Source organism: Petralouisia muris (assembly GCF_004793545.1).
Lineage (GTDB): Bacteria > Bacillota > Clostridia > Lachnospirales > Lachnospiraceae > Petralouisia > Petralouisia muris.
On record NZ_SRYA01000014.1, the window covers coordinates 1 to 57,671 of the forward strand.

Genomic DNA, 57,671 nt, shown 5'->3' on the forward strand with positions numbered 1-57,671 from the left:
ACTATCATACAGGTTTGCTCCAGTTTTGTATAGGTACTCGCGTTTTACCGTTTACTATCAATCATTGTCATCAGCGCTGAAGTTAACATCATATGAACATAAGACAAATTATACGAAAAATCATCACAATTACATCCATAACAGTTGCCCAATGAAGTTTTGCTGCAATCATTTAGTATCTTATTTAATTCATCTATGTGACCCCAAACGCAGGAGTCGATAAAGGAACATATATTAAATTTTGCTTTCAAATAACCCGCTAATTTTATTGCAGTGTTTTTATCATTGTGTGAGTGGGAAACAAAAATAAAATTATCATAAGCAGAAAATTCATTCGGAAACCACATATTTTGCAATGTATCTCCGTCAATGAGATCTTTATTGATAATTTGCTTTAAATTTTCGAGTGAATATTTTTTTAGATCTTCATATAGTTTCCTTCCGCATTTGGAATATAGTTCTCCTTTATCAGACTCGTATGTATCAAATATATTGTCATTATTAATGGTTAAGTTAAAACCTGCATACATTTTCTTGTGTACATCTCCTTCTTTTTTCAATCTATGGCATTTAACAGCCGCCGAATCATCAGGCGATGATTCACATTGTAAAACAGACTTTCGTTGAAATCCTTATCCCAGGAATTTAAGTCAGACCAATCATCTTTTTGAATCATTTCATAAGCGTATTCACTGGAACGTCCTCCCACTGTTCCCACTAAAGCGACTGGAAGATTCACGTGTCTTGCCAGCTTTACTTCGATGTCCACTCCCTGCTCAGCTTTATCTTCTTTTATTTTTCCGCCGAGGCAAATTAGCAGTTCGCTTTTTTTGCTGCAAATCATAGTTTCACGCATTTCCTGCAATCCGTCTGAAAGTACAAGCGTGCATTTTTCTTCCAATTCTTTTAAATTATATCCAGGAAGGTATGTTTTGTCCATGTGCATTTCGATGGAATACCTGAGATCGGATGCATATAATTTCCCAATGTCAAAGATAAGTTTTTGAAAGGTTGGATGGGCTCCGAAAACCAATGTATATCCATTTTTAATGATTTCTCTGGAGTATACCAGGACTGCTTCTAACAAAGAATTTTTGTAAATCTCATCACAGTCTGGGAAAGCTCCTGAGAGAATAATCCTCTTATTGCGTTTTTGCCGTTTCACACCGGATACATTTTCAAGATTTATAATATAATCATCAAAATTTTCTTCTGTGACTTTCGCATCGCCCATGGACTTTTCACGCTGTCCATGGGTGGAAAGCAGGAATAACCGGTCGCTTTTTTCGTATGTATTTTCTTGTTTTACCTTTTGAATAAACTTGTCTATGTCGCTTTTTTGAGGATTTCTTCCAAAACACTGAATATAATGTTTTTTAATTCCTTTGTCATAGATATCCTTTGTTTGTTCTTTATACTCTACTTCATAGGCCAATATGGCGTTTTTATCCCCTATTAATTTAATCTTTTTTGCATCGTCTAAATCCCTTAGATATTCAATATGAGAGAATACCTGATTGGATGAGTTCATGATAAGCTGAAAACATTTTTCTTCAATCTCATCTGCAATCTCAATTAACCGTTCCTGACAGTCAAACTCTTCACTTTTGTAGCGAAGCATGGGTTGTTCTCCTGGATGTATTTCCATATTGGAATAAGATGCATTATCAATTTGAATCCACAAAATAGGGATATCATAAATAAGCCCGTAGCATAATTCTTTCATAATATAAGGAGAATTCTGCGCTTCCTCTGTCTGCAGAAATATCAGCACATCACTTGTGGCGAGATTGATATCAATGTCTTTCTGGGCGTCGTCTCCCACCTCCACATGAACCACATCCCGGTAAACATTCCGTTCCCTTGTTAAATGCTTCAGTTCATCTGCAAGCTTTGCCGCTATATGTTCTCCGTCAATGCGTCGGTGGCTGATAAAATATAAAACTTCGTCACGATAGAGGGGCGAAAGAGTTTGAGCAATAATTTTTCTGGCAAAAATCTGTGCAATTGCCCTCATGTTGTTTTTCAGCGGGGTTCGGTTCTCATTCCGGCAGGATACATCAAAACTCTGTTTGTCGGATACGGGCTCTGGAGGACGTCTGCATTCCGGATTTTTTTCCATAGCAATTGCCCATATTCTGCTTTGGACATCCGTGTATTTTTTTAGCAGTTTGAGGAAATTCTCTTGATAAGAGCCTTTTTCTGAATTGAAAAAAATGAAAATATCATTGGTGTCGGCAGTGTCTGCCAAAAGCTGGGCCATTTGAAAATCTGTCGAAATATATAATTTGTTTGTTACATAGGTATCTAAAATTTCACGGCATGACGCAAAAAAAGCATTTGCATTGTCAATTGTTTGCATTGTTAACTGTGGTTCGCAAAAAATTACTTTCATGATTCTCCTCCATAATGCGGTACAAGGCAGAGGGCACTCGACGTTTTTCCATCAACTGCCAAGGAAGCCAGCAGTGTGCGGCTGCTCTACACGAAACACTTCAAAATTCTCCGTCTCCCCCACCAGTTCATATCCCATATTCCCAAAATATTCTCGAAGTCCTTTATCCTTATTGGGAATCACATACTGAATCTGATGCTTTTCCATATATTCCTCGAAGACAGCCGGATCGATCGTAAGCCCGTAATACAATACCAGCGTCAGAATCCGCCGGCTGTTTTTCTTATTCAGAACCCGCTGAACCCAGTCTGGATCTGCGGGGTTTACCGGCCAGTCCGCCATATCTTTTCTTCGGATGACATTTAAGAGAGATGGGTCATACTGCCGCAGCTCTAATAACTGCAAATCCGCAAAGAGACAGGATTTTGGATCTGCGGTATCGGCGTCTTTTTCAATTATATCGGCGATTTCAATGGTTTCGTTTTTAATTTTAAAGCTATTTTCAGCAGGAATCATATGCGCCCATTGGTTTTCCCCGAAAAATGCAGCGGCAATAAGACACAGAATTACGGCGATGGCCTGCTTCCAACGTTTGGACAGCGCATAAACCAGCCATGTTGTGGCAAAGGCCAGCACCAGGTTCACCGGAAGAAGCCAGTAGATCCGCCGGATTCTGGGGGCAAGGCCGATTTTATCCGCAATCGGTATCATAAGATAGGGATTAAATACCGTAAAAAATGCAAACAGAGCCGGATAAACAAAGAATGATTTCAGGTTCTGTTTTTTCTGGAACCAGAATACGGCAAGAGCCAGTACATAGGCAAGGAAAAAGAATTCTATATTGGAAAAAGAATCATCAAAAGCTTTATTCAGGAAATCCATTCCAAGTTCATACAAATTCTGCATCATACACCTCCTGTGTGTAAATCCTATGTGTAGAAAAAGAAGTAATGTTTGGTTAAAAGATATGCCCCGCTGTACAGGATACAGGGAATCAGGCAGATGGCATACCGGATCCAGACCGAAAAACTTTTTTTCGAGAGCCCTAAGGGAATCAGGCAGATGCTGAGTTCAAAGGGCAGCATATAAATCGCAGACATATTCAGCCCAAAGCTTGCGAATATAACCAAGAACAATTCCAGCCAGTGACTGCGTTCCAGGTGGTTTCCGGCAATTTTCAAAAATAGGAGAAAGACCATTGGCAGGATGATGCAGGCGAGAATGGTTTTCCCTTCAAAAGCCCGGAAGAATAAAAATTCTGCGCTGGTGAAAAGGTTAAAGCTGAACAGGTTTAGCCAGAACAGAAAAAAAACAAAGAAAACGCTTTTTTTTCGGTGGTTTTTTCCAAAAAGCTGCAGGCCAAGCTGATAGTAAATCAGGTTGGCAAGAATTACCATTAAAGAAGCTTCGGCAGTTCTGGTTTCCATCAGTGGAGGGATTTTAAGCAGCTGGCAAAGGACTGCGCTGTGATTCTGATAGGTTTCCAGCAGATATTCCGCATTTAATTTTTTGAGCAGTGCACCAGTATAAGGGTCATACTGGCTAATAGAGTTCGTGTATACGGAAGCGCTTACGTCGCCGATATAGTACGACTGATCCCAGAGCGCATAAGTTTCTCCATTGTAATTTATCAGAACAAGCTGAATCAGAATGATGAAAACCAGAAGAAAAAGTATCCAGTGATGTTTTGCCAAAAGCTCCCGGAGATAGATTTTCTTATCTGTGAAGGACTTCCGGCGAAGGATAAAAAACAGTACAATCACTGCCAGAAGGACAAAGCACCAGATTTTTGTCAACAGGGACAAAGGCTGCAGCGTCAGCTTCAGCGGAATTGCAAGGAACTGGAACAGGAGAAAATAGCAGAAAAATCCCAACAGAATCCGGTAAGAGAAAGACTGCTCTTGGGAGGATACCATATGCAGAAATAAATCTCCCAGCATATAGCTGAAGATCAGATAAAAAAGAATAATTCCCAAACATAACAGATAGTAATTCATATCAATTCCTCCAGAGTGATTTCATGGCAGTATGCAGTTTATGGCTGATGCGTTCCGTGTCCAGCATACCGTGAAGAAGCAGTAAAATGGGGTACATGGATGCAATCAGCGCCCGGGATGTAAGAACAGGACGGGTCAGCCCCCGGGCTGGGGCAAACAAATAAAATAATAAAGGCAGCAGACTGATAAAAGCAAGGGGAAGCAGCGCTAAGCAGGCCCGTTTTATTCTGTGCCCCATGATAAAAAAGGTCAGGTATGCTGCAGTCAAAATCAGCAGCAGAATTGCCAGTGTTTTTATTCCAAAGTCTGGCCGGGAGAGAAATTCTCTCAGATTATTGTACAGGGACAGAAAGAACTGGGGCAGGGAATGGACAGCGCCAAAATTCTCATCCCACAGCCGTTTTAAATATTCTGGAAAAAGATTTTTTCCTGTAGCCAGAACCGTGAACAGCCATTTGGTGACTGTCATAAACAGACAGCCCAGTCCCCAAAAAAAGGAGCAAAATATCAGTTTTTTGCGGATGTCCGTACTATTGCTGAACTTTCGGATGGAAAGAAATGCAATTGTGAGGGGAATTCCCAGTGTAAGAACCGGAATCGTACCGGAATCCAGAAAAACAGTAACTGCTCCGATGGCATAAAAGGTCAGGTATAAAAAGTTCGGGTCTTCTCTTTCATAGAGCGAGGTTTTCCCAAGCAGAAACAGGATAGCTGCAAAAGTAATCAAAAAACAGCCCGCCTGAAGCAGGGAGTAAGACACCGGCAGAATATCTGCCCACAAAAAAGAAAAGAGGAGCAGAAATCCAAAAGGGGGAGATAATTTTCTGCTGATTTGGAGGGCCGCGCCAAAAAGCAGCAGAAAAAAAGCAATCATGCATAAATAGCGGATCTGCGCCGGACCGAACAGATATAACAGCGGACGGAACAATGCCTGGATTCCGTTCCAGCGATAACCGCTGTCCTGTCCCAGCAGGCTGTTCCAGAGTGTGGAATATTCCGGATTATGGGGAAGAAAAGAGGTGGAATGGGCCAGAATCCTTTCTTCCGGTATCCAATGAGCTGCAAACAACAGGAAAAGGAACAAAATAGTCAAAAAAGCGTGTAATTTGCAATAAGTTAAATATTTATTAAAAACAGATTTCATATTAATACCCCGAATTCTTTCGCTTTTGTTGTTAGTTGGCAGTGCCATGCATTGCGAACTTGCCATATGCTGCTGTTACTATTATCATGCCTAGTTTACCGTACATCAAGCAGGAAAGCAATAGAAGAAATGGAAAATATGTGTAGAAAAACACTTGGTTTTATGTTATACTCACAAAGAATCAGTATGAAAACAGCAGGAAAAAGGATAAAATATTAGAATAAGAAAACGGCAGACGCCAAGAGATGAGAAACTGGTAAGGAGGACAGGAACATGGCGAGAAATACAGGGAACCAGGCAGAATATGGCAGAAAGAAAAAGAAGAAAACCAACCGGAAGAAGCGTCAGCAGAGGAAGATCATACTTGTGATACTGGCAGTAATCCTTGCGCTGTTTGGATTGGTGGCGGCATATGTCTGGAGTAAATACGGCAAAATGGGAAGAATTGACATCAAGGATAAGGATGTTAAGATAAATGATTTATCTGTGGATACCCAGAAGACACTGGAGGGTTATGACAATATTGCCCTGTTTGGCCTGGACAACCGTTCCACAGGGAATTTTGAAAGAGGAAACAGTGATACGATTATTGTGGTAAGTGTTAATAAGAAATCAGGCGAGATCCGGATGGCGTCCGTTTATCGGGATACCTATCTGGATATTGGAGATAACAATTTCCGCAAAGCAAATGCAGCTTATGCCAACGGCGGGCCCAAGCAGGCCATCGAGATGCTGAATAAGAATCTGGATCTGGATATTACAGATTATGTCAGTGTGGATTTCAGCGCGTTGGTGGATGCCATTGACGCATTGGGCGGCATTGAACTGGATATTACAGCAGAGGAGGCAGAGTGGCTCAACGGCTACATTGTGGAAACCAATGAAGTAACCGGCCATAACAGCGGTCCGGTATCCCCAGGAGAAAATGTTCATGTGGATGGAGTACAGGCGACCTCTTATGCAAGAATCCGTTATGTAGGTCTGGATTATCAGCGGACCGAGCGTCAGCGTACGGTAATTACCAAGATGTTTGAGAAGGCAAAGCAGTGTGATTTAATGACCTTGAATGCCCTTCTGGACAAAATGCTGCCGCAGATTTCCACTAGTTTAAGTATGACGGAGCTGTTAGGCCTTGCAGGAAATGTCACCAAGTACCATATGGGAGAGAATACAGGTTTTCCATTTGAAAAAGTAACCCCTGGGAATGTAGGAAGTGCTGGGGACGCAGTGGTTCCGGTTAATCTGGCAGAAAATGTGGCGCAGCTTCATCTGTTTTTGTATGACAATGAGGCTTATACTCCTTCAGAAACCGTTCAGAGTGTCAGCGCTGCTATCCAGTCCAATACCGGATATTAATAGGTAAGCTGTCTATGTGTCCGCTCTTACTGCTGCGGGCTGCAAGGCATTCCATCTTATTATTAAAAATGAAAGCTTGTGCCTGCGGAATCCTTTTTGGGTGGCCGCAGGCATATTAAATGTGAAATTTTTGTAAGTTTTTGGAAGATGGTTGTGCGGGAGAAAAAATTATGTTACGATAAAAAACGACCCGAGATGACAAGATGCACAAAAGGAGTTTGAACAGAAATGGAGTGTACAATGATGAAAGCATCAAAACGAATAGCGGCAGCCCTTTTATCGGTATGTATGATGGTTACTTCTATGGGTATGCAGGCACAGGCGTATCAGGGGGAGGAAGCGGCAGCAAAGCCGGTAAAGGTGGAAAGCGGGCTTATCAGCACAGAAGAAATCACGGATGATGCAGGAAAACTGGAGAGAAATACAGAAGAAATCACCGATAATGCAGATAAACCGGAAGAAAATACAGAAGAAATCACGGAAGATACAGAAGAATCTGTAAATGATACAAAAGAACTGCAGGAAAACACAGAGAAACCGGGCGTTTTGAATTTTATTATGCAGGAAAATGATTTTATTCAGACACCAGGGGTACAAAATGTGGCAGTCAGCCTGGGAGAAGAAGGAAGTGTGTTGGAGACAGCCAAGCTTTGGTATCGGAACCGGACAACCGGGCAGGAATTTACGGCTGAGGCAGCAAAAATTGCTGGGAATATGGCGCGCTTTTCCATGGAATACCAGAGTGAGGAACAGGCAGGGATTTACGAACTGACAGAGCTTACCTGGGCACAGAACGGCCAGTCATACCGTGTGGTTCTGAACGAAACAGACATGGAAGTGGTATATGGCGTGAATCAGACGGTGGAGACGGAGCCGGATGAGGTGCTTTTGGATCAGGAATTGCTAGAAGAAGTGGAAGCCAATGTAGTGACGATGGATGAGAACGGCAATTCTGTTTCAGAGAATACAGTCTCAAATATTCTGGGCCAGGCCGAAGGGGATCTTGGTCTTTCTCCAAATATCAAGACCCGGGGTGCGAAGAACATGATAATTGTGCTGGACCCGGGGCATGACAGCACTCATTCCGGAGCATCCTATCATGGATATAAGGAACAGGATCTGGTGTTGAAAATTGCCAAATATTGCAAAACAGAGCTGGAGAAATACGGCGGAATCACAATTTACATGACAAGAGAGACTCAAAGCTGCCCCAATGGAGGCGCAATTGTGGACTCCGGAACCTGTAATGCCAAAAGAGTAGAATTTGCCGCAGCGAAAGGAGCGGATGTTTACGTAAGCTTTCATTTGAATGCAAGCGCCAGCAGCAGTGCGAAGGGGGTAGGGGTTTATTATCCTAACAGCAATTATCGGCCCGCCATCGGCGCAGAAGGGAAAGGTCTTGCAACAGCAATTTATCAGAAATTGGCGGCATTGGGATTGTCTACTTGGGCCAGCGGAGTTTTAATCCGCAATTCAGAGACAAATACCCAGTATCCGGATGGTTCTCTGGCAGATTATCTTGCAATTATAAGAAGAAGTAAGCTGGCAGGTTTTCCGGCAGTGCTGATTGAACATGCATTTTTAAGCAATTCCGGAGATGTCAGCCAGTTTTTGAATTCGGATGCAAAACTAAACAAACTGGGGATTGCAGACGCACAGGGAATTGCCGCATATTATGGATTGGCGTTGAAAGGAGAAGACGGAGGCGTTGGAAATACAAAGGATGCGCCGGAGATTTCCTCCATCCAGTCCAGAAGCAGCACCCAGTTAAGAATTATCTGGAACAAGGTTCCAGAGGCGGTTTCGTATCAGATACACCGGAGCGCTTCAGAGAATGGAACTTACACTAAGGTGGGAACTACCGCTAATGCAAAGTATGACGACGGCACTGTAACAGCAGGGACTTCATATTATTATAAAGTGTGCGCCGTGTTTGAGGATGGATCAGAATCAGAGCTGTCCGCTGTTCATGTGGGCAAGGCATTGACACAACCGAAAATTACGAAGGTAGCGTCTGTGTCAAGCGCTCAGGTGGATATTACCTGGAATCAGGTTGCAGATGCATCAAAATATGAGCTGTTTCGCAGCGATGCAAAGGATGGAACTTATACCAAGATTGCCACATTAAAATCAGGAAAAACAGCTTACAGTGATAAAAATGTGAAGGCTCAGACTACATATTATTATAAGCTTCGGGTCAGGGGTGGAGAGAAAACCGGTTACAGCAGTTATTCCGCTGTTTATTCCGGCTGGGCAGTAAAGAAGACGAAGATCTTAAGCGTCAGCTCTAAAACCAGCACTTCACTGGAGATAAAGTGGACGAAGATTTCTAAGGCATACGGTTACCGTATCCAGAGAAGCACTTCCAAAAATGGCAAGTACAAAACTGTTGCAACTATAAAATCTGGAAGTGCCACCAGTTATGTGGACAAAAAATTAACCACTGGAAAGAAATACTATTATAAAGTACAGGTGATAAATCGGGTTAACAAAAAAAATGGCTATAGTGGTTATTGCAAGGCGGTTTCAGGCTCCACCATTACCGGCGCCACCATGGCATATGCAAGATCCAAAAGCAGCGGCAGTATGGAAGTGGCCTGGAACCGTGATTATAAGGCCACAGGCTACCGAATTAAGCGCAGCACATCAAAAAATGGCGCCTATCAGGTTGTGGCAAATATTTCGAAAAATAAAACGGTCAAATATACAGACAAAACAGTTTCCGCCGGAAAAACATATTACTATGTAGTGGAAAGCGTGGTAAAGATAAACGGCATATCCAATTACAGCGGCAATTCCAAGCCGGTGACTGCAAGGAATTTAAGAAAGGTCACAGGCGTTACCATGGAGACAGGCGAGAATGGGCTCATCATAGACTGGCGGAAAGTACCCGGCGCAAACAGCTATCAGATTATGCGCAGTGAGGAAGCAGGAGGGCCTTATAAGGAAATTGTAAAGCTGTCGGGCTCCACTCTTTCTTATACTGATACTACGGCAGTGGTGGGAAACCGGTATTACTACAAAATCAGACCCATTAAAAATGGAAAGTATACAGGGTATGGAAGTTTTACAAGCGCATTGGAAAAATGGGTGCTGGAGTCGCCGGATAATTTGACTGTCACATCCCAGGCCGGGCAGATCAAGCTGTCCTGGGAAAAAGTCAAGAAAGCGGTGGGATATGAGATTTACAGAAGTACAGAGGAAGAAAGCGGTTATGAGAGCATCGCAGAAGTGACCGGTAAAAGTGTATGTACCTATACGGATGACACTGCTTTGCCGGAAACGGTTTATTATTATAAAGTAGCGGCTATTGGAGATAACGGAGAATTCACCGGCAGTGGAGACGAGACAGATCCGGTGGATGCACAGGTTGATATCTGAAAAGGAAAGGAAGAATGATATGAGAACAGGAAAAGGCAGAAAAATTGCCGCAGTGCTGTTGATGGCTGCCATACTTTCCGCTGATATCTGCAAAGCAGCCAGTCCGGTATATGGGGCGCAGCAGGAAATCCAGACGGAGACGGCCGGGCAGGAGCTTGGCAATGCAGAAGAAGAGAGTGCACAGACTTCGGAAGATAAAAGTGAGAATCTGTCAAAGGTGACAGAACAGCCGGAATCAGATAATTCTTCCGGCACACAGGAAGCGGCAGAAACAGGAAATCCTTCTGGTATACAGGAGGGAACGGAACCGGAGCATCCATCAGAGGCTCCGGGAGAGAATGAACCGGAGAATCCGTCAGGTACGCCAGAACCGGAGAATCCGTCAGAGGCGCCAGAACAGGAGAATCCGTCAGGTACCCCGCAGGAGCCAGAACCAGAGGATCTTGCAGAAGAGCCAGAACAGGAAGATTCTGAGAATATAGCGCAGAAAGATACGGCAGATGGCGTAAAAAAGGAACAAGAACTCCGGTCGGAAACGGATACGCTGTCAGAACCTGGGGATGCAGCAGAGAATCTGGAGGAAGAAGCCAGAACTCAGGCAGAACAGGCATTTGCAAAATTTTTAGAAGAATATGAGATGTATGGAACCCTCACTAATGATATTGCATTTCCAATTTATCAGGAACCGTCCCCGGAATCAGCGGTGGTTCAGGAGCTTACCAGCGGCTGGCAGGTAAAGCTGACGGGTGTGAAGCTTCAGGACGACGGAGTATGGTATCAGATTGCTTTTGCTGTCAATGATAAAGAATACATCGGTTACATACAGAGTGAATATGTGGTAACCCAGGACGCCAGGCTGGCGGAATGGGAAGAGCAGTATCTGGGAGGAGGAATGGCGGCCCGGACGTTCACAAGGGGAAGTGCAAAGGGAAGCACCCAGTTATCCGCTTTTCCCGCAAGTTATCAGAGTGCCATTCAGAAATTAATTCAGGCTCATCCCAATTGGACTTTTGTGCCCATGAACACAGGCTTGGAATGGGCAGAGGTATTGAAAAATGAAATGGAAGACAGCCGGAATCTGGTGGAAACCTATCAGCCGGACACCTGGAAGTCGACGGAACCCAAGGATTACAACATGAGCACTGGTCAATGGGTGATTAAAAACGGAACCAATTGGGTGCAGGCGTCGGAAGCCATTGTAAAACATTATTTAGATCCCAGGAATTTCCTGACAGAAGAGTCGGCGTTTCAGTTTGAGCAGCTGACTTACAGCAGTTACCATACCGAATCCGGCGTAGAGAAGATTTTAAGCGGAACCTTCATGAGCAACAAGAAGCTGGAGGATGGTTCCGGCGGCGGAATTACCTATGCCCAGGCGTTTATACAGATTGGCAAGGAACTGAAGGTAAGCCCTTATTTCCTTGCCAGCCGTGTGCGTCAGGAGCAGGGGGTGAAGGGGAATTCTTCTCTGATTTCCGGTACCTATCCCGGATATCAGGGATACTATAATTATTTTAACATGGGCGCAACCGGAATCGGCGATGAGGTAATCAGAAGCGGCTTGACAGAAGCCAAAACCGCTGGATGGAATACCCGCTATAAAGCCCTGCAGGGCGGCGCTGAGAAGGTGTCCTCCAAGTACATTACCAGAGGACAGGATACCTTTTATCTGCAGAAATTTGACGTGGATGCTTCCTATGACGGCCTGTACTGGCATCAGTATATGCAGAATCTTCTGGCGGCAGACAGTGAGGGAAGAAGCGTCCGAAAAGGCTATGCGGACATGGGAGCGTTAGACAATAAGTTTGTGTTTAAGGTTCCGGTGTACAATAATATGCCTTCGTCTCCCTGCCCCAAGCCGGAAGAAAACCTGAGCCAGCCTGTCCTGAAAGCAGAGAAGAGCGGATATGGCCTTGTAAAGCTGTCCTGGAATGAGGTTGCAGCGGCCCAGGGATATCAGATTTACCGTGCAGAGGGAAGCGGCAGCTATAAGAAAATAAAGACCATCAGTACGGCAGGAACCCGTTCCTATGAGGACAGTGGGGTGACTCCAGGGAAAGTGTATAATTACAAAGTACGGGCCTACCTGAAATTCAGCGATGGGAACAAGTACTCCGCTTATTCGGAGGTAAAGAACATTGATCTTACTATTCCGGCCACTACCTGGAGTAAATTTAAGATTAAGAATTACAGAACCATTGAGATGTCCTGGAAGAAGAAATCTGTAGACGGCTACAAGATTTACCGGAAAACAGGCAGCGGCAAGTATACCTGTATCCAGACCATCACAGGCACCAGTTTCCAGAATACAACGGTAAAGCCGGGAAATACCTACAGCTACCGGGTACGCGGGTATGTCTCTGTAAACGGAAAGCTTTATTATTCTGCCTATACTTCCGTGAAACAGGCAGCGCTTAAAATGGCAAAACCTCAATTGAAAAAGGTAAGCGTTTCAGGAGGGAAAAAAATAAAAGTAACCTGGAATCGGGATTCCAAGGCAGACGGCTATTACATTTACCGGGCTACATCCAAAAATGGAAAGTATAAGAAAGTAAAGACCATTACAAAAAATAAAACGGTAAGCTGGTCGGACAGCAGCATTCGTACAGGAAAGACTTACTACTACAAGATTCGTTCTTATGTAAAAACTGCTTCCGGAACGAAATCTTCCAGTTATTCCAAGGTTATGAATGTGAAAACTGCCTTGAGTACGCCGGCGGTCACTTCGATTAAGGTTACGAAAAATGGAACAGTGAAGCTGAAATGGAGCAAGGACGCCAATGCAGCCGGCTATAAGATTTACCGTGCATCCTCCAAAAACGGCAAATACAAAGAAGTGAAACAAATCACGAAAAACGCCACGGTTACCTGGACGGATAAAACTACGAAATCAGGGAAAAGCTATTACTATAAAATCAGGGCCTATTCACTGAATCAAAATAAAGTGAAATATTCCACGTACTCTGCGAAAAAAGGCATTCGGGTAAATTAAGGGGAAAAAGATGAAGATTACACCCTATCGAATCAAAAAAGGGATCAAATACTTTAAGCATTATGGGGCAAAGGCATTCTTTAACCGTCTCCGTGACAAACTGGAGCCGGATCAGGTGCCTTACGGTCCCTGGTTTGAGAAATACAGAGCAAGCGAAGAAGAACTGGCCCGTCAGAGAAGGCAGAGCAGGAAACTGCCCTGCCGTCCTTTGATCAGCGTGGTGGTTCCCTGCTACCGAACGCCGGAAAAATATCTGGTGGAAATGATGGATTCTGTTCGGAACCAGTCTTATGAGAACTGGCAGCTGTGTCTGATGGACGCAACACCCTCTTGTGAGGTGGAAGAAATTGTTCAAAAGTTTTGTGAATCCCATCAGGAAAAAAGAATTTATTATCAGCGCCTGAAGGAAAATCTTGGAATTTCGGAGAATACCAACGCAGGCCTTAAGGCAGCCCGGGGAGAGTGGATCGGATTTTTGGATCACGATGATTTGCTGGCCCCGGAAGCTTTTTATGAAATTACAGCGTTGATTAATCGGGAACCGGAAGTAGAAGTGATTTATTCGGATGAAGATCAGGTGGAGGAAACCAGACAGGGCCTGAAGCACAAAAAACCACACTTTAAACCGGACTTCAGTCCGGATTTACTGTGCTCCAATAATTATATTACCCATTTCCTCTGTGTGAAAAACACTGTGCTGAAGAAAACAGGAGGCTTCCGGAAAGAATTTGACGGGGCCCAGGATTATGATTTTATTCTGCGCTGCACAGAGCTTGCCAAAAAAACGGGGCATGTGCCCCGGGTGCTCTACCACTGGCGGGTGCACAGCAATTCCACTGCAGATAATCCTTTGAGTAAAACTTATGCGTATGAGGCGGGACAGCGGGCTCTGCAGGAGCATCTGGCAAGAACAGGGAGAAAAGGAGAGGTGATGCAGCTTCCCCATTTTGGCTTCTACCGGGTGAAATATGCTGTGGAAGGAACTCCCCTGGTATCTATCCTGATTCCGAATAAGGATCAGGCAGCGGTGTTACGGCGCTGCATAGATTCCATACAGAAATCTTCTTATCAGAACTATGAGATTATAATTATCGAGAATAACAGTACAGAGCCGGAAATCTTTGCCTATTATCAGGAGCTGCTGGGAGAACAGCCCTTCAGTCAGGATAGCTGCAGAGAGGGGAAGCTGCCGGGAGGTCAGAGAGTCCGCATCGTTGTCTGGGACAGCGGCTTTAACTATTCCGCCATCAATAATTTTGGGGCGTCTTATGCCGATGGCAGCTATTTGATTCTTCTCAACAATGATATTGAAATTATCACGGAAAGCTGGATAGAGGAACTGCTGGGCAATTGCCAGAGGCCAGGAGTGGGAATTACAGGAGCTCGCCTGTATTATCCGGATAATACCATACAGCATGCCGGAATCGTGGTGGGAATTGACGGGATTGCGGCCAATATGTTTCCGGGACTGCCCCGGGGCCGGGAGGGGTATTACCACAAGGCGGCCATACAGCTCAATTACAGTGCAGTGACGGCAGCCTGTCTGATGGTTTCCAGAGAGGTGTTTGAAGAACTTCATGGATTAGAAGAAGAACTGACGGTGGCGTTTAATGACCTGGATTTTTGTCTCAGGGCGGGGAAAGCCGGCTATCTGGTGGTATATGATCCCTTTGCGGAGGCTTATCATTACGAGTCAAAAACCCGGGGAGCTGAAGATACCGAAGAAAAATTACGGAGATTTGGAGATGAAATAGAATTTATCCGTATCCGCTGGATTGATCTTCTCAAGCAGGGCGATCCTTACTATAATCCTAATTTTTCACTGAAAAAGTGTAATTATGCATTAAAACCGTGAAAAGGGTCAGTTCATTAGAACTTGCCCTTTTTCCGATTCAATGCTACAATAGAATGAATTGAGATTTGGAAGCTAAGAAAATACAGAGTTGAATGTGAGAAGAGACATATGATGAAAGTATTTATCTGCCCGGAATGCGGGGGTATCACAACAGTATCCAGAAGGAAAGAAATTAATTGCCATAAATGCGGAGGGATCAAAATGATTCCTTCTAAGCTTACTTTTGCACAGTATAGTGAAATGGATGAGCAGCAGAGGAAGGATTACTCGGACAGCTGGCTGTACATACGGAATAAAATGAATAATCAGGACAGCAAATAATTAAGAAAATTTTAATAGAATATCAATTGTTTTCCTGTTGAAGAATTGTGTATGATAGTTCCGTAAACTTTGGAGAATGAGGACGAAAGATTATGTATAAAAGACAGAAAAAGAGCTGGGTGAAGCATCTGGACTTTCTGATATTGGATATTATCTGCCTGGAGATTGCTTTTTACAGTTCCTGCCTGATCCGTCTGGGAAATATAAGAAGGCTGCCCGTTCTGCTGGATTATTATAATCGGCTGGCGGTTGTTCTGCTGCTTGTGGATATTTGCGTTGTGTTCTTTTTTGAAGCGTATACCGGAATCCTGCGGAGGAATAGGGTGCAGGAATTAAAGGCAGTTCTGATGCATTGCTGTATTGTATTTGCAGCAGTTACCGTCTATGTATGGGCTACGAAGCAGTCAGAGATTTATTCCAGGCAGGTTATTTTTGTGTTCTGGGGAATTGCAGTGGTGATTGAATACTTTTCCAGATGCCTTTGGAAAATTTATATCCGCCAGCGCATGATAAAAGGAAAGAAATTCTCCCAGCTGCTTGTGGTGACAGAGGAATGTTATGCGGAGGAATGTGTGTCAGATTTTCAGCATGACCGGTACAAGGAGTTTGAAGTTATCGGCGTGGTGATTGTAGATAAAAACCGGATTGGAGATGAAATCTGCGGGGTTCCCGTGGTGGCGTGCGCCGACAGCTTTCTGGAATATGTGCGCATTAATGTAGTGGATGAAATCTTTATCAACGGCAATACAAGGGAGAGCAGTGAGGCTTTAGCCAATGAGCTGTTGGAATTGGGGCTGACTGTTCATTTTAATCTGGTTCGGGAGTCCAGACTGATGCCTAATAAATTGGTGGAACGGTGCGGAAAATATATGGTGCTGACTACAAGCATGAAGATTGCAACCACCAGACAGGTATTTATCAAACGCGGAATGGATATTCTGGGAAGCCTGGTGGGACTGCTTCTGACAGGCATTGCCTTTCTGGTCTTTGCGCCGGTTATTAAGTATCAGTCCCCGGGGCCTATCTTCTATGAGCAGACCAGAATCGGGAAAAATGGCAGAAGATTCAAGTTCTATAAATTCCGCACAATGATTGTAGGGGCGGATCGGATGAAAGAAGAACTGATGGATCAGAATGAAATGGATGGACTGATGTTTAAAATGGAAGACGATCCCAGGATTTTCGGAATTGGAAAATTCATGCGGAAATATTCCATTGATGAGCTTCCCCAGTTCTGGAATGTGCTGAAAGGGGATATGAGCCTGGTTGGGACAAGACCTCCCACAGAGGAAGAATTTGTACAGTACGAACTGCATCATAAGGCAAGGCTGGGCATCCGGCCGGGGCTGACGGGAATGTGGCAAGTCAGCGGAAGAAGCGATATTAAGAATTTTGAGGAGATTGTGGCACTGGACACTCAATATATTTCCAACTGGTCACTGGGAATGGATATTCGGATTTTATTCCGGACCATAGGCGTAGTGCTGACAGGTAAGGGGTCGTCATGACAGATATTTCAATTACGATAGTAGCATATAATAACGAAGAAGATGTGAGAAATGCGGTATGTTCCATTCTGGAATGTACCGCTGTCACTATTTCCAGAAAAATATATATTGTAGACAACAGCACCCAGGAAAATTCACTGAAAGAGCTGGAAGAAGAATACCCGGAGGTGATATATCTGAATCCGGGGAAAAACTTAGGATTTGGGGCGGGCCATAATTATGTCCTTTCCAGACTGGATTCCAACTACCATGCCATTGTAAATCCGGATATTATTCTGACAGAAGACAGCCTGTCAATTCTCATGGATTTTATGGAAAAGAAAGGGTGCGGGATGGCAGTTCCCAGAATGACAGATGCAAAGGGAGAGCTTCAGGCAGCTTATCGGCGGGAACTAACTGTTTTTGATATGGGAATCCGCATGTTTCTGTCTTCTCATTTTAAGAAACGTCAGGCTTATCATACCATGCAGGATATGGATTATGGAAAACCTTTTCCTGTGCCCTTTGCCCAGGGAAGCTTTCTTGTGATCCGGAGGGAATTATTTCAGAAAATGGGCGGATTTGATGAGCGGTATTTTATGTATATGGAGGATGCGGATTTATGCAGGCAGGTGAATGGATGCAGCAGTCTTTGGTATTGTCCCGATACTACGGTGATTCATAAATGGGAACGCGCTTCCCATAAAGATAAAAAACTGATGAAAATTCACATGGTTTCGATGGTGCGGTATTTTCAGAAATGGGGGTGGAAATTGTGGTAGGAAAAGCGCCCGAAGGGAAGATACGCCTTTCAGTTGCCATGGTGACTTATAACGGAGAAAGATATCTTACAGAGCAGATAGAATCTATCCTGGATCAGCTGGGCAGCCGGGATGAATTGGTGATTTCCGATGATGGTTCGAAAGACCATACCCTTGAGCTCATCCGGAAATATCAAGAAAAAGATCAGAGAATTCGCCTGTTCCAGGGACCGGGCCGGGGAATCAAAAAAAATGTGGAGCACGCCCTTTGCCAGACAAGAGGGCGCTATATCTTTCTGGCGGATCAGGATGATATCTGGATGCCCCAAAAGACAGAAAAGGTACTGGAGGCATTTGAAAAGCAGAATGCTACGGTGGTAATTCACGACGCCCAGGTGTTTGAAGGAATAGATCCGGAAAATATCGTGATGGAATCTTTTTTTCAGTTCCGAAATTCCGGGGCAGGCGTTTGGAAAAATTTGGTAAAAAATAGTTATATAGGATGCTGTATGGCTTTTCGCCAGGAATTGAAAGAGATCATTCTCCCCATTCCCAACCAAATTGAGATGCATGATCAGTGGATTGGAATTTTAGGAGATTATGCGGCTGGAAAATCCTGTTTTTTGTCAAAACCGCTGTTACTATACCGTCGGCATGGAGATAATAATTCCAGTATGAAACATTATGGAATTGGTAAAATGTTACGAAACCGTCTCCGTTTTTTCTGTTGTTTTTTTATAAGAATTGTACAAATTCGACAGAAAAGGCATGGGTTTTTGGGAAATTTCAAGAAAAATAACGGTTGATAAATGGCTTGAAATATTATAAGATAAGTCATATGTATAAAACTGGCATAAAATGCAGGGCGGATGAAGGATTGAAAAATCAAAAACAGATAGGGTGAAGGTATGGCGAAACAGAGCAGAGCACAGGGGCAGAAGCCCATGAGTAAAAAGGAGAAAAAGAACAAACGAAGAAAACGGAAAATAATTATTGTGATCATTGAATTGCTGATCCTGCTGGGCGTGCTGGCCTGGATTTGGGTGAATGGGAAGATGGATAAGCTGAACACGGATGTTTCTTTCAAAGGGCAGGATGTAAGAGTGGAGCTTCCGGAAGAAACGCAGGAGGTTCTCGTAGAGTATACCACCATAGCATTGTTCGGGTTGGATAATCGGGAGGAGAATAGCTACAGCAGAGGAAATTCCGATGTGATTATGGTGGCAAGAATTGACAAAGAGACGAAAGAGGTTCGTCTGGTGTCTGTATACCGGGATACGTTTTTGAAAATGGCGGATCTGAATAACACAGATGCATACAGCAAAGCCAATGCAGCCTATGCAATGGGAGGTCCGGAACAGGCAGTGCGTATGCTGAACACCAATCTGGATCTGGATATTCAGGAATACGTTTCCTTTGACTTTTCAGCAGTTGCAGAAGCAGTGGATATTCTGGGCGGAGTAGAAGTGGAAATTACAAATGAAGAGGCGGGACATTTGAATAATTACTGCGTGGAAACATCTAAGGTTACAGGGAAAGATTATACTCCGCTGCCCGGAGCCGGGACCTATAACCTGAATGGAGTGCAGGCTGTGTCCTATGGAAGAATCCGTTATACGATAGGGGACGATTTCAAGAGGACGGAGCGTCAGCGTCTGGTTGTGGAGAAGATGGTAGATAAAGCGCTGGCTTCTGATATGAGTACCATCAATGAATTGATTGATGTTGTTTTCCCGAAGATTAAGACAAGTCTGTCCAAGGCAGAGATACTCAGCCTTGCAAAAGACGCTTTTAATTATAAAATGGGAGATAATGCGGGATTTCCTTTTGACAGGGAGAATGAGGTGGTAAGTATTTCTTATCAGAAAGGCAGCCAGGATTGTGTCATTCCGGCGGATTTGGCTTCTAATGTGAAGCAGCTTCATGATTTCCTGTATGGAACCACCAGTTATCAGGTGACAGACAGCGTACAGAGCATCAGCGACGAGATTGTGTACCGGACAGGAGTAAGGGCTAAGAAGGATTAATAACAGGAGGATTTCATATGTGTGGAATTGTAGGATATATCGGAGAGTCACAGGCGGCTCCCATTTTGCTGGATGGTCTGTCTAAATTGGAATACCGGGGATATGACTCAGCAGGGATTGCCATATATGACGGGGAAAACATTCAGGTGCAGAAGGCAGTGGGACGTCTGAAGGCGCTCAGCGAGCTGACCCATGACGGCGCTACCATGCCGGGAATTTCGGGAATCGGCCATACGCGCTGGGCAACCCATGGGGCGCCTTCAAATCAGAATGCACACCCTCATTATAATCAGTCAGAGACGATAGCAGTTGTACACAATGGAATTATCGAGAACTATCTGAAATTGCGGAAACGGCTGGAAAAGAAGGGATATCAGTTCCAGTCAGATACGGATACAGAAGTGGTGGCTCATCTTTTGGATTATTATTATAAAGGCGATCCCATAGAAGCTATTACTAAGATTATGCACCGAGTAGAAGGGTCTTATGCCCTGGGGATTATCTTTAAGGAACATCCAGAACACGTGTATGCAGTCCGAAAAGATAGTCCTTTGATTGTGGGACACGGGAAAGACGGCAACCTGATTGCCTCAGACGTGCCGGCAGTTCTTAAGTATACCAGAAATGTATATTTTATCCAGAATGAGGAAATTGCGGTTTTAACTAAAGATGCCATCGCTTTTTATAATGTGGACGGAGAGGATATTCAGAAGGAATCCACGGCTATAGACTGGGACATCAATGCTGCGGAAAAAGGCGGTTATGAGCATTTTATGTTAAAGGAAATGTATGAGCAGCCGCAGACCGTGCGGGATACCTTAAATCCCAGAATTAAAGACGGGACAATTGTGATTGAAGAACTGGGGATGAGTGAGGAAGAGATCCGCGGGATCCGCAAGATCCACATTGTCGCCTGCGGTTCTGCCTATCATGTGGGCGTTACCGGCAAATATGTTTTTGAGGGCATGGCAAGAATCCCTGTGGAGGTTGATTTGGCCTCAGAATTCCGTTACCGGAATCCCATTCTTTCCCATGATGAACTTGTGATTGTGATCAGCCAGTCGGGAGAAACGGCAGATTCTCTGGCTGCGTTAAGAGAAGCGAAGGACAAGGGAGTGAAGACCCTTGGAATTGTCAATGTGGTGGGTTCTTCCATTGCCAGGGAAGCGGATAAGGTAATGTATACCTGGGCAGGACCAGAAATTGCCGTGGCAACCACCAAGGCGTACAGCGCCCAGTTGATTGCACAATACCTTCTGGCAGTGAAATTTGCTCAAGTAAGGGATGTAATTACAGAGGGGGAAGTGGCTGCATTTTTGAAGGATTTACAGAAACTGCCGGAACAGATTGAGATGCTTTTGAGCAATAAAGAAAAGATTCAGCATTTTGCCAACCGTTATATTGCGGCGAAGGATGTATTTTTTGTAGGAAGGGGCATAGATTACGCTATTTCCCTGGAGGGCTCTTTGAAGCTTAAGGAGATTTCCTATATCCATTCAGAGGCTTATGCCGCAGGAGAATTAAAACACGGAACCATCTCTTTGATTGAAGAAGGAACACTGGTGGCGGCAGTGGTAACCCAGGAAGATCTGTATAAGAAGACTATCAGCAATATTGTGGAATTAAGCAGCAGAGGGGCCTTCGTGCTGGCAGTAACCAATACTGGAAATCGGGAGATTGAGAAAGCGGCGGATTATGTGATTTACATTCCGCAGACAAATAAATACTTTACCAATTCACTGGCGATTATTCCGCTGCAGCTGTTCAGCTATTATGTATCTGTAGGCAAGGGCTGTGATGTAGATAAGCCCAGGAATCTGGCGAAATCTGTTACCGTTGAGTAAGAAGAGGGGGAGGACGTCCCCCTCTTTTCGTTTGCAAAATCATTTCGCTCACGGCATATCACGTTTTTTTAAAATTGTTGTCACATTTCTGTCACAAATATTCCGTAAACTGCTTAATAGAAACAAAGCAAGAGCAGAATCATATAGGGAAGCGAAAGGAGAAAATGTCATGGAAAACAATTTTAATGGAAATAATAACGATAACAATAACAATAACAATAACAGTTCAGATTCTTTATATTCATACAGCTATCTCAATCAGGAGAATCAGGAACGCAATCCGAATTACTATGAAAGACAGGAAGAAAACCATCAGTCCGCATTTAAGGCACAGGAAGAAAACAGCAGGATTTCACAGACAAATACGGCAGACCAGACAGCAGGCGGTGAAAGAACTTATACGGCAGACCAGACGGCAGATAGGGAAGGAACTTTTTCCACAGAACCGGCAGCGGGCGGTGAGAGAACTTACATCGCAGGAGAAGCTCCCAGCCGGAATCAGGAATATAAAAGAGACGACAGTCAGTTTTACAGTACCGGGCAGTCCAATGCCTCTTACAGCAGCCAGTGGAATCCGGTACCGGAAGATGCGAAGAAGAAAAAACAGAAATATTCCGGAGAAAAGAAACATCATGGCTTTGGCGTAACAGTGGGAAAATGTGCGGCTCTTGCCCTGGTATTCGGATTGGTTTCTGGTACAGTGTTCTACGGAACGGGACTTGCTTTTCAATATGCCGGCGGCCCTAATAATGCCCGGCTGGAAACCACAGCAGGAGAAGACGGCAAAACAGATGGCACTACTTCTAACAGCATTTCAGGAACCAGCGTAAGTACTGCAACCACCATCAATGATGTGGCTGATATTGTGGATAACGTAATTCCCTCCATCGTATCTATTACGAATATGGGTCAGCAGGAAATGGGCAGAGATTTCTTCGGCCGTTCCTATATGCAGGATACTGAGAGCGCAGGAAGCGGGATTATTATAAGCCAGACGGAGAAGGAAATTTATATCGCTACCAATAATCATGTGGTAGCCAATTCCAGTCAGCTGACTGTGAATTTTACAGATGATCAGTCTGTGACAGCAGAGATTAAAGGCTCAGACGCCAGTACGGATTTGGCAGTAATTTCTGTATCAATTGCGGATATTCCGGAAGAAACTATGGAAAAAATAAAAGTAGCCACACTTGGCAATTCCGATGATATCAGAGTAGGGCAGAGCGCGGTGGCAATCGGAAATGCACTGGGATACGGGCAGTCCGTTACCACAGGAGTGATCAGTGCTTTGGATCGGGAGGTTACTGTACAGGACGAGAATACAGGCGTATCTATTACCAATGATTTAATTCAGACCAGCGCTGCAATCAATCCTGGGAACAGCGGCGGAGCTCTGGTAAATATGAACGGAGAAGTAATTGGAATTAACTCTGTCAAATATAACGATACCAGCGTAGAAGGCATGGGATTTGCAATACCAATCTCTGCGGCAGAACCGATTATCAACGATTTGATTACCAGGGAAGTGGTAGATGAGTCAAATTCTGCATACCTTGGCGTATCCGGCCAGGATGTGACAGAAGATCTGGCTGAAAGTTTTGGAATTCCAGAGGGATTGTACATCACAATGGTGCAGGAAAACAGCGCTGCAGAGAAAGCGGGAATTAAAAAAGGAGATGTTATTACGGAATTTGATGGAAGAAAAGTTCAGTCTATGGATGGTTTAAAAGAACTGATGCAGTATTATGCAGCAGGAACTGAAGTGGAAATTACCATTCAGACCAATCAAAACGGAGAGTGGCAGGAACAGAAAGTCACAGCCGTATTAGGGAAAAAGAATGACTGATTTTTCTTTTAAAATAAGGGAAAGTATGGTAAAATAAATATTAAGAAAATGAAAATGCCAATCTGGAATGATCCAGATTGGCGTTTCGGCTTAGGAACTGTTAAAAAATAACTTGTGATTTTGGTTGTCTTTTTCTCGGAGAGTGCTGATCAAAATCAGTTGGATAGCTCGTTATGCGCCTGATTTTTGAATATCGCTCTCGAAGAAAAATACCCAATGGAGCGCGCTGTCCTGCGCACGATTCACAAGTTATTTCTTAACAGTTCCTTACAGAGATATTGCAGAAGCGGCTGCTTTTGCAGTAGGAATGGACAAGGAGCCGCCGGATCACTTGTTCCGGAAAAGGGAGGTTTATTGAATGAGAAAGAAAAAAATCGTAATTGCCCTGGGACATGATGCATTAGGAACTACATTGCCGGAGCAAAAAAGAGCTGCCCAGAGAACTGCAAAAGCAGTGGTGGATTTTATCAAAGAAGATTACCAGGTGGTAATTTCCCACAGCAACGGCCCTCAGGTGGGTATGATACACACAGCGATGGCGGAATTCTGCAGGATTTATCCAGAATATACAGCAACTCCCATGTCGGTATGCTCCGCCATGAGTCAGGGATACATTGGCTACGATTTACAGAATGCAATCCGTACAGAACTGCTGAACCGGGGAATTTATAAACCGGTGTCCACGATTCTGACCCAGGTCTGTGTAGACCCCTATGACGATGCTTTTTATCGTCCCACCAAGGAAATTGGCCGTGTAATGACAGAGGAAGAAGCAGAAGCAGAAGAGAAGAAAGGCAACCATGTGGTGAAGACCGAAGCCGGGTACCGCAGAATTGTTGCTGCACCCAAGCCTGTGGATATTGTGGAGATTGACGCCATACGCGCACTTCTAGAAGCGGAACAGGTGGTGATTGCCTGCGGCGGAGGGGGAATTCCCGTGCTTGCCCAGGGGCATAAGCTGAAAGGAGCCAGCGCAGTGATTGAGAAAGATTCTGCGGCAGGTAAGCTGGCAGATCTGGTAGATGCAGACCGTCTGGTGATTTTAACAGGGGTAGAGAAGGTCTGCCTGAATTTTGGAACCGGTCAGGAGGAACCTCTGGATGAGATAACTACAGCCCAGGCCAGGAGTTATATGGAGGAAGGACAGTTTGAGCCAGGAACAATGCTTCCTAAGATTGAAGCTGCCATTGAGTTTATCGGGAATTCAGCAGTGCGAAGTGTATTGATTACCAGATTGGAGTCTTCTGGAGAGGAAATTAAGAAAATAACCGGAACAATAATAAGGAAATAATGATTTTTACACATGGCCTGCCTTGTGGCAGAAAAATGCTCAGTGTGGCACAGGCAGAAAAATTTTAAAAAATCAGGAAAGGAAAATTAATATGAAAAATCTGAGAAAAACGAAAATTATCTGTACTTTGGGGCCAGCAACGGATCAGGATGATGTGTTACGGCAATTGATGGTGGAAGGAATGAATGTTGCCAGGTTTAATTTCTCCCATGGCACCCATGAGGAACAGGGAGAACGGCTGAAAAAAGTCCGCAGGCTGCGGGAAGAGCTGGATTTGCCGGTGGCTACCCTGTTAGATACCAAGGGACCGGAAATTCGCCTACGGGATATTAAAGACGGCAAGGCACAGCTGGAGCCAGGCCAGATATTTACTCTGACGACGGAAGAGATTCTGGGTGATAAGGAGCGTGTATCTATTACTTACAAAGAGCTGGTGACAGATGTAGCGCCAGGCTGCCGGATTCTCATTGATGACGGACTGATTGAGCTTGGGGTGGATGAGGTAACAGATACAGATATTGTCTGCCATGTAGTAAACGGTGGCGTGATTTCCAATAAGAAAGGGGTCAATGTCCCAAATGTAGAATTGTCTATGCCTTACATCAGTGAAAAAGATTATGAGGATATTGTGTTCGGGATTGAACAGGATTTTGATTTTGTGGCGGCTTCTTTTGTCCGCACTGCAGATGACGTTCTGGAAATCAGGAAGATTTTTGAAGAAAAGAACTGCAATAACATCAACATTATTTCCAAGATTGAAAATATGCAGGGCGTGGAAAATATAGATGAGATTATCCGGGTATCCGATGGAATCATGGTAGCCAGAGGGGATATGGGTGTGGAAATTCCTTTAGAGGATGTTCCAGTTATTCAGAAAATGATTATCAAGAAGGTGATTGACGCCGGAAAACAGGTGATTACCGCTACCCAGATGTTAGATTCCATGATGAAAAATCCAAGGCCCACTCGGGCGGAGTCTACCGACGTGGCAAATGCCATTTACGATGGAACCAGTGCAATTATGCTGTCAGGAGAGACTGCGGCAGGCCTCTATCCGGTGGAAGCATTGAAAACCATGGTGAAAATTGCAATTCGCACAGAGCAGGATATCAATTATACCGCCCGGTTCAAATCCAGGGAAAATATGAGCAACCCGGATATTACCAACGCCATTTCCCATGCTACCTGCACCACGGCAAATGATTTGAAGGCAGCGGCTATTATTACAGTAACCCAGTCCGGCGAAACAGCCCGGATGATTTCCAAATACCGTCCGGACTGCCCCATCATCGGCGGAAGCATGTATCCTAAGGTGTGCCGCCAGCTGAACCTGTCCTGGGGCGTTACGCCTTTGCATGTGGAGCTGAAAGAAGATGCAGACGAATTATTTGATCATGCGGTAGATGCAGCCCAGGCAGCAGGTCTGGTGTCTATGGGAGATATCACGGTTATTACAGGAGGCGTGCCTTTAGGGGTATCCGGGACAACCAATATTCTGAAAGTTCATGTGGCAGGCCATATTCTGGCTACCGGAACGGGAATCAATGATAAGACCGTGTCTGCAAATCTCTGTGTCTGCAAAAATCTCCAGGATTTGCGGAGGGATTTTAAAACAGGGGATATTATTGTTGCAAAAGAGACAAATAATGAAATGATGGAACAGCTGCGCAATGCGTCCGGCCTGATCGTGGAAGAAGGCGGAGCAGGCTCCCATGCGGTGATTGCAGGATTGAGTCTGGATATTCCGGTGATTATTGAGGCGGAAAACGCCACCTCTATTTTGAAAACGGGAGCATATGTCACCTTAAATGGCAAAGACGGAATTGTCAGCTGCAACCAGTAAAATTCGGAGCTGCACAGTAAAATAGTTTACTTGCGAGAAGAGGTTTACAGGGAGATTAAGTATGAAAAAGTATAGAATATGGCTGGCGGTATTATTGATTGGGGTTCTGGCGTTTGGCGGCTGCGGCGGCTTTAACGGCAGTGGAAAAGCCAGGCAGCAGTCTCAGGAACAGGACGGCGGGGAAACCTCTGTGAAGGAGGAGCTGCCTGAGGAGAAAGAACAGTTGGGAAGTGAGGAATCTTCAGAGGAAAATAATGCTTCTGAGAATGGGGAATCGCCAGAGGGAAGCAATGCTTCTGAGAATGGGGAATTACCGGAAGGAAGCAATGCTTCTCAGAATCCGGAATCACTTTCCGGGCAGGAAACGGCGGCTCCTGCATTAAATGAAGAAACTGTGGTGCGTTCCCGAGAAGAGGTGGTAACAACCTCTTCTGTAAATATCAGGACTGCTCCTTCTACAGACAGTGAAGTATACCAGACTGCAGTCCGCAGAACAGAATTGCTCCGGACTGCAGATGATGGAACCTGGAGCGCTGTGGAAATTGATGGAAAAGAATACTACGTTGCCTCAGAATACCTGAAATTGAAATCAGAAATGACAGACAACGGATATCTAGTGGTGATTGACGCAGGACATCAGGGAAGGGGCAACAGTGAGCAGGAGCCCATCGGCCCCGGAGCCTCTGAGACGAAGCCCAAGGTAGCCAGCGGAACCTCCGGCTGTGTCAGCGGCTTGAATGAGTATGAACTGACGCTGATGGTGTCCTTAAAGCTGCAGGCGGAATTGGAAGCCAGAGGTTATCAGGTGATGATGATCCGTACCAGCCATGATGTAAATATCAGCAACAGCGAGCGGGCGGCAGTTGCCAACAATGCAGGGGCAGACGCCTTTATCCGGGTGCATGCCAACGGTTCTGATGACAGCAGTGAGAACGGCATCCTGACCATCTGCCCAACCTCTTCCAATCCCTATATGGGCAGCCTGTACAGTCAGTGCCGGAGCCTTTCTGAATGTGTGCTGGACGGTGCAGTCAATGCCACCGGAGCCAATAAGAAATATATCTGGGAAACAGACACCATGAGCGGCATTAACTGGTGCACCGTTCCGGTCACTATTGTGGAAATGGGATTTATGACGAATCCCGATGAGGACAGCAGAATGGCGGAGGACGGGTATCAAAGTCAGCTTGCGGCGGGAATTGCAGATGGCGTGGACGCTTATTTTGGGAATTAAAAGCTTGAGAAGTGTTGCTGGCTTTATACTCGAGAGCATACTTATTTGCCAAATGATTTGCTGCTCTTTCTGGAATAGCGGGAATCTGTTGGAAAATCATTTGGCTCACGGGTATAGAAAAGGAGAGCGTTTAGATGAAGAAATATAAGAAATCGGTGAAAGGGTTTCTGTCCCTTTTGCTGGCGGCAGTTTTGCTGGCAGTTGGCTGCAGCGGGGGAAATCTGGAGGTGCATGCGGCGCAAAAGCCAACCCGAATCAAATTGAATTACAGCAAATATACCCTGGCTGTAGGAGATAAGCGGACCATAAAGGTGACGTCGGTACAGCCTGTGGGTGCGTCGAAAGAGGTGGTCTGGCGTTCCTCCAATTCAAACATCGCTGCAGTAAGGAAAACGGCCTACGGCGGAAAAGTAATAGCCAAAAAGAGCGGGACGGCAACGATTACAGCCAGATCAAAAAGCAATCCGAAAATCAAAGCATCCTGCAAAATTAAGGTTTGCAGGGCAACGGAAAGCATAGAATTAAAATCTAAAAAATCCTGTACCCTGAAAATGGGAGAAACGAAACGCCTCAGTGTAAAAACGAAACCCAAGAACCAGCCTGTTATCTGGCGGACTACCAACAAAAAAGTAGCTGCTGTTGACAGTAAAGGCAAGGTAACTGCCATAGCCCGGGGAAAAGCCACTGTCACAGCCACATCTGGCGGAAAATCAGTAAAAGTGTCTGTAAAAGTAGAGGGAAACGGACATCTGGTGGTGATTGACGCTGGCCATCAGGCAAGAGGAAACAGTGAGCGTGAGCCGATTGGTCCCGGAGCCTCAGAGATGAAACCCAAGGTTGCCAGCGGAACCAGCGGATGTGTGACTGGGCTGAACGAATATGAGCTGAATCTGATGGTTTCCCTTAAACTGCAGGCAGTTTTGCAGCAACGGGGATACGATGTTCAGATGATCCGTACCAGCCATGACGTGAATATCAGCAACAGTGAGCGGGCAGCCATTGCGAATCAGGCAGGGGCGCACGCCTTTATCCGGATTCATGCCAACGGTTCCTCTAACAGCAGCGAGAACGGTATTCTGACCATTTGTCCTACTCCTGGAAATCCTTACATGGGATATCTCTACAGTCAGTGCCGGAGACTTTCCGAGTGTGTGCTGGACGGGGCTGTCAATGCTACCGGAGCCAATAAGAAATATATTTGGGAGACGGATACCATGAGCGGCATTAATTGGTGCACCGTTCCGGTCACCATTGTGGAGATGGGATTTATGACGAATCCGGATGAAGATCGCAGGATGGCGGATGATGGATATCAGAATCGGCTTGCGGCAGGAATTGCGGATGGGATAGACGCTTATTTTGGGAATTAAAAGTATCATGATGGAATATCATGAAAATGGTGGTGATATAAAATGTCGGAGTATTTGCTTTTCCTTTTAGGAAGTTATCGGGAAGCCATAGGAAAGCTATTAGGGAGCCGGTTAACAAGAGTGATTTTGTATGGATCTTATGCCAGAGGGGATTTTAATCAGGACTCGGATATGGATATCATGATTCTTATGGATGCAATCTGGGCAGCGTATGAAGCGGCGATGAGGCTGAAAGTGTTTCATGCTGCAGCAGCCATTCCTTGATATCCAGCCCTCCTGCATATCCCACAAGAGAACCGTTGTTCCCAATGACCCGGTGGCAGGGGATCACAATCATAATGGGGTTGCGGTTATTGGCCATGCCCACTGCCCGGCAGCCCCGGGGGTTATGAATCTGGAGGGCGATTTCTTTATAACTGCGTGTTTCTCCGTAGGGGATGGTGCATAACGCATCCCAGACCTTTTTCTGAAACGGGGTGCCGGCAGGCTGCAGAGGAAGGTCGAAAGTTTTCCGCGCGCCCTGGAAATATTCCTCTAATTGTGATTTAGCCAGGGCGATCAGCGGTGTGTTCTTTTGTTCCGCCGAATCTATGAGAGAATTGGCTGATTCCATTCCTGCAGCTTGGCTGCAGTAAGCCGGGACTGTTTTGGAATCTATGGGGCAGTCAGCTGTTCTCAGTTTCTTTTCCGATAATTCCAGGCGTGTGATCTTTTCATTTTCCTCTGTCAGAAGCAGAATTCCCAAAGGAGAAGAATAATAATCAAAGTATTTCATGGCGGTTTCCTTTCTTGGTTTTTACAGAAGGGTTTTCGTACAGCCCAAAACTCATATGCCATAGTTTGCGGAATATTTTTGAATGCTGCCTTTTTTCTGATATTAATCAGTATATAATAATATTCAGGAAAATAAAAGGAGAATATATCTATGATAGGAACATTTTCAGGAAATCCAGAGGGATGGAACGCCCAAATCAGAACACAGTTAGAACAGATTGCAGAGCCAAAGTTCCGGCAGTTTACCGCAAAGCTGCTTCCCGGAACAGAAAATATCCTGGGGGTGCGGCTGCCTCTGCTGCGGAAAATGGCAAAGGAGCTTGCGAAAGGGGATTGGAAAACATATCTTTCTAATGCCGCCGATGGCAGTTATGAGGAAATCATGCTGCAGGGGATGACTTTGGGATATGCAAAAGGGGATTTGCAGGGAAAAAAGGAGTTCCTGGAGCGTTTTATTCCCAAAATAGACAATTGGTCGGTTTGCGACAGCGTATGCTCCACCATAAAGCTAGCCCAAAGCCAGCCGGAGGAGATGTGGGAATTTCTGCAGTCGTATTTGGACAGTTCTGAGGAATTCCATATACGTTTTGCCCTGGTGCAGCTTTTGGACTATTATGTCAATGAAGCGTATCTTGCAAGGGTTCTAAAAGCGGCGCAGCAGGTGAAGCAGGAGGATTACTATGTCAATATGGCACAGGCATGGCTGCTTTCCATTTGTTACCGAGAATTCCCAAGGGAGACGCTGCCGGTATTGGAAAAGAATCCATTGAAGGATTTTACCCACAATAAGGCAATTCAAAAGATTACGGAATCTCTGAAAGTGCCGAAAGAGGACAAGGAACGGGTGATACGGCTGCGGCGATGATGGCGGATTTCTGATGGGAACCGAGTATTTATTGTGGTGCACAATTTCCGATGTAGGCAAAATTTGAAAGATGAGAAATCAAGTAAATACTCCGGCGGTATTTACCATATAACGCAGATTGATTTGACATACAACTCGAATCATATAGAGGGCAGTGGCCTGACTCATGATCAGACCAGATATATTACTTTGGCGGTTAAAACTTGATGTTTTTTCTATTCATTAGCATGGTTTTCTGATATAATTAAAGTATGGAAAAAATCAATTTACTAAAAGTCTCCCCAGAGACCAGGAAAATCATGAAACAACAAGCGATAGGACTTAAAAAAAAGCATGTAAAGCATAAAGAAATTGCGGAAACGCTCAATATCTCAATTCAGACAGTGGATAGAATATCAAGCGCGTATAAAAAGGAGGGAGCGAAATGTCTGAAGGAGAAAAAGCGTGGCCGTAAATTAGGCGAAAAATGCCAGCTTACGCCTGCACAGGAAAGTCTTATTTATCGTTGACAATCTTAAAGTTCATCATGGAAAAATTGTTGCAGAATGGTTGTTAGAGCATAAGGATGAAATAGAATTATTTTTCACTTCACCTTATTCCCCTGAAATCAATCCAGATGAATATTTGAACCATAACCTGAAGCAGAACATACACAGCGGGATTATTCCGCACGCCAAAGAACAAATCCGCAACAAAACAGAGCGGTTTATGCATTATTTACAAAAACACAGTGAAAAGGTATCCTGTTTTTTTCAACATAAAAAGCTGAAATATATTCAAAACTACGGTTATTAAAACATTGACTTTTAATAGCCGTAGTAATAGAATTTATCCGATTCAGAAACGAGAAGAGAATTATTACATTTTGTCCAGTGATAAAGAAATTATAAAATATTCTGAAAAGTTTGCTAGTGAAAATAAAAAATTTAAAGAAGGAAACGATTGAAATGAGAAAAGCAAACCATTTTAAAATGATTGTCACAGATTTGGTATGGTACATTATTAAGAAACGACAAAACAATTTCCCCGTACACAATCAAAACAATTGCAAAATTGCGCCAGTCAGGGCATAAATTCGTAGTTGCAACTGCACGGCCCCTGCGCGCTGCAAAGAAATTTTTAGAATCTATGGAAATTGATGCCGGTATATACCATAATGGAGCGCTGCTCTATCGCGGAAAAAATAAAATTGACAGTTATCAAATAGACCATGCCCATGATGTTATCCATTCTATTTTAAACTTAAATCCATCAGCCTTTGTTGCAGCAGAGGTTGACGATATTTTATATTCTAATTTTGCAGCGGAACGTTTAGGGCCCGGTACAGATTATACTTTAACGCAGTCTGACTTCTCCGAGATATGTGGAAAAAAAGCAGATAAAATCATCGTGGAGGTAAATTCCCTGGAGGATATGGAAAAATATAAAAGCGTCCTTACCGATGATCTGTATATTCAGATATCGGAAAATATAATCGGTATGATCATGAAAAAAGCTGGGGCAAAAAGCAATGGAATCCAATACCTGGCATCTGAATTTGGTATAGGCACAGAAAATATCATTGCGTTCGGTGATGATTATAACGATATAGATATGCTTCAGACTGCAGGCATCGGCATATGCGTTAAGAATGGACTGGATATTGTAAAGAATCACGCAGATGCAATTTGCGGGTCCAAGGAAGAGGATGGCGTGGCAAAGTGGCTGGAAAAGAATATATAGGTCAGGATAAACGCATCAATTTAAAATTATGGCTCAAAAAAATCCAGATATCGGGAAAAATCCCACGCTAATATGCAGAGTGAGAAGGGGATGCTGAACCGCCAGATCCGCTCCATACAGACAGAGGCCACTTTGGAGACATAAAGGAAAACGAAAAATTTCGCCGGTTTAATTACCGTTCTGCAGAAAAAGTATACAAGGAATTTATGCTGTACGCAATTGGTCGGAATATAGATAAATACCACCGTTTTCTGCACGATAAGATACATATCAACAAGAAAAAAGACATCTCCCGCAGAAGATACATAAATATTATGATAAGTTTTTCACTTCTTCAATAAACTTTTCTGTTGCCGCGGTTGGTTCATTGGCATAAATCAGCCCATGGGGCATGGTATATCCTGCTTCCAGAGGAATGGCTATCAGATTTGTGTGAATATCAGAATAAACTGGTTGTGTAATTAAAATATATGGGTTTACTTCGCATAAAGTAAAGGTATCCGCACATAGTAAGAGAAATCAATAATCTGCGTGGTGGGATAGTTGCATATGATTTCATCACGGAAAGCTGGCTGCATGGGTTGGGTGAACCGACTTACCATCAGGCAGAGGCAATGCATGCATACCCCTTGTTTACTTCCTGTTGTCCCGGATGGATTCGGTTTGTGGAAACCCAGTATCCCCATTTGATGAAATATGTGTCCACCTCCAAATCTCCAATGGAAATGTTTGGCGCAGTCATAAAGGAATATTATAAAAAACTGGATAAAAAAGAAGGAAAAGAAACGGTGTCAGTGGCGATCATGCCATGTACTGCCAAGAAATTTGAGGCATCCAGAGAGGAATTTAAGAGAAAGGGAATTCCAGATGTGGATTATGTGCTGACTTCCGAGGAAGTGATCACTATGCTGCAGGAAATTGGAATCCGCTTTGACCGTCTGGAGCCGGAAGCTTACGATATGCCTTTTTCCATCTATTCCGGAGCGGGCGTAATTTTCGGTGCCACCGGAGGCGTTACAGAAGCGGCAGTGCGCCGGGTAGTGGAAGATAAGAGTCCCAAGGTATTGAAAGAAATTGAATTTATCGGCGTCCGCGGTATGGAGGGAGTCAAGAACTGTGAACTTACCCTGGGAGAATGCCAGGTGAGAAGAAAATCCCCTGATGGAAACTTTGTACAATGATTTGCGGAAGAACCGGGAGCATGAGCTTCTGCATGTAGATTATATACAGGAATAACAGAATGAGTACAAAAAAAGATTGACATTTTAAAAATTTTTTTGGTATAATACACCCGTCGAGTGGCGAAAAGCGTAAATCCAGATTATGGATTTGCGCTTTTTCTTTTTCAGGAAGTAGGAGGAATGGAAAATGAACGGAAAAGAAAACAAAATGTCTTTTATGCCAGTTGGCAGGCTGATGCTGACCATGGGAATTCCCATGATATTGTCCATGATGCTGCAGGCTGTTTACAATATTGTGGACAGTATTTTTGTAGGAGGAATGGAAGGGACGGGAGAACAGGCGTTAAATGCTCTGACACTGGCATTTCCGGTACAAATGTTAATGGTAGCCATCGGAATTGGTACCGGTGTTGGCATGGGTGCGGTGATTTCCATGAGACTGGGACAGAAAAATCAGGAACAGGCAAGTCTGACCACAGGAAATGGTTTTTTTCTTGCAATGCTCATATATGTCCTGTGCTTTCTGTTTGGAATATTTGGCGTAACCGCATATATCAGAAGCCAGACGGGGAATGCAGTGATTGCAGATATGGCAGTGGGCTATCTCAGGATATGCTGCGTACTGTCTTTTGGAATTGTATTTTTTTCTATTTTTGAAAAGTTGCTGCAATCAACTGGAAAATCCATGTATTCTACCATTGCACAGATTACAGGGGCGGTTGTAAATATAATTTTGGATCCTGTATTGATCTATGGCTGGTTGGGAGCGCCAAAGCTTGGCGTTGATGGCGCAGCTTACGCAACGGTTCTCGGGCAGGTTGTATCCATGGTTCTTGCAGCAATGTTTCATTTCAGGAAAAACAAAGAAATTAAAAATGGATTTATTTATATGCGGCCTTCTGTGCAGATTATAAAAGAAATTTATGCAATCGGCCTTCCGGCCATCATTGCCCAGGCTCTTATGTCAGTTATGACTTATGGATTGAACCGGATTCTGGTAAGAATAGATGAATCTGTAGTGACAGCATATGGTCTGTTTTACAAGATTCAGCAGTTTATTTTGTTTGCCGCTTTCGGCCTTCGCGATGCCATTACGCCAATTGTGTCCTTCAATTATGGAAAGCAGGATAAAGCACGGATTCAAAGTGGGATTCGGTATGGATTATGCTACACGTTGGGAATTATGCTTGCGGGAACGCTCTTTCTGGAATTATTTGCAGAACCTTTTTCATCCATGTTTGGATTATCTGGAAGCACAAAGGAAATCTGTATCAGCGCTATGCGTATTATTTCTGTCAGTTTTGTATTTGCAGGCGCCAATGTAGCCTTTCAGGGAATATTCCAGGCATTGGAAGCTGGAATGGAATCTCTGGTTGTTTCGGTCTGCAGACAGTTTTTGTTTGTGCTTCCCTCTGCCTGGCTGCTGTCAGAAATAGCAATCAGAAACCAGGAAATGACATGGGTGGTATGGCTGGCGTTTTTGATTGCAGAGGGCGTAAGCTGTATGATCTCCGTTATCTTTATGAAACGGATTCGTAAAAATAAGATAGATGTACTGGCTTCTTATGCAGATGCTGACAATGTAAACTTTACAGAAAACCCTCTGCAGGAAGAACTGTGATTTATGGCACTGCCCACAGGTTGTTTTAACTGATAACTTTTTCCATAAGATGTAAGGTGCAATAGTCTTTTTCCCGGGCAACGATACCACTATGCCATGAAAAGATAGTTCCAGTTGTGAGTGGTATTCTTTTAATAATTGCATCATTTCGTGATTAAGGGGACACATGTAATTCCAATAATAAAAATCCGGCGGTGGAAGGTATCCATGCACGGTTCTTCAGGGGAAGCTATTGCGGAACGACTGCGGGAAATGGAAAACTGAACAGCAAAAACGGGGAGAACTTTCAGGTTGGTTTCTCCCCGTTTTCTGCTGTCTGTTCACTGTCTGTCTCCCCGGCAGTTCCTGTATTTTCACTGTTGGGCTGCAGAAGTCTCTGCAGAAAGCTGTCGTCATGATGCTTTTTTCTGGTTTTCTGGGACTCCTGGGATTCCGGTACGGGAGAGTTGGTGCCGGACTCCCATTTTCTTCTGGTGCGCTGGTTTAACATGAGTTTTAAATCACTAAGGAGCTGGCGCTCTTTGGCCTTTTTTCTGAGCAGGCGGCCGTTAAGTTCGTCAATACGATGGCTGGTATTGTCAGTTTCTTCCAGCAGAAGTTCCTTCTGTCCTGTCTGCAAATGTTTCTTCTGTTCTGCCCGCAGTAATTCCAGTTCCTGCTGTTCCGTTTCCTGATCCAGAAATCCAAAGACGTCCCTTAAGGTCTGATGACCCTGCCGGTGCAGGAGCTGCTTCATGCATTCCAGAAAATCTCCGCCCTTTTTTGCACCTTCCAGATCATAAAATAATGCCTGATTGCGCAGGGGTACTTCGGAGGAAAAAAGCATCTGTTTGTCGCCATGGAGGATTCTTTTCATGGAACCCCGGTCCAGATGTTTTTCCTTCTCTGAGTGCAGGGAAGTGCCGGGAGCTTCAAAGGCTTCCAGGGAAAAGCCTTCCCTCCCGCGGTTTTGCTTCTTTTCCTTCTTCAGAAATTGCAATGTTCCGTAAGAGTTTCTTATGCCAGAGGTTGTCCCGGAGGTTTCCCTGCCCATTTTCCCGAAAGTTCTTCTGGAAGTTTTTCCGAAAAATGCTTCCTTTCCAGTCTGTTCTTTTGTGTGGGTTTCCCGGTGCAGAAGGGCCTGACCGGATTCCCAGCGTGGTTTTTGACTTTCTTTTTCAAAATAAGTGCCCATATTCACCATATTCGTCACGACTGAGCTTTTTACCGCTTTTTTCCAGCTCATGACTGAGTCCTTTCAGAATTAATTCCATATCCAGTAAGGGATGCTGTGTTTCTGCAGCCAGAAAACTGGCATAAATTAACGTATTTTTAATCATGCTGCCGCTGATCTCAAACTGTCCTGCGAGAAAGTCAAAGTCGATTTCATCGGATATCGGGAGTCTGGCAGGAATCATGGACTGCCACATCTGAAGCCTTAAGCCGGCGTCAGGCAGCGGAAAGTTAATGATATCGCTGATTCTGCGGCGGAATGCACTGTCAAAATTCTGCAGATAGTTGGTGGCCAGAATGCTTACGCCCTCGTATTCCTCCATTTTCTGCAGCAGAAAGGCAATTTCCATATTACTGTACTTATCGTTGGATTCTTTGATTTCCGTCCGTTTGGAAAAGAGCACGTCTGCCTCATCAAAAAAGAGGATGGCCATACTTTTTTCCGCTTCTCCGAATATACGATTCAGCTTTTTTTCTGTTTCTCCAATATATTTATCTACAACTGCGGGCAGTTCTACCCGGTACAGTTCCATGTTCAGTTCAGAGGCCATAACCTGGGCGGCCATGGTTTTCCCAGTGCCTGGGGGTCCGGCGAAAATCATGGAAACGCCGTTGCCATAGGCGGATTTTTCCAGAAAGCCCCATTCTTCATAGACCAGCTTTCGATTGCGGATTCGTTCTATGATATGGAACAGTTTCTGTTTTGTGAGCGTGGGAAGGATCAGATCGTCCATCTGGTAAAAGCCGGGGATTTTTTTGGCGTATTTATCCAAAGAATGAGAGGAAACCTGGAGTATGGCCTTTCTCAGATGTTCCCCGGTAATGACGTCGGTTCCATTGCTTAGAGCGTAAGATCTGGCGAGTTCCAGAATATCCTTCATTCTGCCGGGCAGAAAATTGTACCGGTGTAAAAAATCCGTCCGTGTTTCTTCACATTCCCATTGGTAGGAGTGGGTAAGTGTTTCAAATAGATTTTTGTCTTCTAATACCTGCTGAGCGGAGAGAAAAAAAGGAAGGTACTGACGTTGAATGGAGCGAATATGTGGAAGCTCTGGTCCTGTGCCCAGAAGGAAAATAGTTTCTTCTTCTTTCAGCCAGTGAAAGAGAGGCGTCAGATCCTCTTCTTCTTTCGGTAATTCCAGAACAAACATGGCATGGTTTATAAGGCATTCTATCTGTATTTCCCGAAGCTGGTGTTCGGTTTGAAGCTGTTCATAAGATATCACCGCAAGATCCATGTGGGATTCTGCGGCAAGATAAGCGTAATTCAATTTCCGTCCGCTTCCTTCCCGGCCTTGCAGATAGACCAGTTTTTTCCCGGGAATCTCCGAAATACAGTGGAGGATTTTAGGATATAAACAGATGTTTCTGCCCAGAGGAGGCAGCGGATTTCCTTTTGTGTGATACCATTCCAGGCCAGGAATGTATTGGGATTCTAACAGGAACCCCTGTAAAAAGAGAAAAATCCTGGGTGTGATCCGGAGGCTTTCTGGCAGCTTTGCTGGCTCCTGTTCCCGGTAAAAGAGCAGTGGAGCAGACTGGTAATACAATTCTGTTCCGGGAAAATCAGGAGATTCGTTTTTCCAGAACAGCTTCCAGGCGGAAAGAGTCAGCAGTTCTCCTTTTCTTTCAGTATAGAGTGATGCTGCCAGCAGCAGAAGTTCTTCCTGTTCCAGCCTGGCGGAGAGGGCAAGGTATAAAAAAGGAGAAAATACGCCCTGTTCTGCACTTGTTACAGATTTTTGCAGCAGGGCAGAAAAAGATTCTTTCGGATGGAAAGCTGTCTGCTGTTCCCATACATGGTTGCCCCAGTCAGTTAAATCATTTAAAAATTCCTGATAATCGTGGTAGGTATCCATTACATCCTCCATCTGTTATGTTAGATCTGCTTGCAGATCCATGCCCGCCGGATGGTGTTTTTAAACACATGCTATGATTTCTTTAAAGGTTTTGCTAAAATCCAGTTCCAGGTCTTTCCGATACAATTGCTGCATCCGGTCATATTGCTGTTTGGCTTCTGCCTGCCTGCCGTTTTTGTACAGGCAGACAATGAACTGTGATACGATTTCTTCGCTATAAGGGTCTGTTTCAAGCATTCTCTGGAAAAAGGGAAGGGCGGCTTCCGGATGGTTCTGAATGTCTTTGCTGGCGGCCCCGGATTTTAATACCTTAAGGTATTGATTTTCCAGTTCTTTTGCCTTGCCATAGGACCATAGATAACCGCTGCTTCCCATATAGCTTCCGGGATAGAGCTGCATAATCTGTTCCGGATGTTTCTCACATGATTTTGGATCATTTAAATACGTCAATAATGTTTCCAGATCAGAATCTACAAGTTGCATGTTCAGAGAATATTTCTTATGTTCATAGGAAATCAGATCTTCCAGACCTTCCGGTATAAAAGACTGACGGATGCTGTAAAGGGTGGTATGGAACAGGGCGATAGCGCTTTTGATTCCTGCATCCGGCCATAACAGTTCGATCAGGGCTTCTCTGGAGACGCTGGCTCCCTGCAGATGGAACAGGTAGGCAAACAATTCCCGCGCTTTTTTTGTCCGCCATTTCAGGGGCTGGCCTTCTGCGCCGGGAAGGAATACAAAGAAGCCGTCCATGCATTGGATTTTAATTTTTCCACTCTTTTTCTGTTCCGCAAAATCTTCTTTTTGAGAAATGAGATAAGGAGCAGCCATGGTATTTTTCTGGATAGAGCGGATTTCCTTTAAGATCTGTTGGTGTTTTGAAGTAAAACCAAGATTCCATATATGGTTTCTGGTCAAAAATGTATTTCCGGTTCTGGATTGTTCTATTGCTTTCCGGTGATCTCCCTCATCCCAGGATAAAACAGCCAGCATTTCCCAGGCAGCGGCTGTTTGCAGAGTCTCATGGGAGGAATGTTGGATGATGTCTCTGGCAATCTGGCGGGCAGCTGGATAATCAGCGGACAGATAAGAGGCTTTCATTTGTTCCGCAAGGATGCAGTTGCGCAGAAGAAAGCCTTCCGGAATATGTTCAAGGCGTACATCCTGTATGGAGCATGTTTGTGCCGGTTTCCGGTTCAGGAAAGAAAGAATCTGCAGTGCAGCCAGCAAAAAAGAATTTTCCTGAAATTGAATGCCCCGGCTGGTCAGTGTGGTAAGAAGCTGTACAGCTTCTTCTGACTGCTGCAGGCAGCAGTTTATCTTGATCTGTTCGGTGCAGACTGCTTCTGCAGTTTCATTCCAGAAAGTTTTATGGTCTTCAAAGGCCTGAGCCAAAAATATACCAGCCTGGGACAGTTCTCCGGCTTTGCGGCTTTCAGAGGCCTGAAACAGCCGGACTTTTTTGTAATCCTGTATCCGTCCTTCTTCATAGAATTCTTTTCCTGCCTGTTCAATCTGCTGATTTGCTTCTGCGGTATTTCCAATGGCCATTAAATATTTTCCATATATAAATCTGGCTTTGGAGGTCAGGATACAATGTTCCCGGTCAAGAAATGCAAACCATCGCTCCATGGTTCCATAAAGCCGGTCTTCCAGTATGGAGTCACCAGAGACCTCAATAACTGCCTGGACAATATCTGCGGCTTTCCCGCGGCATGCGTATTCTGCTGCCTGAATCCGGTCATTCGTTTTCAGAAGAAAATAAGCGGCGGTCTGCAGAACATCCTGTTGTTCTTCCAATGTTGTCTGAGATAACAGAAAGCGCCGGAAAATAGAATGATAGCAGTACAGGCTGCTGACTTCGCCTAATGTCTGAACAAAGAGTTTTTCATTTACCAGGTAACGCAGCATACTTTCTGAGTTATGGATGCCAACTACTTTATTACAGATGGCAGGCGTCATGTAGTCTAAAACCGCTGTTTGTTTCAGGAATGTCTGAATGTCAAAGGGAAGCATTTTGTATACCCGTGTCATAAAATAGTCGGAAACTTCCAGATTTTCGCAGATTTCCTTCAGATTCTCCATAGTGGTATTTTTTTTCTGCTGCCGCAGTTGAAGCATGATCTGAGCAACGCCTACCGGCCAGCCTTCGGTACAGCCATATATCAGGTTTGCCCATTGGATGTCCTGTATGCCCATATCGTTTAGAAATATTGCAATTTCCTCTGGTTGAAACTGCAGCTCCTTCATGCCAATACAGACTGCCCGGCCGCTTTGGGTATACTTGTCAAAAAAGTGGGGCAGGGAACGTTTTTCCACAATAAACAACCGGATTTTTTTGTCCATGGTTTCTATTAAGATGTCCAGCAGATTAAAAATATCCGGATTGTTGATTTCCTGAAAATCATCAAAGATTACATTTAAAAATTCGATTTGCGTATCCAGCCACAGAACCAGCTGCTCCATTAATATATCAATATTTTCCGGAAGAGAGCCGGAAACCTTAAAGTCGTTTTTTATATTGCCCAGCGCATACTGGACAGATTTTGTAAAGTTCTGAATAAAAGACATCAGATCATTGTCTGTATCACTGATGCTGTACCAGGCGCTTTTTTCGGGAACATGATGTATGTAATGAGCCAGCACTTGAGTTTTTCCATAACCGGCGCCGGCATTGAGCAGAATAATACCTGCTTCTGATGAAGAGAGGAAGGTGTCTGCTGCTCGTTCGGTATATCCTTTGTCTACGTTTGGTATTTGAATTTTGCTGTTTTCCTTCTTCATAGCTGTCTTATCTTTCTGTTTTTTCTGCTAAAACCAGGGCGTCAAAAGCATTTCTGACGCCTCAATCTTGTTAGTAGGATCTATTTGAAATAATTGTAGCATTTGTCATATGAGAGTTCTACAAAATGGGACGAGCGGCAAATTTAGAGGGACAAAAATCTTTGAATGGATTTGTACTGTTCAGAATTTTGTTTAGTGGGTGGTTTTATAATCAAAAAAGCAATATGTTACACGATGAATTTATAAAAGGAAAGGAGGTAGCCGGCATTAGCGGTAAATGCTGCTGATGTCGGAAGATTATGGCTGAATATTTATCACCAGGCGTATATGTAGAGGAATTTGATTCAGGCGGAAAGCCGATGGAAGGCGTTGGTACAAGTACAGCCGGTTTTATCGGCCTTGCAGAAAGAGGGCCGGCGGAAGGCATTCCGCAGCTTGTTACCAATTTTGCGGATTTTAAGAGGAAGTTTGGCGGATATCTTTCTGAAAATGAGTTTGGAGAATACCGATTTTTATCCTATGCAGTGGAGCACTTTTTTGTAAACGGCGGTTCCCGATGCTTTATTTCCCGTGTGGCCCCTGGCGATGCGAAGGCTGCACAGGCCAGAGTTCCGGCTCAGGATACGGTACTTCGAGTACAGGCGAAAAATCCCGGATTGTGGGGAAACAGCATGAGTATTGTGGTAACGCCGGCAAGCAAGGCAAAAACCCAGATTCTGGAAGAACTTCAGACTGCCGATGGCAAACAGTATTCGGTTAAGAGTTCTGCAGGCTTTAACGAGGGAGATGTGGTTGTATATAAGGACATGACCAATGTGGTGTACAACCGTGTGGTTAAGAGCCAGGATAATATTATTGTATTTGAAAAGGAATTTGAGCAGGATGTTGTGGACAAAAACCTGCTGCCTTCCAAAGTGATTTCCACCTGTGAATTCAATCTGGAAGTGAAGTATGACGACATTGTGGAATTTTATGAAAATCTGTCTTTCAATGTGTCTATCCCCAATTATGTTGAGAAGAAGACAGCAAAGTCAGATCTCATTGAAGTGAAGTATGTGGGAAGCGCCAAAAGTGAAGCGGTGGCTCCTTTTGACGAAATCGCCGGAGAAGATCCGGAGAAAGCATTCTGCGTGGTTAACTTGAAGGGAGGAAGCAACGGTTCCGTGTCCAGTATCAGCGCCGCAGATTTCATCGGCGTAGATAAGGGGGCAGGGAAGCGTACCGGTATTCAGTCTTTCCTGGATAATGACAATGTTTCTATTATGGCGGTTCCAGGCGTGGTAGACCCCAATGTGCAGTTAATGCTGGTGGCTCACTGCGAGAATCTTGCCAGCCGTTTTGCGGTACTGGATATGCCCAGAAATGCGAAAAAAATGGATGACATTATTGCTCATAGAGAAATTGTGGACAGCAATTATGCAGCCATGTATCATCCCTGGCTGGAAGTATTTGATCCCCTGGATAAGAAAAATATGGCGATTCCGCCTTCTGGTTCCGTTATCGGAATTTATGCCCGCAGCGACAATACCAGAGGAGTACATAAGGCTCCGGCCAATGAAACGGTACGGGCATGTGTGGGACTGGACTGCCAGTTCAACAAAGGTGAGCAGGACATTCTGAATCCAAAGGGAGTCAACCTGATTCGTTCTTTCACGGGACAGGGCATCCGTGTATGGGGCGCGCGTACAGCAAGCAGCGACGGAAGCTGGAAATACATTAACGTCCGCCGTTTGTTTATTTTTATTGAAGAGAGTATTAAGGCCAATACCAACTGGGCGGTGTTTGAGCCAAACGATGAGGTATTGTGGGTACGTGTGAAACGGACGATTGATGTGTTCCTGACAGGGCTCTGGAGGAATGGCGCTCTTGCAGGCTCGGCGCCTTCGGAAGCATTTTTTGTCAACTGCGGCAGAAATACCATGAGTCAGGATGATATTGACAACGGAAGACTGGTCTGCGTGATCGGCATTGCACCGGTGAAACCTGCAGAATTTGTAATTTTCAGGATTTCACAGAAAACAGGTGATTCCGTATAAAGAATAACACATTTCTCTGAATGAAAGGAATTGGAAAGGAGCGTTGTGAGGAGATGGCAAGTACTCCATATGGAAAGTTTAGATATAAGGTGGAAATAGACGGTCTGGAGGCGGGCGGTTTTTCCGAGGCATCCGGATTCGATGCGTCAATTGATGTCATTGAGTATCGCGAGGGCGATATGGTACAGACGCCTATGAAACTCCCAGGTCTGAAAAAATACGGAAATATTACGTTAAAGAAGGGCGTTGCAGATTCCATGGTAATGTATGAATGGATGATTGCAGGCGTGGAAGGCGAAGTGGAGCGTAAGACAATTACTATTACGATTCTGGATGAAACCGAGACAGCTACCGCCTCCTGGCAGGTAATCAATGCATGGCCTGCAAAATACACAGCACCGGATTTCAGTGCGACAACTTCTGATGTTGCCATTGAGTCCCTTGAAATTGCCCATGAGGGAATGACCAGAGTTTCGTAAGAATTAATTCTGTTGCGTTGTGACTGGCAGGTTACATAAATTTATGCTCCGGGCATTGGGAAGACTGTCCGGAGCAGACAGGAAAGTAAAGGTAAAAAAATGTTTGAGACAGAATTTTCTTTTGTTCTGCCTAAAGGCTATGTGGACAGGGATGGAAATCTCCATCGGGAAGGACGGATGCGTCTGGCTACGGCAGCAGATGAGATCATACCGCTGCGCGACCCAAGAGTGCAGCATAATCCGGGTTATCTGGTCATTATTCTTCTTTCTCGTGTGATTACCAGCCTGGGAACCATGCCTGCGGTGGACACGAAAGTGATAGAAGGGCTGTATACGCCGGATCTGGCGTACCTGCAGGATTTGTATGAAAGGGTAAATCAGGCGGAAGTGCCTGCATACCGTACCGTCTGCCCCCACTGCGGGGAAGAAATTACCGTGCCTGTAAATTTTATGGAAGCCGGGCCATAAATGTGTATCCGGCGGACAAAATTTATGAGGAGGCGGCTTTTATCTCCTATTATGTGCATTGGAGCAGGGAGGAGGTTCTGGAACTTCCCCATCGGGAACGGCTTCGCTGGTGCAGGGAGATATCGGAGATTAACAGAAAAGTCAGCCATGAACAGCCGGAAGATGATATTTTCCGGATATAGACGGCGGGACAGAGGTGAAAAGAGATGGCGGCGCAGGATAATCTTGCAAAACGCACAAAATTCAAAGTGATATTAAACGGGATGCCTCTGGGATTTTCCAAAGTATCCAATATATCTGCTACCATGGAATTTGAGACGGTGCCTGAGGGCGGGGTAAACGATAGAGTTCATTACCTGCCGAAACCGCGCCAATCCATGGATAAACTGATTCTGGAATATGGCATTGCCAGCGGAGAACTGACCCGCACTACCCTGACAGCAGGGTATGAATTGAAAAAAGGGATTGTCATTATGGTTATGCCAGAGTCAGGAATGGTTCCCACAGCCACTTATCAGGCCAACTGGGGTATCGTTACCAAATGGGAGATTGACACGCTGGACGCCATAAGCAGCGGTCTATTGATTAAAAAAGTGGAAATTTCACACAACGGACTGACGGAAACGATCAATAAGTTCGGAATTTAGATTCGAATTACAGAATTGGATGTTAAGGGGGACCCATGCTAAAGTTGCGAAAGCCTTTTTTTCAGAACATACAGCTTCATATCGGACAGGATCTGCTACAGAAATTATGGGATAAATACGTTCAATCTTCCGCGCCGGAATACGAAAAGATTCAGTTCGTTTATCTGAACAGAGAAACCGGACAGGAAGAAGAACAGGCCAGACAGATACAGATTTTCGTCAGTTTTTTACTGAAAAACAAAATGCTGCAGATGGGAACGGAGAAATATCCGTCTTCTCTGGCTTTTGGAATCCGGCGGATGGAAACCAGCCTGCGCCGGGTGGAAAAATATTGCCTTACTCAGTTAAAAGGCAGAAATTATACCATGTTTCGGAATATGAACCGTTATATGAAGCTGCTGGAACAGGAAAAAAAGGAGCGCAGACGCTATGAGGGCTGGCAGAAGGAGCATCAGGAAATTGAAAAACGATGGGAAGAATACCGTCTGCTTTCTCTTTTTTCCGTACAGGTCAGAGAATTTTTGGAAAAGTATTCTTCCCCAACAGCCGGGATGACAGAAAGGGAGCTGCTTGCTTCTCTGTCTGAAACAGAATACCACAAATTGGTGGAAACTTCTGTCTGGGAGAAGCGTGAAGAATTAATCGCTTATCTGAAAACCTGTGACGAAGTACAGTGTCAGCGAATGGTGGAGCGACTGAAAGAAGAAACAACCCTTTGCAGGAACCTTCTCAGGAAAGCAGGACTGCCGGAGGCGGGAAGAAAGGAAAAAAGCCTGTCGGAAGAAAGGGAATCCCAGGAAAGAACTACCAGGGAAAGGTTTACAAAATTAAAATTTGCAGGGAAAAAATATGCAAAACTAAAAGGCGGAAGGTCAGAAGTACCGGAAAAACCAGAGCAGGAAGAATCTGCGTTATGGAAGATTTTGAAGACTGTGGAGGGAAAGTTGGCAGGCGAAAAGCTGTCTGATATGGCGAAATTGTTTGAGCGAAGGGAATTCCTGTTGTTTTACCAGCAGGTGGTGGAGCCGGAACAGGAAGACAGTACGATAACAGTCTGGAAGAAAAGCCGTGAAGAAATGCTCTCTTATCTGGAAAGTATAACTTCCAGGATGGTGAAGGGAGGGGATTCAGTAACGCCTGACATACCGGAAGCGGGGTTTTTGCAGCAGGTGCGGGAACAGCTTGACATTTTTTTCCCGGAGCAGCGGCTGCAGCTGGAACAAAAACAGATGCTGGAGTGGAACAGAAATTTCCGGGAACAAATTTCTTCTATGATAAAGGAAGAACCCTTTACAGTTCTTGCAGATGTGGCGGAGAATTGGGAGGAACCATCTCAGCTGGTTCAAAAGCTGGAACAGACTGTACAATTGTGGAAGGAACAGCTCAGGCAGCGGGAAGAACAGGTTTTTGAGAAATACCGGGAACAATACCAGGAGGTATTGCAGAAAGAATTTCTGCAGAGACGAATTTTGCAGAATAATGTAACGAAGAAAGAAATTCCAGAGAAAGAAACCGGTGAAATTTCCCATCAAGATCATACAGAACATTTCATGGAAATGGTTTTCCAGACCTGGTATCGAGAAAGAGCCGGGCAGGAAGATATGACGGAAGATGAGATTCAGAATATCTGCAGGTGGAGCCGAATGCTTCTGGAAACATCCGGTTATATGGATTCCATCGGGGAACCGGAGTATGAGGAAGAACTGGAATACCTGATGGAACAGGTCAGCCGCAGAATGGACAGCTGGGAAATATACGGAGAAACTGAATTATTGCTTCGAAGTGGCCGTCAGCTAAAAGAAGCGGAACGAGAAGAAACCGGGAGAATGCTGGATTATATCCGTGAACTGGAAGGGGAGCGGAGAGAAGAATTTGTCAGCAGGCTGGCGGATGCAGTATTGCTCTGGCATCAGACAAATATTGTCCGGGAAATTATAGAAGAGCAGCAGGGAAGAATTGTGGAAAAACAGAAGACGAATTCCCTTGCTGAAAGGCAGGATCAGGAGAAAAAGACAGAGGGAATGTCAGAGTTTCCTTTTCATGATTTACAGTTTCTGCAATCGGAAGAAACAGGTGCGGCAGGCGTACCTTACCGGGAATTGTGGGAATGGGGTGAATCTCTGTTATTTCATCCGGAACAGGGACAGGAATGGGAGAATGGTGACATTCTGCCTGGACAATGGCAGAATGAACGTTTTCTTTCTCAGAATGAGAGTCAGGAAGATTTGCAGATTCAGCTCATACGTCATCAGATAGAAGGGGCAAAAGACAAAAACAGCCTGCAGCAATTGATGGTGCAGATGAATCACCAGACAGAAGACAGGTTTCATCTTGTATACGCGGACAGCCAGCTTGATATGGTTCCAATTCAGAATCTGTTGCGCCATATTCGGACTCTGGATGAAAAACAGTATGGAATTCTGGTAAAAGAACTGTCCAGGATTACAGAGATTCAGTGGGCCATGTATGGGGAACAGACTGGAGAACAGACAGTTCTTTCGATGGAAAAATATGATCCAGAGATTTCGCTGGAGCATAAACAGGAAGCAGCGCCATATAAGATGTCTGTTCCGTTTGAGGGGAAATCAGAAGAAAAGCAAAGCCTGCCAGAGAAGGCACAAAACCTGCCGGATCTGGAAAAAACCAAAACAGTCAGATATTCTGGGAGCGATGCATATCCTGGACTGATCTTTTATATTCAGGGATATGAAAGGCAGCGTCGTCTGCGGATGCAGGAGTATACCAATAATATTCTGTTTTTGGATGAGAGAGGGGAAGAACATCTGCTTTTGAATAATAGTTCTGCCGGCATACACAACAGGAGTGAAGGAATGGAGGATGAGAGAGGGGAAGAACATCTGCTTTTGAATAATAGTTCTGTCAGCATACACAACAGGAGTGAAGGAATAGAGCAGGTTTCGGAGCCTGTGCCAGAGCATGAACCTGTGATACAGAACAGGAATTTTTGGGGCTATGGCCGGGAACTGGATAGTCAGTTTATGACGAAACTTACATATTCCACGGAGAAAAATCACATATCGGATCAGGAACAGCGCTGGGCAAAAACACGCATGCAGCAGGAAACCATGCAGATAAAATCGGCTCAGGCTCAGTTAGATCAGAAGCTGAAAGAAGTGGAAGCGGAACTTAAAAAAGTGGAAAACGCCGCCCAGGCAAAAGAGGATGTCAGGGCATTTGCAGAGCAGGTGAAAAAGCATCTTTACGAGGAACTCCATGTGGAGAAGCTGCGCAGGGGACTGGTTTAATGCAATGACCTTGTACAGGAAGTGGGAAAGGAGGAATTTCTTTGGGGCTTACAAAGGCAAAACTGGAAATTGAAAAAGAAATTGGAGTGGATATTATTAATGTGCTGTTTAACCCTTCGGAATACCAGCTTACAGACAGTGCAAATTATTCAGAAAAGAAGGTACCCGGTCTGGATGGACCTCTGTTCCAGTATATTTCCGGAGAGGCCACAGAGCTGTCTTTAAACCTTTTTCTGGATACTTATGTACCAAAGCAGCCGACATCACTGATTTCTTTTGGCACTCCGCCGACATCCACGGATGTTTCGGCTATTACGAAACGGATTGCAAATGCAACTTCCATTGATGGAAGCCTGCACCGTCCTCCGGAAGTTACATTCCGGTGGGGTTCTCTGAATTTCAGAGGGATTGTCACAAGATTCAACCATACTTATACCATGTTTACAGAAAGTGGTATGCCAGTGCGGGCAAAAGTCAGCCTGACCTTTAAATCTTTGATATCACCGAATGACAAGCGCAGGGCGTCTCCTTTTGAATCTCCGGACCGCACCAAATACCGTACCATTCGTCAGGGAATCGGTCTGTGGGATATTGCCAGTATGGAATATGGAGATCCGGATATGTGGAAAATGATAGCCAGAGAAAACGGAATTCTGAATCCACTGGACGTCAGGCCGGGACAGGTGGTAAAACTCCCGGCTCTTTGAAAGGAGACAGATTATGGCAACCATTACAATGGCCAGTCTGGCGATGAAATATAAAGATTTCAGGGTGCCTGCGCTGAAGGTTAAAAGCGGCGGTTTTGACCTGATTGGGGAATCTGACTATGCAGTGGAATCTGTGGAGGTAACTCTTTCCCAGACTGCAGCCAGTGCGGCGGTAATCAAGCTGACAAATGTGTATGACCTGGAAACCCGTAGCTTTCGGAGTGATGTCAGTTCTGATTTTATTCTGGGGGAACTGGTGGAAGTGGAAATGGGGTACGGTTCTTCTCTGACCTCTCTGTTTTATGGATATGTGGATGAGATTACCTACGAGCTTTCCGAAAATCCTTCCATTCGGGTGACAGCAGTGGACGTGCGGAGGATGATGATGGGGAGCAAAAAGAGCAATATTTCTCATCAGGTCAAAAGTTATTCCGACGCGTTTAATGAAGTGATAAAAAAATACAAACCGGCTTATAAGTCAAAGAATGTGGATGTGACCGATAAGCTGGAAACGGACTGCATTCTCCAGAATGGCAGCGATTATGAATTTATCAAAGAGGAGCTATGTAAAAAAGCGAACCGGGATTTTTTTGTGCACGCGGGAAACGTTTATTTTAAGGAGATCACTGCGGAATTGTTTTATACGGTAGAGCTGGAATGGGCAAAGGATATTATTTCCTTTCAGCGGAGAGCGTCTTTTCAGGACTTGGTGATAAAGATTATGGGACAGGATGTGGATAAGAAAGAAGAAGTTACAGCAGAGGTAAAGGTAAAGGCAGACGATAAGCAGAAATCCCTGGTGCAGAGTGAGAAAACAGAAATGAACGCCAGCGTGGAGGATAACAATGATGCGAAAAAAATTGCGGATCATAAGGCAGACGAGGAAAAAAAGCAGGCCAGACAGGCCAGCGGAGTGTGTATTGGAATCCCTGAAATTCAGGCGGGCGGACGGGTGAAAATCAAAGACGGAGACGCCGAACTGATTGATGGCACATATGATATCATGGAGGCCAAGCATATCTTTAGCGGGGATGGCTATCAGACGTCTTTTGAAGTGGGAGGCTGGAAACGTTGAATTTTTATGACGAACTGTTGTCAGATAAAAAAAAAGACAAGACATATCCTGAGGTCACTGCGCCGGGACTTTTGAATGCCATTGTGAAAGACATCTGGGATGAAAACCACAAGGGCATGATAAAAGTGGAATATCTGATGGGTGAGAAAGACAAAAAAACTTCTGACTGGGTAAGAGTCATGACAGGTTATGGCGGAGACGGATTTGGCAATTACTGGCTGCCGGAAATCGGTACAGAGGTGCTGGTGGGCTTTATCCATGGAAACATGAATATGCCGGTAGTGTTGGGGTGTCTGTGGAATGGGAAAGACAAGCTGCCGGAAGAGGCAGCCAGTGAGAAGAACGAGACAAAGACTGTTATGACAAAAGGCGGACATAAGATTACCTTTATCGAGACAGAAGGTAAGGAAAAAATTACGGTAAACACCCCAAAAGGACTGGAGATTCTGCTGGATGATGAAAATGAAACCATTCAGATACAGGATAAGGGGAAAGAAAACAGTCTGGCGCTGGACTGCAAAAACGGCGCCATGGCATTGAAGGCAAAACAGGAAATTTCCCTTACCGTAGGAACAAAAGAGACGCTGAAAGCAGATTCCAATGGAGTTAAGATTATCGGCGGCACCATTCAGCTAGAAGCCCAGCAGAGCCTGAAAATGAAGGGCCAGAGTACATCTGTAGAAGGAACCAGTATAAAAGTAAAAGCCGATGGAGAACTGGGACTGCAGGCTTCGGGAATGGCTCAGCTCAAGGGAAGCATGGTGAAGATAAATTAATAATTGCCTTGAGAACAGTTGAGAGGGAACCTTGAGAGTATAAGAGGAGGAGACCATGGATCAGAGAAACGGAGTAAAAGCATTTCTTGGAACAGGCTGGAAATTTCCCGTTGAAATTGACGGAGCCACCGGACGGATTAAAATGTCTTCTAACGAAGACAGTATCAGGGAATCTGTGCGGATTATCATAGGAACCAGACCAGGAGAACTGCCCATGCATCCGGAATTCGGATGCAGAATCCGGGACTATACCTTTGAATCAGCAGATTATACCACCCTGTATTCCATGAAAACGGAGGTGGAACACGCTTTAATCCGCTGGGAACCGCGGATTACAGATATACAGGCGGAAGTCAGCGACGAACAGATTGATCAGGGGCTTCTGATGATTTATGTCAGTTATGTAATCCGTTCCACCAACAGCCAGTATAATCTGGTGTACCCTTTCTATATCAATGAGGGAGAATGAAAACCGGAATCAGAGATTTGAAATAAGAGAGGAACAGCCATGAATATTCCCCAAATAGAGAAAATGTCCAAAGAGGACATCATCAGCTATATGAGAAAATGTGCAAAGCAGTATGTTCCGGAGTGGAGATATGATGAGGAACAACCGGACGCCGGAACTGCTCTGATATCCATATTTGCTGATATGATGTATGACAATATTAAAAAATTTAATATGTCCGCAGCAGGAGATTTGTTCTCTTTTTTTGACGGAGTGAATGCAAGACTTCTGCCTGCCAGTCCGGCAGAAGGATTTGTGGTGTTCGGGCTGCCGGAAGGGTATTTTGGTGAATCAGAAGTTTCCTTTGGCACCAGGCTGCTGGCAGAATCAGAGGGAGAGCAGCTTGTGTTTGAAACTCAGGAGGAAGTACTGGTCCGCCCCATGGAGCTGGAACGGATCTTTCTGGCAGACCCCGGAGGAGATGGGATTTATGAGCTGTTTCACAGACAGCGTGATGCTGTGCCCTCCTTTTTTCTGTTTCAAAATGGGGAAGAAAACCTTCAGCGTCATCTGATGTTTTTCTGTTTTGGTCAGGAGCTTGCAATTTCAACCCATGCAGACGCCCGGCTTTCCCTTATTCCTGTCAGGAAGGGAAAGGAAGACAGTTTTGGAGAAGCTCTCTGCGATTCGTCGCGTATACGTTTTTATTATGGTATTGGAGAGGAAGAAGGATATCGTAATATTACGGATTATACATATGAGGACGGAAAACTTTGTTTTCAGATTCCCGGTGGGGCTCATGGGCTTGCTCCGATGGAATCATTTTCTTCCATGTATGTGATTTATGCGGAAATACTGGATGCAGATTTTTTCTCCGAAATTTATCTGAAAGAAATGTCTCTGGGCACGGAATGCCTGAGGCAGAGACCAGAATTTATCCATGTAAACGGGACGGATCAGGAAGTTGAAGAATTTCTCGCCTTTGGGGAGCATCCGTCTGTTTATGATGAATTTTACATAGGAAGCGGAGAAATATTCGGAAAACCGGGAGCCCATATCCGGATGGAGTTTGATCTTGATTTTGTTAAGATTCCCATAGAGGAAATTGCGTCCGGTGTGAAAATAGCCTGGAAACGGATTATGCGGAAGCAGGAATTTGTGCCGGAAGAAGAGTATGATATCACGATACGGGAGGTTATATGGGAATATTACAATGGATTTGGATGGAAACGCCTTGGAGTGTCCAGTCAGTATGGAAATATTTTTACAGCCGGTGAGGGACTGCGAGGGGTACGCAGACAGATGGAATTCACCTGCCCGTCAGATATCTGCCGTGTACTGGTGAATTCAGCGGAAAATTACTGTATTCGTGCCAGAATCATTCGCATGAACAATGCCTTTAAAACAAAGGGCGCCTATGTGGCTCCTGTGGCCGGAAATTTTTCCCTGAGTTACAGCTATCTGGAAGCGCCCCTTTATCCGAAAGCCATGTTTCAGCAGAACAATATGGAACTGACAGAGTATCAGACAGAGGATATGCAGAAAAAAGGGTTTGCGGTTCCGGCATGCAAAGCAAGAACAGAAGAACAGAAAACATGCTATTTTGGTTTTGGACAGCCGCCTGCCGGAGGCCCGCTGAAACTGCTGTTTGTCATGCATGATACACTGCAGAATCATTGGTCGGGACTGAAATGGGAATACCTGTCCACAGAAGGATGGAAAGAAATGCATCCTGCTGACAGTACGGAAGGATTTGCCCATACAGGGCTGATTTCCTGGTATGGGCGTAGTGATATTTGCCAGGAGCTGTTGTTTGGAGAAAACCTGTTCTGGATTCGGCTCAGTGACAGAAATGGGCGGAAACTGGATGAAACTCCGGGAAACTGTCCCAAAATCGAAGGAATTTATCCTAATGCAACTACAGTGGTGGGGATTGAGACAGTAGAGGAAATCTTTGGTATGGAACCTCGTATGGAGGAAAAACAGATACAGCTCTCTTATGGAGACATTTCCCGGCTGGAGGTTCATGTTCTGGGAAAAACAGATTATCGAAATGGCCCCGGACAGAGCCGGGAGCTCTGGACAGAAGTGGAAGAACTGGGGCCGGCCAGCGGCAGCAGAAAGGAATATACTGCAGATCGATGCAATGGTATTCTGACTTTTCCAAAATATATGAATGCGTCGGGACGCAACGAACAGGGCGAGATTGAAATATATGTAAAATATGGATATTGCCGGGGAGAAAAGGGTAATGTAAAGGCCGGGGAAATTAGCCGCCTGGACAGGACGGCAGGTTTTATCAACAGTGTATTTAATCCTCTGGATGCAGTATGTGGTCTTCCGGAAGAAAGTGTAATGGATGCAGTGAGCAGAAATGCCAGTTTGCTGCGTCATGGCAGACGATGTGTCTCAGCAGAGGATTATGAAGATATGGCGCGGGAGGCGGCGCGGGATATTTGCAGAGTAAAATGTTTTCCAGGCTGCGATGAAACAGGAAGATATCAGCCAGGGGCAGTAACTCTTGTGGTGCTTCCGGGAAGTTATGGAGAAAGCTGTTACAGTTTTGAGCGAACCAGAAAAAAGATTTACGAACATTTGTTTAACCATATGGATGAAAATATTATAAATCTGGGGCGGTTTCATATTGTAATGCCGGAACTGATTCGGCTGGATGTGAAGGTAGTCCTGGAGCTGGCTCAGGAAAAGGAAATTTTTGCCGCTACAAAACGGATAAGAGAAGAACTGGAGCGTTTTCTGGATCCGCTTCATGGAAATTTCTATGGGGATGGATGGGAAATCGGTACTCTGCCGGATAAAAATCAGATTACCCACGCATTAAAGCAGGTGGAAGGCGTAAAATATATCAGCCAGCTTACCCTGCGCAAATACCGCAGCGGCAGGTTTGAAGAATATGAAGTCAACGAAGAACGGCTTCTGCCTTTTTACCGCCTGCCAAAGAGCGGTTTTCACGAAATAGTGGCGGAACCCTGAGAATGAAAAGACAGAACAGAGGAAAAAGGAGTACAGGCCATGTTCTACAATTTGAATCTGGATGATAAATCGTATGGAGAAATTGAAGCGGATGCAGTATTTCAGATACCAGGAAAATGCCCGGACTGGACGAACTATAACCAGTCCGATCCGGGAATTATGCTGTTGGGACTCCTGTCATGGTTTAAAGAGATACAACAGTATCAGATCAGTCAGCTCTGCGGCTGGAAACGGCAGAAATATCTGAAACTGCTGGGGATGAAACTGAATCATTTAAGACCTGCCCAGGGAGCTGTCAGTGTGGAGCCTGCAGCAGGATTCAGAGACAGTCAGTTTCCTCTTTTGAAAGGAACCCGGTTTTATGCCGGAGATATGGCCTTTGAGACAGTGCAAAAGGAATGGCCTCATCCGATCCGGCTGATTGGCGCATATATTCTGTGCGGAGAACTGCTGGACCGCTATGTGAATATTGGAAATGATCTGGAAAAAAAGATGTGCCTGTATCCTTTCGGAGAGTGTCCGGAAGTGGGAAACAGCTGCTGTTTTGTTATGGACAGGGCATTTTCTTTGGTGGAAAGAACTACGGTATCTTTTGATATTCGCACAGATTATCAGGTGAGCCGCAATCCCATTACAGAAGATTTTATTCCTCTGGCAAAGCTGAAATGGGAATATCAGTCCTCGAAAGGCTGGGAAGAGCTGCCTGTGGAATTTGACACTACATACGCCTTTTTGCAGCGTGGAAAAATTGGATTCCGTCTGCCGAAGGAAATGGTGGAAGATGAAACATACGGGGCTTTTCAGATACGCGTTACACTGATGGAAAATGATTATGACGTGGCTCCCCTGATACAGAATATATATTTTAATGAAACAGAGGTAAGGCAGCAGTATTCTTGGTGTGATTATGAGGATCATGAGGTGATCCCTGGAGAAGGAGAGGAAATTCTTTCAATAAAAAGCAGTATGTATCTGGCTGGAAGAGGACAGACAGAGCTGTATCTGGAACAGGACGGAGGCTGGGCGCTTACTCCGGTACTTGAGCGGAAGGAAGCAAAAGACGGAGATCAGGTACTGTTTTTTCAAAGACCAAAGCAGGCAGAGAACAACCGGAAATTTATCTGCAGGCTGGCTGCCTGGGAGAATGAGTTTCAGGGCAGGCGGGAGATTGGGCTGGGAAATGGTTCTGCCAGTCAGGAATACCGTCTGGATATTATAGATATTGTGTATGATGAGTTTGAAATTATGGTAAAGGACAGACAGGACGGCAGGTTTTATCCCTATCAGCGGGTAGAGGATTTTGATACCTGTACGCCGGAAGACGCAGTATATGTACTGGAGCTTGCAGAGCACAGGCTGTTGTTTGGAAACTGTGAGCATGGCATGGCGCCGGATGGGGATATTCGTCTGCTGCGCCTGAAAGTCAGCAGTGGGAAATCCGGAAATATCAAGGCTGGCAAAATCCGGGAATGCCGGGAATTTCCGCAGCTTCTGGTAAGGCAGTATGAGATGACCTGCGGTGGCCGGGATGATGAAACCATAGAGGAATGTTACAAAAGGCTGCGGCGGGAACTAAAGCAGGTCCATCGCGGCGTTACCGGTTCAGATTATGAAGAACTGGTAAAACAGACGCCGGGGCTTCTGATTCTGGACAGCAAAGTCGTTCCTCCTGCAGGAAATCGTGACTCTCTGCCTGAAAATGAGATTTCCATTGTAGTGCGTCCTCTGAGTTATAAAGAGCGGGATACCCATTTGAGTGATAAGTACAGGCAGAATCTGGAACAGATGCTGCAGAAGCGTAAGATGATTGGCACTGCGATAAAGATTTTGAATCCGGAATACGTAAGTATTTCTGTCTTTGCAGAAATTGTTATCCGGCCTCAGTTTACCGAGGCGGAGGAAATGCTTGAAAAGGCAGTGCGTTCCTATCTGGATGAAACTGTATGGGAAATCGGCCGGCCAGTGTCCTGCAGTGCTATTTATGGTATTATTGATATTTTACCCTGTGTGCGGCAGGCCAGGGCTCTTACACTGGAGGCAGGCGGCCGGGGATACCGTTATCTGGCCAACGGAGACATACAGCTTCCGTCCAATGGGCTGCCCTGGCTGAAAGAGATGGATTTTCGGATTTTTATGTCATAGCAGAGGAAAAGTGACCATAGACAAGGGGCGATAATATGGAGCAGCTTGCATATTTTGTATTTAATAAAAAGAAAGATTATGAGTCCGGCTACCGGAAAGGAATCCGTATTACGGAGCAGGGGCTTGCTCTGGAGGAAGATGTTCAGGAAAACGGCGTTTTTATTTCACGCCTGTTAGACAGCGGGGAAAGGGGAAATCAGTGGCATCGGGCAGTGATACAGAGTGAAGGCTATGGGGATGACTCCATCCGGTTTTATTTTTACTGCTGCGATGAGGACGAGACAGTGGTGGACGGTGAGATTTACCGTTGGGAGGAATTGATTCAAAACCGGAAAATTCCGCCGGAAAAAAAACACCAGGCCATGAAGCCTTATCTGGCTCATATCATACAGAATCCCCAGGACATTTTGTTGTACCGGGCGATAGGCAGATATCTCTGGATGGAAATTCATCTGTTCTGTCAGGCGGGATTTCTTCCAAAGATTCATCATATGAAGATTTATGCCGGGAACCGCAGTTTTCTGTCGTATCTTCCCATGATTTATCAGACGAAAGGCAGGGAAGATTTTCTGAGAAGGTTTCTGGGACTGTTTGAAGCAGTATATCAGGATTTTGATGAAAAAATTACAAGTTCCACCAGGCAGCTTGATCCAATGACTGCAGAACCGGAGTTTCTGCACTGGATGGCCAGATGGGTGGGAATTTCCAATGGACATCTGTGGCAAGAAGAAAAATTGCGGGTTTTGCTGAGCGGAATTGTAAGAAAGAACCTGATTCGGGGTACCAGGGAATATATGGAATATGTCATTGGCGTTTTTACCGGAGAGCGGCCATATTTTCTGGAATACTGTGATATTGAACAGTATCGGAAAAATGAGACAGCATACCGGAGCCTGAAACAGTCTTATGCGTATGGGCCGTATGAAGTGAGCGTGTTTGTGCGGGAACAGGCGGTGCCTTCCCTGCGGGAGCAGCATGCACTGAAAAAAATGATTGAAGATATCAGACCTGCCCACATTCGGATGCATCTGATTATCATGAGACAGGGCATTTATCTGGGACAGAATGTATATGCAGGAGTAAACAGTGCGCTTGTTGCCTGGGAGCGTGCAAATTTAAACGGTGTGGCTGCAATTCCGTCAATGGTTGGCATGGCAGAAACCGGGGCAAAGGAGGAAAAGAAATATGAAGAATTTAAAGAGCTTTCCATTTGAAAGGAACCGGTATTTTTATGGGAAGCTGCTGTCCGTGGAAGATTTTGAAACAGAGCATAAATATTTTAACGATAAGCGCAGGACGATCAACCGTTTCCTTTTTGGCTCCGGCGTGGTCTGCGGATTGGGCGTGGTAGAGGTAGACGATGAGAGCATATCGGTGGAACGGGGACTTGCGCTGGATTTTGCCGGGCGTGAAATCGTGCTGGATGAACCGGCGGTGCGCAGAATTTCGGAGCTGGAAGGCTATGGAGAAGAAC

45 protein-coding genes and 1 pseudogene (1 of these 46 running past the window's edge) are annotated in these 57,671 nt (G+C 44.9%); 37 read left to right on the plus strand and 9 right to left on the minus strand.

What is annotated here, in order from left to right; all coding sequences use genetic code 11:
- Nucleotides 1–44 precede the first annotated feature (44 nt).
- From E5329_RS08510 to E5329_RS08530, 5 genes are read right to left on the minus strand one after another with little or no spacing between them, the layout of a single operon-like run.
- Nucleotides 45–530, minus strand: a complete 486-nt coding sequence (locus E5329_RS08510) for a hypothetical protein (protein WP_135989147.1) — start codon at nucleotides 528–530, stop codon at nucleotides 45–47.
- A gap of 26 nt (nucleotides 531–556) precedes the next feature.
- Entirely contained in the window at nucleotides 557–2,395 is a 1,839-nt protein-coding gene (locus E5329_RS08515) for a TIR domain-containing protein (RefSeq protein WP_275443129.1), read from the minus strand.
- A 51-nt stretch (nucleotides 2,396–2,446) separates the two neighbouring features.
- Nucleotides 2,447–3,304 carry a hypothetical protein gene (locus E5329_RS08520; RefSeq protein ID WP_135989148.1) on the minus strand — a complete coding sequence of 286 codons (858 nt, stop codon included), beginning with the start codon at nucleotides 3,302–3,304 and terminating at the stop codon, nucleotides 2,447–2,449.
- Between the two features lie 20 nt (nucleotides 3,305–3,324).
- Nucleotides 3,325–4,392, minus strand: a complete 1,068-nt coding sequence (locus E5329_RS08525; RefSeq protein WP_135989149.1) for a DUF6077 domain-containing protein — start codon at nucleotides 4,390–4,392, stop codon at nucleotides 3,325–3,327.
- Between the two features lies 1 nt (nucleotide 4,393).
- The gene (locus tag E5329_RS08530; RefSeq protein WP_135989150.1) at nucleotides 4,394–5,536 is read right to left on the minus strand and encodes a hypothetical protein; all 1,143 of its coding nucleotides are present in this window, start codon (nucleotides 5,534–5,536) and stop codon (nucleotides 4,394–4,396) included.
- A gap of 273 nt (nucleotides 5,537–5,809) precedes the next feature.
- On the opposite strand from E5329_RS08530, the gene E5329_RS08535 reads away from it, so the two are divergent.
- The 16 genes from E5329_RS08535 (at nucleotide 5,810) to E5329_RS32120 (ending at nucleotide 29,408) form a co-directional block, all read left to right on the plus strand.
- Nucleotides 5,810–6,892, plus strand: coding sequence for an LCP family protein (locus tag E5329_RS08535; protein WP_135989151.1), 1,083 nt, complete (start codon nucleotides 5,810–5,812; stop codon nucleotides 6,890–6,892).
- A 240-nt stretch (nucleotides 6,893–7,132) separates the two neighbouring features.
- Nucleotides 7,133–10,273, plus strand: a complete 3,141-nt coding sequence (locus E5329_RS08540) for an N-acetylmuramoyl-L-alanine amidase (protein WP_168356561.1) — start codon at nucleotides 7,133–7,135, stop codon at nucleotides 10,271–10,273.
- A gap of 19 nt (nucleotides 10,274–10,292) precedes the next feature.
- Nucleotides 10,293–13,265, plus strand: coding sequence for a hypothetical protein (locus E5329_RS08545; RefSeq protein ID WP_135989153.1), 2,973 nt, complete (start codon nucleotides 10,293–10,295; stop codon nucleotides 13,263–13,265).
- 10 nt (nucleotides 13,266–13,275) lie between these two features.
- The gene (locus tag E5329_RS08550; RefSeq protein ID WP_135989154.1) at nucleotides 13,276–15,120 is read left to right on the plus strand and encodes a glycosyltransferase family 2 protein; all 1,845 of its coding nucleotides are present in this window, start codon (nucleotides 13,276–13,278) and stop codon (nucleotides 15,118–15,120) included.
- Nucleotides 15,121–15,228: 108 nt separating this feature from the next.
- Nucleotides 15,229–15,441: a DNA-directed RNA polymerase subunit M gene (locus E5329_RS08555; protein ID WP_135989155.1), complete on the plus strand. Its 213-nt coding sequence runs from the start codon at nucleotides 15,229–15,231 to the stop codon at nucleotides 15,439–15,441.
- Between the two features lie 92 nt (nucleotides 15,442–15,533).
- The gene (locus E5329_RS08560) at nucleotides 15,534–16,949 is read left to right on the plus strand and encodes a sugar transferase (RefSeq protein ID WP_135989156.1); all 1,416 of its coding nucleotides are present in this window, start codon (nucleotides 15,534–15,536) and stop codon (nucleotides 16,947–16,949) included.
- The gene (locus E5329_RS08565) at nucleotides 16,946–17,710 is read left to right on the plus strand and encodes a glycosyltransferase family 2 protein (protein WP_135989157.1); all 765 of its coding nucleotides are present in this window, start codon (nucleotides 16,946–16,948) and stop codon (nucleotides 17,708–17,710) included. Before E5329_RS08560 ends, E5329_RS08565 begins: the two co-directional genes overlap by 4 nt.
- Entirely contained in the window at nucleotides 17,704–18,495 is a 792-nt protein-coding gene (locus E5329_RS08570) for a glycosyltransferase family 2 protein (protein ID WP_275443130.1), read from the plus strand. The genes E5329_RS08565 and E5329_RS08570 overlap by 7 nt, the downstream gene beginning before the upstream one ends.
- 102 nt (nucleotides 18,496–18,597) lie before the next feature.
- The gene (locus tag E5329_RS08575; protein WP_135989158.1) at nucleotides 18,598–19,716 is read left to right on the plus strand and encodes an LCP family protein; all 1,119 of its coding nucleotides are present in this window, start codon (nucleotides 18,598–18,600) and stop codon (nucleotides 19,714–19,716) included.
- A gap of 17 nt (nucleotides 19,717–19,733) precedes the next feature.
- Entirely contained in the window at nucleotides 19,734–21,560 is a 1,827-nt protein-coding gene (gene glmS / locus E5329_RS08580) for a glutamine--fructose-6-phosphate transaminase (isomerizing) (RefSeq protein WP_135989159.1), read from the plus strand.
- A 169-nt stretch (nucleotides 21,561–21,729) separates the two neighbouring features.
- Nucleotides 21,730–23,406: a S1C family serine protease gene (locus tag E5329_RS08585; RefSeq protein WP_135989160.1), complete on the plus strand. Its 1,677-nt coding sequence runs from the start codon at nucleotides 21,730–21,732 to the stop codon at nucleotides 23,404–23,406.
- A 358-nt stretch (nucleotides 23,407–23,764) separates the two neighbouring features.
- Nucleotides 23,765–24,697 (plus strand): carbamate kinase, encoded by a 933-nt coding sequence (gene arcC / locus E5329_RS08590; protein WP_135989161.1) that lies wholly within the window; start codon nucleotides 23,765–23,767, stop codon nucleotides 24,695–24,697.
- A 91-nt stretch (nucleotides 24,698–24,788) separates the two neighbouring features.
- Complete coding sequence (gene pyk, locus E5329_RS08595) at nucleotides 24,789–26,540, plus strand: pyruvate kinase (protein WP_135989162.1); 1,752 nt, start codon at nucleotides 24,789–24,791, stop codon at nucleotides 26,538–26,540.
- Between the two features lie 61 nt (nucleotides 26,541–26,601).
- Nucleotides 26,602–27,774 (plus strand): N-acetylmuramoyl-L-alanine amidase, encoded by a 1,173-nt coding sequence (locus tag E5329_RS08600; protein ID WP_135989163.1) that lies wholly within the window; start codon nucleotides 26,602–26,604, stop codon nucleotides 27,772–27,774.
- A gap of 134 nt (nucleotides 27,775–27,908) precedes the next feature.
- Nucleotides 27,909–29,144, plus strand: a complete 1,236-nt coding sequence (locus E5329_RS08605; protein WP_135989164.1) for an N-acetylmuramoyl-L-alanine amidase — start codon at nucleotides 27,909–27,911, stop codon at nucleotides 29,142–29,144.
- 42 nt (nucleotides 29,145–29,186) lie between these two features.
- A complete protein-coding gene (locus E5329_RS32120) occupies nucleotides 29,187–29,408 on the plus strand; it encodes a nucleotidyltransferase domain-containing protein (RefSeq protein ID WP_135989165.1) in 222 nt (73 codons plus the stop codon).
- Here the strand turns inward: E5329_RS32120 and E5329_RS08615 are convergent.
- Nucleotides 29,332–29,919: a methylated-DNA--[protein]-cysteine S-methyltransferase gene (locus E5329_RS08615; protein ID WP_135989166.1), complete on the minus strand. Its 588-nt coding sequence runs from the start codon at nucleotides 29,917–29,919 to the stop codon at nucleotides 29,332–29,334. The genes E5329_RS32120 and E5329_RS08615 overlap by 77 nt on opposite strands.
- A gap of 150 nt (nucleotides 29,920–30,069) precedes the next feature.
- Between E5329_RS08615 and E5329_RS08620 the strand changes: the two genes are divergently transcribed.
- From E5329_RS08620 to E5329_RS08655, 7 genes and pseudogenes are all read left to right on the plus strand, one after another.
- Complete coding sequence (locus tag E5329_RS08620) at nucleotides 30,070–30,783, plus strand: DNA alkylation repair protein (RefSeq protein ID WP_135989167.1); 714 nt, start codon at nucleotides 30,070–30,072, stop codon at nucleotides 30,781–30,783.
- Between the two features lie 251 nt (nucleotides 30,784–31,034).
- Nucleotides 31,035–31,292 carry a helix-turn-helix domain-containing protein gene (locus tag E5329_RS08630; protein WP_135989168.1) on the plus strand — a complete coding sequence of 86 codons (258 nt, stop codon included), beginning with the start codon at nucleotides 31,035–31,037 and terminating at the stop codon, nucleotides 31,290–31,292.
- A 25-nt stretch (nucleotides 31,293–31,317) separates the two neighbouring features.
- Nucleotides 31,318–31,578 (plus strand): transposase, encoded by a 261-nt coding sequence (locus tag E5329_RS32525; RefSeq protein ID WP_408634649.1) that lies wholly within the window; start codon nucleotides 31,318–31,320, stop codon nucleotides 31,576–31,578.
- A 180-nt stretch (nucleotides 31,579–31,758) separates the two neighbouring features.
- Entirely contained in the window at nucleotides 31,759–32,505 is a 747-nt protein-coding gene (locus E5329_RS08640) for a Cof-type HAD-IIB family hydrolase (RefSeq protein ID WP_135989169.1), read from the plus strand.
- Between the two features lie 51 nt (nucleotides 32,506–32,556).
- Nucleotides 32,557–32,846: pseudogene (locus E5329_RS32130) on the plus strand (transposase); the annotation flags it as partial.
- Nucleotides 32,847–33,086: 240 nt separating this feature from the next.
- The gene (locus E5329_RS08650) at nucleotides 33,087–33,686 is read left to right on the plus strand and encodes a [Fe-Fe] hydrogenase large subunit C-terminal domain-containing protein (protein WP_330572044.1); all 600 of its coding nucleotides are present in this window, start codon (nucleotides 33,087–33,089) and stop codon (nucleotides 33,684–33,686) included.
- Between the two features lie 187 nt (nucleotides 33,687–33,873).
- The gene (locus E5329_RS08655) at nucleotides 33,874–35,307 is read left to right on the plus strand and encodes an MATE family efflux transporter (RefSeq protein WP_135989170.1); all 1,434 of its coding nucleotides are present in this window, start codon (nucleotides 33,874–33,876) and stop codon (nucleotides 35,305–35,307) included.
- A gap of 286 nt (nucleotides 35,308–35,593) precedes the next feature.
- Here the strand turns inward: E5329_RS08655 and E5329_RS08660 are convergent, their stop codons facing one another.
- The 3 genes from E5329_RS08660 to E5329_RS08670 are packed head-to-tail and all read right to left on the minus strand — an operon-like array spanning nucleotide 35,594 to nucleotide 41,162.
- Nucleotides 35,594–36,532, minus strand: coding sequence for a hypothetical protein (locus tag E5329_RS08660; RefSeq protein WP_135989171.1), 939 nt, complete (start codon nucleotides 36,530–36,532; stop codon nucleotides 35,594–35,596).
- On the minus strand, nucleotides 36,465–38,378 hold the full coding sequence (locus tag E5329_RS08665; RefSeq protein ID WP_168356562.1) for an ATP-binding protein: 1,914 nt from the start codon (nucleotides 38,376–38,378) through the stop codon (nucleotides 36,465–36,467). Before E5329_RS08665 ends, E5329_RS08660 begins: the two co-directional genes overlap by 68 nt.
- A 60-nt stretch (nucleotides 38,379–38,438) precedes the next feature.
- A complete protein-coding gene (locus E5329_RS08670; protein WP_135989173.1) occupies nucleotides 38,439–41,162 on the minus strand; it encodes a BTAD domain-containing putative transcriptional regulator in 2,724 nt (907 codons plus the stop codon).
- Between the two features lie 299 nt (nucleotides 41,163–41,461).
- Between E5329_RS08670 and E5329_RS08675 the strand changes: the two genes are divergently transcribed.
- The 14 genes from E5329_RS08675 to E5329_RS08740 all read left to right on the plus strand — a co-directional run.
- Nucleotides 41,462–43,198 (plus strand): phage tail sheath family protein, encoded by a 1,737-nt coding sequence (locus E5329_RS08675; RefSeq protein ID WP_135989174.1) that lies wholly within the window; start codon nucleotides 41,462–41,464, stop codon nucleotides 43,196–43,198.
- A 53-nt stretch (nucleotides 43,199–43,251) separates the two neighbouring features.
- Entirely contained in the window at nucleotides 43,252–43,677 is a 426-nt protein-coding gene (locus E5329_RS08680; RefSeq protein ID WP_135989175.1) for a phage tail protein, read from the plus strand.
- A gap of 99 nt (nucleotides 43,678–43,776) precedes the next feature.
- Nucleotides 43,777–44,145, plus strand: a complete 369-nt coding sequence (locus tag E5329_RS08685; RefSeq protein ID WP_135989176.1) for a phage tail assembly protein — start codon at nucleotides 43,777–43,779, stop codon at nucleotides 44,143–44,145.
- Nucleotides 44,146–44,147: 2 nt separating this feature from the next.
- A complete protein-coding gene (locus tag E5329_RS08690; protein WP_275443131.1) occupies nucleotides 44,148–44,327 on the plus strand; it encodes a DUF6760 family protein in 180 nt (59 codons plus the stop codon).
- A 24-nt stretch (nucleotides 44,328–44,351) separates the two neighbouring features.
- A complete protein-coding gene (locus E5329_RS08695) occupies nucleotides 44,352–44,792 on the plus strand; it encodes a phage tail protein (RefSeq protein WP_135989178.1) in 441 nt (146 codons plus the stop codon).
- A gap of 35 nt (nucleotides 44,793–44,827) precedes the next feature.
- Entirely contained in the window at nucleotides 44,828–48,058 is a 3,231-nt protein-coding gene (locus tag E5329_RS08700) for a hypothetical protein (RefSeq protein ID WP_135989179.1), read from the plus strand.
- 41 nt (nucleotides 48,059–48,099) lie between these two features.
- Nucleotides 48,100–48,765 (plus strand): CIS tube protein, encoded by a 666-nt coding sequence (locus tag E5329_RS08705; RefSeq protein ID WP_135989180.1) that lies wholly within the window; start codon nucleotides 48,100–48,102, stop codon nucleotides 48,763–48,765.
- A gap of 13 nt (nucleotides 48,766–48,778) precedes the next feature.
- Nucleotides 48,779–49,840: a phage late control D family protein gene (locus E5329_RS08710; protein ID WP_135989181.1), complete on the plus strand. Its 1,062-nt coding sequence runs from the start codon at nucleotides 48,779–48,781 to the stop codon at nucleotides 49,838–49,840.
- Nucleotides 49,837–50,616: a phage baseplate assembly protein V gene (locus tag E5329_RS08715; protein WP_135989182.1), complete on the plus strand. Its 780-nt coding sequence runs from the start codon at nucleotides 49,837–49,839 to the stop codon at nucleotides 50,614–50,616. Before E5329_RS08710 ends, E5329_RS08715 begins: the two co-directional genes overlap by 4 nt.
- Nucleotides 50,617–50,671: 55 nt before the next feature.
- Complete coding sequence (locus E5329_RS08720; protein ID WP_135989183.1) at nucleotides 50,672–51,085, plus strand: GPW/gp25 family protein; 414 nt, start codon at nucleotides 50,672–50,674, stop codon at nucleotides 51,083–51,085.
- A gap of 39 nt (nucleotides 51,086–51,124) precedes the next feature.
- Entirely contained in the window at nucleotides 51,125–54,055 is a 2,931-nt protein-coding gene (locus E5329_RS08725; protein ID WP_135989184.1) for a baseplate J/gp47 family protein, read from the plus strand.
- A gap of 39 nt (nucleotides 54,056–54,094) precedes the next feature.
- Nucleotides 54,095–56,197, plus strand: coding sequence for a baseplate J/gp47 family protein (locus E5329_RS08730; protein WP_135989185.1), 2,103 nt, complete (start codon nucleotides 54,095–54,097; stop codon nucleotides 56,195–56,197).
- 35 nt (nucleotides 56,198–56,232) lie between these two features.
- Nucleotides 56,233–57,411 (plus strand): hypothetical protein, encoded by a 1,179-nt coding sequence (locus E5329_RS08735; RefSeq protein ID WP_135989186.1) that lies wholly within the window; start codon nucleotides 56,233–56,235, stop codon nucleotides 57,409–57,411.
- Nucleotides 57,383–57,671, plus strand: the beginning of a protein-coding gene (locus E5329_RS08740) for a hypothetical protein (protein WP_135989187.1). Its footprint extends 1,439 nt past the window's final position; only the first 289 of its 1,728 coding nucleotides appear in the window; it begins with the start codon at nucleotides 57,383–57,385; its stop codon lies beyond the right edge, outside the window. Before E5329_RS08735 ends, E5329_RS08740 begins: the two co-directional genes overlap by 29 nt.

Excerpts from the sequence above, each read along its gene's own strand:
- E5329_RS08565 (WP_135989157.1), top strand. The coding sequence starts at position 16,946 with ATGACAGATATTTCAATTACGATAGTAGCATATAATAACGAAGAAGAT.
- E5329_RS08545 (WP_135989153.1), top strand. The coding sequence starts at position 10,293 with ATGAGAACAGGAAAAGGCAGAAAAATTGCCGCAGTGCTGTTGATGGCT.
- E5329_RS08680 (WP_135989175.1), top strand. The coding sequence starts at position 43,252 with ATGGCAAGTACTCCATATGGAAAGTTTAGATATAAGGTGGAAATAGAC.
- E5329_RS08525 (WP_135989149.1), bottom strand. The coding sequence starts at position 4,392 with ATGAATTACTATCTGTTATGTTTGGGAATTATTCTTTTTTATCTGATC.
- E5329_RS08735 (WP_135989186.1), top strand. The coding sequence starts at position 56,233 with ATGGAGCAGCTTGCATATTTTGTATTTAATAAAAAGAAAGATTATGAG.
- E5329_RS08510 (WP_135989147.1), bottom strand. The coding sequence starts at position 530 with ATGTATGCAGGTTTTAACTTAACCATTAATAATGACAATATATTTGAT.
- glmS (WP_135989159.1), top strand. The coding sequence starts at position 19,734 with ATGTGTGGAATTGTAGGATATATCGGAGAGTCACAGGCGGCTCCCATT.
- E5329_RS32120 (WP_135989165.1), top strand. The coding sequence starts at position 29,187 with ATGTCGGAGTATTTGCTTTTCCTTTTAGGAAGTTATCGGGAAGCCATA.
- arcC (WP_135989161.1), top strand. The coding sequence starts at position 23,765 with ATGAGAAAGAAAAAAATCGTAATTGCCCTGGGACATGATGCATTAGGA.
- E5329_RS08550 (WP_135989154.1), top strand. The coding sequence starts at position 13,276 with ATGAAGATTACACCCTATCGAATCAAAAAAGGGATCAAATACTTTAAG.
- E5329_RS08605 (WP_135989164.1), top strand. The coding sequence starts at position 27,909 with ATGAAGAAATATAAGAAATCGGTGAAAGGGTTTCTGTCCCTTTTGCTG.
- E5329_RS08630 (WP_135989168.1), top strand. The coding sequence starts at position 31,035 with ATGGAAAAAATCAATTTACTAAAAGTCTCCCCAGAGACCAGGAAAATC.
- pyk (WP_135989162.1), top strand. The coding sequence starts at position 24,789 with ATGAAAAATCTGAGAAAAACGAAAATTATCTGTACTTTGGGGCCAGCA.
- E5329_RS08725 (WP_135989184.1), top strand. The coding sequence starts at position 51,125 with ATGAATATTCCCCAAATAGAGAAAATGTCCAAAGAGGACATCATCAGC.
- E5329_RS08700 (WP_135989179.1), top strand. The coding sequence starts at position 44,828 with ATGCTAAAGTTGCGAAAGCCTTTTTTTCAGAACATACAGCTTCATATC.
- E5329_RS08730 (WP_135989185.1), top strand. The coding sequence starts at position 54,095 with ATGTTCTACAATTTGAATCTGGATGATAAATCGTATGGAGAAATTGAA.
- E5329_RS08655 (WP_135989170.1), top strand. The coding sequence starts at position 33,874 with ATGAACGGAAAAGAAAACAAAATGTCTTTTATGCCAGTTGGCAGGCTG.
- E5329_RS08560 (WP_135989156.1), top strand. The coding sequence starts at position 15,534 with ATGTATAAAAGACAGAAAAAGAGCTGGGTGAAGCATCTGGACTTTCTG.
- E5329_RS08670 (WP_135989173.1), bottom strand. The coding sequence starts at position 41,162 with ATGAAGAAGGAAAACAGCAAAATTCAAATACCAAACGTAGACAAAGGA.
- E5329_RS08665 (WP_168356562.1), bottom strand. The coding sequence starts at position 38,378 with ATGGATACCTACCACGATTATCAGGAATTTTTAAATGATTTAACTGAC.
- E5329_RS08555 (WP_135989155.1), top strand. The coding sequence starts at position 15,229 with ATGATGAAAGTATTTATCTGCCCGGAATGCGGGGGTATCACAACAGTA.
- E5329_RS08660 (WP_135989171.1), bottom strand. The coding sequence starts at position 36,532 with ATGAGCTGGAAAAAAGCGGTAAAAAGCTCAGTCGTGACGAATATGGTG.
- E5329_RS08540 (WP_168356561.1), top strand. The coding sequence starts at position 7,133 with ATGATGAAAGCATCAAAACGAATAGCGGCAGCCCTTTTATCGGTATGT.
- E5329_RS08600 (WP_135989163.1), top strand. The coding sequence starts at position 26,602 with ATGAAAAAGTATAGAATATGGCTGGCGGTATTATTGATTGGGGTTCTG.
- E5329_RS08675 (WP_135989174.1), top strand. The coding sequence starts at position 41,462 with ATGGCTGAATATTTATCACCAGGCGTATATGTAGAGGAATTTGATTCA.
- E5329_RS08585 (WP_135989160.1), top strand. The coding sequence starts at position 21,730 with ATGGAAAACAATTTTAATGGAAATAATAACGATAACAATAACAATAAC.
- E5329_RS08520 (WP_135989148.1), bottom strand. The coding sequence starts at position 3,304 with ATGATGCAGAATTTGTATGAACTTGGAATGGATTTCCTGAATAAAGCT.
- E5329_RS08695 (WP_135989178.1), top strand. The coding sequence starts at position 44,352 with ATGGCGGCGCAGGATAATCTTGCAAAACGCACAAAATTCAAAGTGATA.
- E5329_RS08515 (WP_275443129.1), bottom strand. The coding sequence starts at position 2,395 with ATGAAAGTAATTTTTTGCGAACCACAGTTAACAATGCAAACAATTGAC.
- E5329_RS08720 (WP_135989183.1), top strand. The coding sequence starts at position 50,672 with ATGGATCAGAGAAACGGAGTAAAAGCATTTCTTGGAACAGGCTGGAAA.
- E5329_RS08575 (WP_135989158.1), top strand. The coding sequence starts at position 18,598 with ATGGCGAAACAGAGCAGAGCACAGGGGCAGAAGCCCATGAGTAAAAAG.
- E5329_RS08620 (WP_135989167.1), top strand. The coding sequence starts at position 30,070 with ATGATAGGAACATTTTCAGGAAATCCAGAGGGATGGAACGCCCAAATC.
- E5329_RS08685 (WP_135989176.1), top strand. The coding sequence starts at position 43,777 with ATGTTTGAGACAGAATTTTCTTTTGTTCTGCCTAAAGGCTATGTGGAC.
- E5329_RS08535 (WP_135989151.1), top strand. The coding sequence starts at position 5,810 with ATGGCGAGAAATACAGGGAACCAGGCAGAATATGGCAGAAAGAAAAAG.
- E5329_RS08615 (WP_135989166.1), bottom strand. The coding sequence starts at position 29,919 with ATGAAATACTTTGATTATTATTCTTCTCCTTTGGGAATTCTGCTTCTG.
- E5329_RS08530 (WP_135989150.1), bottom strand. The coding sequence starts at position 5,536 with ATGAAATCTGTTTTTAATAAATATTTAACTTATTGCAAATTACACGCT.
- E5329_RS08710 (WP_135989181.1), top strand. The coding sequence starts at position 48,779 with ATGGCAACCATTACAATGGCCAGTCTGGCGATGAAATATAAAGATTTC.